At 59.1% G+C, this 45,012-nt stretch carries 36 protein-coding genes, 1 tRNA gene and 1 pseudogene; 16 read left to right on the top strand and 22 right to left on the bottom strand.

From position 1 onward, the window contains the following. Positions 1-818: APC family permease (locus ACTQZF_RS08475; protein ID WP_441555040.1), on the bottom strand; the 818-nt coding region annotated here is incomplete at its 3' end. A gap of 266 nt (positions 819-1,084) precedes the next feature. Then, complete coding sequence (gene ptcA / locus ACTQZF_RS08470; protein ID WP_441068638.1) at positions 1,085-2,155, bottom strand: putrescine carbamoyltransferase; 1,071 nt, start codon at positions 2,153-2,155, stop codon at positions 1,085-1,087. A 315-nt stretch (positions 2,156-2,470) separates the two neighbouring features. Between ptcA and ACTQZF_RS08465 the strand changes: the two genes are divergently transcribed. Beyond that, positions 2,471-2,707 (top strand): response regulator transcription factor, encoded by a 237-nt coding sequence (locus tag ACTQZF_RS08465; protein WP_441062878.1) that lies wholly within the window; start codon positions 2,471-2,473, stop codon positions 2,705-2,707. Positions 2,708-2,771: 64 nt separating this feature from the next. Here the strand turns inward: ACTQZF_RS08465 and ACTQZF_RS08460 are convergent, their stop codons facing one another. Next, on the bottom strand, positions 2,772-3,683 hold the full coding sequence (locus tag ACTQZF_RS08460) for a response regulator transcription factor (RefSeq protein WP_441555039.1): 912 nt from the start codon (positions 3,681-3,683) through the stop codon (positions 2,772-2,774). A 242-nt stretch (positions 3,684-3,925) separates the two neighbouring features. On the opposite strand from ACTQZF_RS08460, the gene ACTQZF_RS08455 reads away from it, so the two are divergent. Beyond that, positions 3,926-5,731 (top strand): amidohydrolase, encoded by a 1,806-nt coding sequence (locus ACTQZF_RS08455; RefSeq protein WP_441555038.1) that lies wholly within the window; start codon positions 3,926-3,928, stop codon positions 5,729-5,731. A 106-nt stretch (positions 5,732-5,837) separates the two neighbouring features. Further along, on the top strand, positions 5,838-6,128 hold the full coding sequence (locus ACTQZF_RS08450) for a helix-turn-helix domain-containing protein (protein ID WP_154517929.1): 291 nt from the start codon (positions 5,838-5,840) through the stop codon (positions 6,126-6,128). Between the two features lie 226 nt (positions 6,129-6,354). Here ACTQZF_RS08450 and ACTQZF_RS08445 read toward each other — a convergent pair. The 4 genes and pseudogenes from ACTQZF_RS08445 to ACTQZF_RS08430 all read right to left on the bottom strand — a co-directional run. Next, a pseudogene (locus ACTQZF_RS08445) lies at positions 6,355-6,545 on the bottom strand (hypothetical protein); the annotation flags it as partial. 437 nt (positions 6,546-6,982) lie between these two features. Beyond that, complete coding sequence (locus ACTQZF_RS08440) at positions 6,983-7,783, bottom strand: SDR family NAD(P)-dependent oxidoreductase (RefSeq protein ID WP_123220203.1); 801 nt, start codon at positions 7,781-7,783, stop codon at positions 6,983-6,985. A 39-nt stretch (positions 7,784-7,822) separates the two neighbouring features. After that, positions 7,823-8,056, bottom strand: a complete 234-nt coding sequence (locus ACTQZF_RS08435; protein WP_441555037.1) for a hypothetical protein — start codon at positions 8,054-8,056, stop codon at positions 7,823-7,825. A gap of 103 nt (positions 8,057-8,159) precedes the next feature. After that, a complete protein-coding gene (locus tag ACTQZF_RS08430; protein ID WP_441555036.1) occupies positions 8,160-9,482 on the bottom strand; it encodes an LPXTG cell wall anchor domain-containing protein in 1,323 nt (440 codons plus the stop codon). 337 nt (positions 9,483-9,819) lie between these two features. On the opposite strand from ACTQZF_RS08430, the gene ACTQZF_RS08425 reads away from it, so the two are divergent. Beyond that, positions 9,820-11,034 (top strand): InlB B-repeat-containing protein, encoded by a 1,215-nt coding sequence (locus ACTQZF_RS08425; RefSeq protein ID WP_441555035.1) that lies wholly within the window; start codon positions 9,820-9,822, stop codon positions 11,032-11,034. Positions 11,035-11,163: 129 nt separating this feature from the next. Here the strand turns inward: ACTQZF_RS08425 and guaA are convergent, their stop codons facing one another. Continuing rightward, positions 11,164-12,762: a glutamine-hydrolyzing GMP synthase gene (gene guaA, locus ACTQZF_RS08420; protein ID WP_441555034.1), complete on the bottom strand. Its 1,599-nt coding sequence runs from the start codon at positions 12,760-12,762 to the stop codon at positions 11,164-11,166. A gap of 268 nt (positions 12,763-13,030) precedes the next feature. On the opposite strand from guaA, the gene ACTQZF_RS08415 reads away from it, so the two are divergent. Continuing rightward, complete coding sequence (locus ACTQZF_RS08415; RefSeq protein WP_154517941.1) at positions 13,031-14,044, top strand: asparaginase; 1,014 nt, start codon at positions 13,031-13,033, stop codon at positions 14,042-14,044. A 317-nt stretch (positions 14,045-14,361) separates the two neighbouring features. Here ACTQZF_RS08415 and ACTQZF_RS08410 read toward each other — a convergent pair whose 3' ends face one another. Next, positions 14,362-14,580, bottom strand: coding sequence for a helix-turn-helix domain-containing protein (locus ACTQZF_RS08410; RefSeq protein ID WP_441555033.1), 219 nt, complete (start codon positions 14,578-14,580; stop codon positions 14,362-14,364). A gap of 76 nt (positions 14,581-14,656) precedes the next feature. Between ACTQZF_RS08410 and ACTQZF_RS08405 the strand changes: the two genes are divergently transcribed. After that, positions 14,657-15,046 (top strand): hypothetical protein, encoded by a 390-nt coding sequence (locus ACTQZF_RS08405; RefSeq protein WP_441555032.1) that lies wholly within the window; start codon positions 14,657-14,659, stop codon positions 15,044-15,046. Positions 15,047-15,055: 9 nt separating this feature from the next. Here the strand turns inward: ACTQZF_RS08405 and ACTQZF_RS08400 are convergent, their stop codons facing one another. The 5 genes from ACTQZF_RS08400 to ACTQZF_RS08380 all read right to left on the bottom strand — a co-directional run bounded on the left by ACTQZF_RS08400 (position 15,056) and on the right by ACTQZF_RS08380 (position 20,481). Beyond that, positions 15,056-15,439, bottom strand: a complete 384-nt coding sequence (locus ACTQZF_RS08400; protein ID WP_427719441.1) for a DUF1648 domain-containing protein — start codon at positions 15,437-15,439, stop codon at positions 15,056-15,058. A gap of 11 nt (positions 15,440-15,450) precedes the next feature. Beyond that, positions 15,451-16,527, bottom strand: coding sequence for a redox-regulated ATPase YchF (ychF, locus tag ACTQZF_RS08395; RefSeq protein WP_089572784.1), 1,077 nt, complete (start codon positions 16,525-16,527; stop codon positions 15,451-15,453). A gap of 114 nt (positions 16,528-16,641) precedes the next feature. Beyond that, positions 16,642-17,895: a 4Fe-4S binding protein gene (locus tag ACTQZF_RS08390; protein WP_441555031.1), complete on the bottom strand. Its 1,254-nt coding sequence runs from the start codon at positions 17,893-17,895 to the stop codon at positions 16,642-16,644. Positions 17,896-18,046: 151 nt separating this feature from the next. After that, positions 18,047-19,114, bottom strand: coding sequence for a glycerol dehydrogenase (locus ACTQZF_RS08385; RefSeq protein ID WP_441555030.1), 1,068 nt, complete (start codon positions 19,112-19,114; stop codon positions 18,047-18,049). Positions 19,115-19,266: 152 nt separating this feature from the next. Then, positions 19,267-20,481, bottom strand: a complete 1,215-nt coding sequence (locus ACTQZF_RS08380) for an iron-containing alcohol dehydrogenase (RefSeq protein WP_117794788.1) — start codon at positions 20,479-20,481, stop codon at positions 19,267-19,269. A gap of 500 nt (positions 20,482-20,981) precedes the next feature. Here ACTQZF_RS08380 and ACTQZF_RS08375 point away from each other — a divergent pair, with 500 nt between their 5' ends. The 4 genes from ACTQZF_RS08375 (at position 20,982) to ACTQZF_RS08360 (ending at position 25,500) form a co-directional block, all read left to right on the top strand. Continuing rightward, positions 20,982-22,058 (top strand): hypothetical protein, encoded by a 1,077-nt coding sequence (locus ACTQZF_RS08375; RefSeq protein ID WP_441555029.1) that lies wholly within the window; start codon positions 20,982-20,984, stop codon positions 22,056-22,058. Further along, complete coding sequence (locus ACTQZF_RS08370) at positions 22,058-23,101, top strand: hypothetical protein (protein ID WP_441555028.1); 1,044 nt, start codon at positions 22,058-22,060, stop codon at positions 23,099-23,101. Before ACTQZF_RS08375 ends, ACTQZF_RS08370 begins: the two co-directional genes overlap by 1 nt. A 45-nt stretch (positions 23,102-23,146) precedes the next feature. After that, positions 23,147-25,324, top strand: coding sequence for a MurT ligase domain-containing protein (locus ACTQZF_RS08365; protein WP_441555027.1), 2,178 nt, complete (start codon positions 23,147-23,149; stop codon positions 25,322-25,324). Between the two features lie 99 nt (positions 25,325-25,423). Next, positions 25,424-25,500 (top strand) — tRNA-Glu (locus ACTQZF_RS08360). 383 nt (positions 25,501-25,883) lie between these two features. On the opposite strand, the gene ACTQZF_RS08355 is transcribed toward ACTQZF_RS08360, so the two are convergent. After that, entirely contained in the window at positions 25,884-27,971 is a 2,088-nt protein-coding gene (locus ACTQZF_RS08355; protein ID WP_154517961.1) for a glutamine synthetase III family protein, read from the bottom strand. 495 nt (positions 27,972-28,466) lie between these two features. Here ACTQZF_RS08355 and ACTQZF_RS08350 point away from each other — a divergent pair, with 495 nt between their 5' ends. From ACTQZF_RS08350 to ACTQZF_RS08325, 6 genes are all read left to right on the top strand, one after another. Beyond that, a complete protein-coding gene (locus ACTQZF_RS08350; RefSeq protein WP_441555026.1) occupies positions 28,467-29,339 on the top strand; it encodes a methylenetetrahydrofolate reductase in 873 nt (290 codons plus the stop codon). Continuing rightward, complete coding sequence (locus tag ACTQZF_RS08345; protein ID WP_441055160.1) at positions 29,339-30,127, top strand: hypothetical protein; 789 nt, start codon at positions 29,339-29,341, stop codon at positions 30,125-30,127. Before ACTQZF_RS08350 ends, ACTQZF_RS08345 begins: the two co-directional genes overlap by 1 nt. A gap of 9 nt (positions 30,128-30,136) precedes the next feature. Beyond that, positions 30,137-32,686 (top strand): homocysteine S-methyltransferase family protein, encoded by a 2,550-nt coding sequence (locus ACTQZF_RS08340; RefSeq protein ID WP_441555025.1) that lies wholly within the window; start codon positions 30,137-30,139, stop codon positions 32,684-32,686. Between the two features lie 108 nt (positions 32,687-32,794). After that, a complete protein-coding gene (locus ACTQZF_RS08335; protein WP_427719427.1) occupies positions 32,795-34,159 on the top strand; it encodes a PFL family protein in 1,365 nt (454 codons plus the stop codon). 325 nt (positions 34,160-34,484) lie between these two features. Continuing rightward, positions 34,485-35,372, top strand: coding sequence for a methyltransferase domain-containing protein (locus tag ACTQZF_RS08330; protein ID WP_441555024.1), 888 nt, complete (start codon positions 34,485-34,487; stop codon positions 35,370-35,372). 157 nt (positions 35,373-35,529) lie between these two features. Continuing rightward, complete coding sequence (locus ACTQZF_RS08325) at positions 35,530-35,829, top strand: YhbY family RNA-binding protein (RefSeq protein ID WP_427795027.1); 300 nt, start codon at positions 35,530-35,532, stop codon at positions 35,827-35,829. 61 nt (positions 35,830-35,890) lie between these two features. On the opposite strand, the gene ACTQZF_RS08320 is transcribed toward ACTQZF_RS08325, so the two are convergent. The 7 genes from ACTQZF_RS08320 to ACTQZF_RS08290 all read right to left on the bottom strand — a co-directional run bounded on the left by ACTQZF_RS08320 (position 35,891) and on the right by ACTQZF_RS08290 (position 44,335). Beyond that, the gene (locus ACTQZF_RS08320) at positions 35,891-38,830 is read right to left on the bottom strand and encodes an AfsR/SARP family transcriptional regulator (RefSeq protein ID WP_441555023.1); all 2,940 of its coding nucleotides are present in this window, start codon (positions 38,828-38,830) and stop codon (positions 35,891-35,893) included. Positions 38,831-39,426: 596 nt separating this feature from the next. After that, on the bottom strand, positions 39,427-40,155 hold the full coding sequence (nagB, locus tag ACTQZF_RS08315) for a glucosamine-6-phosphate deaminase (protein WP_427747557.1): 729 nt from the start codon (positions 40,153-40,155) through the stop codon (positions 39,427-39,429). 272 nt (positions 40,156-40,427) lie between these two features. Then, positions 40,428-40,895 carry a PTS sugar transporter subunit IIA gene (locus ACTQZF_RS08310; protein ID WP_427719420.1) on the bottom strand — a complete coding sequence of 156 codons (468 nt, stop codon included), beginning with the start codon at positions 40,893-40,895 and terminating at the stop codon, positions 40,428-40,430. A gap of 101 nt (positions 40,896-40,996) precedes the next feature. Beyond that, positions 40,997-42,334 (bottom strand): phosphoglucosamine mutase, encoded by a 1,338-nt coding sequence (gene glmM / locus ACTQZF_RS08305; protein ID WP_441042375.1) that lies wholly within the window; start codon positions 42,332-42,334, stop codon positions 40,997-40,999. 123 nt (positions 42,335-42,457) lie between these two features. Then, a complete protein-coding gene (rpsI, locus tag ACTQZF_RS08300; RefSeq protein WP_022094634.1) occupies positions 42,458-42,853 on the bottom strand; it encodes a 30S ribosomal protein S9 in 396 nt (131 codons plus the stop codon). A gap of 2 nt (positions 42,854-42,855) precedes the next feature. Beyond that, on the bottom strand, positions 42,856-43,299 hold the full coding sequence (rplM, locus tag ACTQZF_RS08295; protein WP_370450665.1) for a 50S ribosomal protein L13: 444 nt from the start codon (positions 43,297-43,299) through the stop codon (positions 42,856-42,858). Between the two features lie 157 nt (positions 43,300-43,456). Then, positions 43,457-44,335 (bottom strand): patatin-like phospholipase family protein, encoded by an 879-nt coding sequence (locus tag ACTQZF_RS08290; protein WP_441555022.1) that lies wholly within the window; start codon positions 44,333-44,335, stop codon positions 43,457-43,459. Positions 44,336-45,012: the final 677 nt, after the last annotated feature.

The raw sequence follows: 45,012 nt of genomic DNA, 5'->3' as shown, positions 1-45,012 counted from the left end.
AGCACGGAATCGCCCACCATGGTCTGGACTGCGACGATCATGCCGTAGTCGGGGTCGATGGAGTCGGCCGGGATGGCGGCGCCGATGCCGAAGCCAGCGAACAGGTAGATGGCGCCAATGGTCAGGCCGCCCAGGATGATGGACTTCGGAATGTCGTGGGTCGGGTTCTCCATGTCCTTGGCGAAGGTGCAGATGACCTCGAAGCCCGTGAAGTTGAAGATGATGATGGACAGGTAGCCCAGGGCGTTGGTGTTGGTGAGCTCGGGCAGGAAGGTGGCGGCGGACATGTCGTTCGCGAAACCGTTCTCCATGGCATACCAGATGCCCAGGGCGCCGACGATGACGGCAACGGCGACCTTGATCAGGGCGCCACCGTTGAGGACCCACTCGGAGTCGGCCGCCTTGGAGCGGCCCATGAGGTAGACGATCCACACGAAGGCGAGCTCGATGCCCATCTTGGCGATCAGGTTGAACTCGACGCCAAAGACCATGCCCAGGATGTCGGGGAACATGGTCGCCAGCGAGGCAATCCACAGCGGGTAGTTGACCCAGTAGTAGTACGAAATGCGGGCGCCCCACTTGTCGCCCAGGCCATCGCGTACCCAGTCGTAAATGCCGCCCTCGCCGTCATAGGTGGTGCCGAGCTCGGCGACGACCATGCCGTAAGGGAGCAGGAAGGTCAGGATCAGGAAGATCCACCAGAAGAACTGCTGGTTGCCAATGGCAGCAGCAGGAGCGGCGGCCTCGCAAACGAAGACGACGCAGATGATGGTCGAAATGACCGTCAGGAAGGAAAGCTTTTTCTTTCCGTCACTCATATTTAATCCTTTGCTCAGTCGTTTTCAGACAGGGCGCCAGTGCTTACGCGCAGTGGCGCAGATGATGGGCAGCAGGAGACAAGCATCTGCTGCCGCCCATCAGAAAGCATCGTACAGGCCATACCACACGTCGGTGTAGATGAAGTCGGCGCCCTTGATGCACTCGGTTGTCGTCGGAGACTTTGCAGTTCTCCTCGCCGATGGCCATGAGGTCGCCCATCTCCTGCGAAGGCGGGCGAGCCGTAGCTCGCCCGACCTGGTACGTCTTACAGACCGTGCTTACCGAAAGCGGCCATGCGCTCATTGATGGTGGCGCGGTATGCCGCAGCCTTCTGCTCGTCGGGCTCGCTCTGGGGGCACAGAGTGGCCAGGATGGCGCGAATGGAGTGCTTGCGGTTCTCGGCCTCGACCCAGCACAGGGAGCGCTCGGGATCGTCCATGACCTCGTCGACGACTTCCTCGCCACGGTTTGCGGGCAGGCAGTGCATGAACATGCTGTTCGGACCGGCAACGTTCATCATATCCCAGGTCACCTGGTACTTCGGATAGAACACATCCATGTAGCTGGAGCTGGAGACTTCACTGTCGTAGAGGCCGTACCACACATCGGTGTACACGAAGTCGGCGCCCTCGATGCAGGAAATGTCGTCGGAAATGGTGATGGTGCCGCCGGAGACCTTGCAGTTCTCCTCGCCGATAGCCATGAGATGCTTGCCGAACTCGGCGCGCTCCTCATCGGTGCCAATATGCAGGCAGCCGTCGGGAATCTGATGCCCCTTCGGTCCGAACTGCACGAAGTCCATGCCCATCTTCGTGCAGATGAACATGAGCGACGCGCAGGTCTGGGTGGCATCGCCGATCCAGGCAAACTTGCAGTCCTCGATCTTCTTACCGGCGGGCAAGTTCTCGATCATGGTCATGAGGTCGCCGAGCTCCTGGGTGGGATGGTTGTACTCGCTCATGCCGTTGATGACGGGGGCCGCGGAGTACTTCGCCAAGCTCACTACATCCTTATGACGATCGACGCGGGCCATGAGGATGTCGACGAGGCTTCCCATAACGCGGCCGGAGTCCTCGATGGACTCATGGCCACCCAGCTGGATGGAGCCGGGGCCGAAGAACTGAGCGTGACCGCCGAGGTCGCTCATGGCCGTCTCGAAGGAGATGCGGGTACGGGTGGACACCTGCTGGAAGATCATGCCGAGGGTCTTGTCCTTCAGCAGGTGCGGGTACTCGCCGCCCTCCTTGATGAGCCCCTTCATGGCGATGGCCAGATCTACCATGCCGAGCAGCTCTTCTTTTGTGAAGTCGTTGGTGTCGATGTAATCCTTGACCATTGAAATCTCCTTCAAAATTCGTTGGCCGGACCGCCCCTTGCGGACCGCGCTCCCATGAAGCGCCCCGAAATGAGCGAGACGCTCCCTTGCGCCACACAGCATGGGGCGCACCCGTAGTTTTGAGAAGAAATAACCAGGATTATTTTCAGATTACATTAGCTCACCGCACACCTTACCCTGGCTAATCCTAGCTAATCCTAACTAATCCTAACTAGTCCTAACGCCTAGACGGATTGATATTGAACTGGTTTCTTCGCCCTGTGCGCCGCTGTCAACACCTTGCGCCTCCGTTCTAAGGAACCGCCGAGCACCGACGTGCCCGACACCCAAGAATACGTAGACAAGCTGCTCCTCGCCTTCTGCGAGCACTGTCACCTGACCGCGCGCGAGCGCGTCATCTTGAAAGAGGTGCTGCAGGGCAAGGACAACCAGAACATCGCCAGTTCGCTGCAACTGGCCCTGGGCACTGTGAAGGCCCATGTGCACAACATTCTGAAGAAAACCGGCACCGCCACCCGCCAAGAACTCACCCAGCTGTTCTGGAAGGGATGAAGAACGGCCGTAGACGGCTGATCCCGTAGGGGGCGGCCGCATAGCCGCACCGACTCCCAGCCTCTCAGAGCCCGGCCCTTTTACGGCCACTCAGTTCCTTTCTAAGTTTTTGCGCAAGCTCGTCTCGGCTACTCACACCAAGCTTGGCGTAAATATTCGATATGTGGGTTTTCACCGTGTTGACGGAAATGCATTCTTGCTCAGCAATCTCCTTGTTCGATGCGCCCTTTTCAAGGAGCGACAGCAGTACTTCCTCGCGCTTGGTCAGCCCGTATTCGCGAGCAATCCAGGGCACAAGGGATTCCGCCAACCGCACATTACGTATCCGCCGATGATGTGCAAGAAAGACATACGCAGCCACGGTGAAGCAAAGCGCCATAATCTCAACGGGAACCCTACGAGGAGAGACAGAGCGCGCGCCGCCCTCCTGTCTAAAGGCCAAATACGTTGCCGCTTCCGCCAAGGCATATATGAGCACAAGTAAGAGCGAGAGAACCCATCGCCATCGGCTCATGCGTCGAAACTCTGCCGCCAAGCAGCAGATGCCGTACCCTATTACCCAGATCGCCAACAACCTGGTAAAGAGAAACTCGCGCCATAGTGCAACCGATTCGACTGACGAAGCGCCACTTGCCCATGCCACCATCATGCAAACTGCCCAAAAAAATCCCTCTACGAGAGAGAAGCTGCGCGAGAGCAAGCTGCCGAGAACGAGCCGATACAAGAGGATTACCACCATGTTGAATGCAAAGCGGAGCATAGGATAGGCGTTTCGCGTGCCCTCGAATTGCATCGCGAATTCCGGAACGAACTCATACATGAATACAGAACATATATCTATCGTATACAAAAGGAAGGTGAGCGCGACGAAGAGATAGCCCCGCCTGCGCTCGACATAGTGAAGACTCCCATAGGCAGCACTGACAAACGCATAGGCGATGCAACTTGCCACATTGTAGAGAAAAGCGAGGGACACGACTCCTCCTTCATCAAGCGACAACATTATAGAAGATTTAGCACCCAAGGCTAAAACTACCCCAACGTCCGATTTGTCTCCCTGCATTTTCGCTGTTCAGAGACAGGGGGATAGAAAATCATCCTCCGATTAATCTCAAATCCCTCTCTGTTTTTCTTAACAAAGAACACCCTGACTCTTAAGGTTGAATTACTGCAGCGCAAAAAAAGAGACAGCGCTGCAACCAAATTAAGGAGGGTCTTATGAGCACATCCCATCAGAAGCAACCTCTCAGCCGCCGTCGTTTCGTCATTGGATCGAGCGCCCTAGCGGCTGCCGCGTTCTCGGGCGGACTCTGGGGATGCGCATCCGGGAAGCAGCCTGGATCAAATGCCACGCCCGGTTCCGCCGATCAAAACATTGCCGATATCGTGCTCCGCAACGGCCATGTGCAGACCATGGTGTCAGAAAGCGATGTTGCATCAGCCGTCGCTATCGCGGGCAACAAGATCGTGTACGTGGGCGACGATTCGGGCATCGATGCTTTCGTAGGAGACAATACTCAAGTCATCGACCTCGATGGCAAGTTCGTCTCCCCCGGCTTCATTGACGGCCACATCCACGCCCCTGGCAACTGGTTCAACGCCCTCTTCCAGATCGACCTGACGGGGCTTACCACCAACGAGGAATACCTCGAGGCAATCCGCGACTTCGTGGAGGCCCATCCCGACGAGGAGGGCTACATCGGAGCGCCTTTCATGCTCAATGCCTACCAGCTTCCCGACGGCTCGAATCCCGGGCCCTCGAAAGAAGATCTAGATGCCATCTGCCCCGATAAGCCCATTCTCATCCACGACGTCTCCTACCACGCCGCTTGGGTCAATTCCAAGGCCCTCGAAATGGCTGGCGTAACTGCCGACACCCCCGACCCAGAAGGCGGCCTGTTCTATCGCAATGAGAAGGGAGAGCCTTCGGGGTGCGTCTCCGATGCCGCCAAGGGAATTGTGTTCGCCATCATGCCCAACACCATGACCAACGATAATCTGAAAAAGGCCATGCGCAAATTCATGAAGGAAGCAAACTCCTATGGCATAACCGGCATTACAAATATCACCCAAGGCGGTCTTGATATTATCGACATGTATCACGAGTTGGAGGACGAGGGCAATTTGACCCTGCGCATGCGCGTCGTCCCCACTATGAAAGAAGGCCGCACCTATGACGAGGTGCTTTCCGCCATCAAGTCCTACAACGACTCCGCCACAGACATGATTTCTTCGAATACCGTGAAGATTTTCTACGACGGAGTGACCGAAAGAGGCACCGCCGTCTTCCTGGAACCCTACCAGGAATCAACGGGGCTCGGCGATCATTGGTGCGGCGAACCCATCTGGTCTCAGGAAGACTTTACCCGTCTTGTACACGACTTTGATGCAGAAGGCGTTCAGGTGCACGTGCACGCCATGGGCGACGGCGCCGTTCACGGCACCCTTGATGCCTTCGAGGAGGCTCGGGCGACCAATGGGAAGCGCGACGCGCGGCACACGATCACCCACGTATGCGCCATTACCGATGAGGATATCCAGCGCATGGCCGATTTGGATGTAGTGGCGAATCTCCAATTCCTGATGATGTACCACGATGATCTCATGGACCTGGAGCGCGCCTATATCGGCGACGAGCGCGCCATGGCGTTGTACCCAACAAAGCACTTGGCCGAGGCAGGCATCTGCATCAGCGGCTCCTCAGACGCCCCCGTCATTCCATTTGCCCCGCTCGATGCGATCGAGGTCGGCGTTACCCGCAACTCGCCCTATCCCGAGGAAGAGGACACCGACATGACCCGCTGGCCCGAACAGGGGCTCACAGCCTATCAGCTGCTCGAGGCCTACACCAAGAACGACGCCTACCAGAACTTCATGGACGATATTATCGGCACCGTTGAAGTAGGCAAGTTCGCCGATCTCGTCGTGCTGGACACCAACATTCTCGAAGCCGATGCCAAGGCCATCTCCGACACGCGCGTGATCTACACCATCTCCGACGGCCGCATCGTCTACAAGGGATAGAACCACGCCAGAAGGTGCCAGCATTACAGAACGGCTCACAAACCCTCGAACACAAGCCCCCGCGGCTCTGCGGTCATTAGTCCCGCAGAGCCGCGGGGGCCAATCTATGCGACTTCGCAGTCCTTACCGGCACTGCGGCAATACGCAAACACGCTGTATCCCGAAAGGGCTTCTCGCTCTCCAATTTGCTTTAGCGCACTTTACTACCGGCGAGAAAATCAGGTACTACCGTAAGCTTCGCGGGCTCTATCAGGGAGAGCTGGGCGAGAAAATCGGCGTCTCCAAGGGCGCGATCCGTCACTATGAGACGGATTTCAGGACTCCCAAGCAGCCTCAGGTGGAAGCCATCGCCGAAGCTCTCGACATCTCTCCGCTTGCCTGTTGGACTTCAGGGTAGAGAACGCCCGAGACCTCCTGGGCCTCCTTCTGCAGCTGGAGGACGAGTTCGGCATCGTGCCTGTCGAGAATGGATCGGGCCTTTCAATCGATGTATCTGCCGAGAAGGCGCCCGCCGCTGCTTGGCCTCCCTCAGGGTCTCACTGTGTATAAGGTCGACGGCCAGCCCCCCTCAGCTCGATCACCGCCCTCAGCCTCGGCCTACTAGTCGTGTGCCTGTTCACCTAGGAGAAAGCATGCCAAAGGCAGCGCTGGACCATGGTTTGCGGCCACACCTCCGCAACCGCGCGATGAGGACGACGAGGTCCCTGGCGAGGTATATGCCGTCGACGAAGACGACCCTGTGGACCGCGTCGACGCACTCGGGCATGGGCCAGACCTCCCAGAACTCGGCCGTCCTGCGCCTGAAGGACCGCCCGCCGCAGTAGGGGCAATAGACGGCCTTCATGGGCACCTCTTCCGAAAAGGTATTTAACGGTTCCGGAAAAGGTTATCTGCCTGCGGGAACGATAGGCAACCGGACACACATTCTGTCCGAGCGGTTAAAAGCGGGCACGGAATTCAAACGGCTAAAAAAGGGGCATCGACCTGTGCCGATGCCCCCAACGTGGACACACATTTTGTCCTATAAGCCTTAGCCAACAGATTGCCTGCACAAAAAAACATGGCCACCCGCAAAGGGTGGCCATGTAGATTCTATCTGCAAGAAATCTTTTGCGTGCGTGGTGTGCTTTCGCGCATTCAGTCATGCGCACCTTCGCGCTTTCACACTCTAGCACGTTCATGCGTTCATGCGTTCACGCTTTCCGCATTCTCGCGTTCGCGCTTTCGTACTGGTCTATTCGCCTGTGCGAATTACCACGTGCGGGAATTCATCTGGCGGAACTGAGCAACGGTTGGAGCGTGCGAATTCATGCCGCCGTCAACGTTGATGATCTGTCCCGTGGTGTAGGTACTTTCATCGGAGCCAAAATATACGGCTGCATGAGCAATGTCTTCTGGGCAACCGTAGCGGTTAACCATGATGCTACCCAAGAAGATATCTTTGAGCATCTGAGGAACCTTCGCCTCGTTTTCTGGCGTAACAATCAAGCCTGGACGGATGCAATTGCAGCGGATGTTGTCTTTGCCGTATTGCAAGGCAACGTATTGCGTGAAGATGTCTACGCCCGCCTTGGCGCATGCATAAGCGGTAGAACCTAAGTCGCCTGCACATGATGCCATAGAGCCAATGTTTACGATTGCGCCGCCACCAATTTCTTTCATGTAGGGGATAGCGCACTTCGTTGCATAGAAGGTGCCGCGCAGGTCGCTTTCCAAAATAGCGTCCCACATTTCAAGGGTGAGCTCGTCAACACGACCGTCCTTGAGGGCAACGTTTGCTGCATTGTTTACCAAAATATCGAGCTTGCCGTATTGCTCTACAGTGTCTGCAATAAGCGCTTCGATGCTTGCTGGTTCGGTAATGTCGAAATAGTGGAAGCTTGCCTTGCCGCCTGCTTCAACAATTTGATCAACTACAACTTGGCCTTTTTCGGCACGACGACCACTAATAACAACCGTTGCGCCCTCGGCTGCGTATACCTTTGCGATACCGATGCCAATACCGCTGGTGGAGCCCGTTACGATAGCAACTTTGCCTTCGAGTCTACCCATTGTGTTCCCTTTCTCGTTCAAATAATCGATAAGGTATTTTTATTCCTTTTTCGCGTTTTTGTGAATATTTGCATAGAAAAAGCGGATGGCTAGCGTGTGGATTTCGGCAGGAAGGGAAGGGGCCGGCCGCGTTGCGTGCACTGCCGCATTCTTTTCTGCAGGAAAATATGTTGAGCTGCTCGTTTTTCTGTTTGAATAGTAGACAGATTTAGCATGGTCAGAGGCTGCTGGCAAACAATTTACTCCCTCAACAAAACGCTTGCTCTCTGACATGCCATGCTCGCGCACAAAGTTGGGGCCTTCCCAGACGGGAAGGCCCCTTTGCTGATTATCTTAGCGCTTCATTTCAATGGAGCTGCACCAATGGTATCCATGCTTATTTATAGTTGTTGCGCTTTCTGAACGTGAAGAGCGCCCCAGCACCGGCAGCGATCGCAACGCCGCAGATGCCCATTGCATAGAGGGCGGCGCTATCGCCGGTGTGAGGGAGATTGGATGCAGACTTATCGGAGTCGCCCTCGACGATGGTCAGCTTGGCATCGTCGATGTTCACGATGAACTGGTCGGTCACATCGTTGCCCTCGGCATCGGTCACGACCGCCTGACCGCTTTTCGTTACAGGGTACTCGCCTGCATCGGTGCCCGTTGCAGAAGCCTCAACGCCGGAAACGTAGAAGGTCTGACCATTGATCTGGAACTCCAGGGTCTCGAAACCGGATACGGACTTCTCGGTGCCATCGTAGGTCACGGACTTGGAGTTAGGAGTGAGGGTGATCTGGTACTTCTCGCTACGGTCGGTAACGGTCAGGGTTCCGTACGTCTTGTTGATCTGATAGTTGTCCAGATTGGTTCCCTCGTTGGGGATGCATTCGAATGCATTCTCAGAGGAGCCGACGATCTTCTGCGAGCCGGTGAAAGAATAGGTGGCACCTTGGCCATCGACCCAACCAGTATCCCGGGCAGCCTCCCCAACGGTGACCTTGTGATTGGTCAGGGGCTTGCCGTCGTACTCCTTGGAACCACTCGCGGAGGTCAGGGTGACCGGACGCTTTTCGACCCTCAAGACACCATAACGTATGGAAATATTGTAGTGTTTCTCGAAGTATTCCTCACTACCTAAAGGTAACACTACGTCAAACGTATTTTCCGATTCGCCAGCATTCGTCTGAGACCCGGTAATATTGAATCGAACTCCGTCTTCGTCAAGAGGAGCCCAACCGTCCCCATCGACACTAATTCCTCCGATAGTAAGAGGGGTGCCGTCATAGATCTTGTAGTCGCTCGAGGAAGACAACCTTACGTCACGCTTTGTAATCTCGATTTCGAAGCGTTCCTCATCCGCATCACCCCCCGAAACCATCAAAGTCACGTGGCCGAGTTCAGTTCCCGTTACAGAAACGGTCTGCCCATTAGGCGATTTGTCAATACTCGAGATTTCGATAGCTCCACCGTCCTCAGAGGACCAAGTCCAATTATATTCAGACCTTGATGTTCCATTGGTATATTGCGCAGTCATGTAGTACTTAATCTGATTTGGGCCACTGATTGCAGGGGCATCAGCGAAAGCTGCAACGGGTAGAAAAGATGCTGCCAGCACTGCCGCCAGCATCACCCTCGCAAATCTTTTCGCAAGCGATTGGGAGAGAACTGCAGTTGCGACCTCTCCCCATTTGGAGAATTTGGAATCCATGAAGCTCATGTCTGCTCCAATCGCATCGAATTGAACCAACGTAAAACGCAACACGACGCACAGTGTGTTGCTGCGTTTTTTCGATTTGGTAAAGAATAACCGAGTCTTTGTTGGCTATGCGTCGTTTGAATGTAATTACCTCTCTAATAAATCATATTTGTTACTTTTCTGCACCACCAAACCAGATTCTGCCTCCTTCGAATTAGGCACCCACCCCATCAAGACCACGAAGCATCCCCGTCCAGAGCAAGCCCGAGCCGAGCAAGGGACATGCCCGAAAATAATTCTCTGTTAACATGAAATGCAATGTTGCAATAGGGAACGCACGCTTGAATTGGAGGATACGATGAAGATACAGGTTAAAGAGACCTTGGCCAGGCGCCGGACGGTTTTCTTCCTCACTCTCGCAGCCATCGTCGGCGTTTGCGCTTTCACCTTCTCCGGCGCCCAGAATTACGCCTGGGCTGAAGGCGAAACCCCCATTGCCACTTGGAATGAAGTCAAAGCGCCGGGATATGGCGTCGTTAAAGCAAATGAAAAGAACCTTTCGCTTGAAATAAAAATAGATAGCCGGAACGATCACCTGGAGGCCCATTTCACGAATAACGACGGAGATACAATTCACCCATCTGTCCTTGAGTTGACAACGGAAGATGGATCAGTATTAACCGCCTATTTTGGTGAAGATATTCTTCCTACCAATCAAGCAGCATCTTCCATTGAAGGCTCGAAACCCACTACCCGATTCACTAAAGCAGCGCTTTACAAAACCGTCACCGTGACCTTCGATACGAAAGGCCACGGAACCCAGATCGACCCCATTACGGTTAAGAAGGGGACGTCCGTCACCCTGCCCCAGCCCACAGACCCGAATTATGACTTCGGCGGCTGGTTCACCGATGAGAGCCTCACCACCTCGTTCAACGGCACCGCCGCTAAGAACATGACCGTCTACGCCAAATGGACCGAAAAGGAAAAGGTCACCGTTTCCTTCGAATCCAAATATGGCACTGCTCCTGAGGCCAAGACCGTGAACAAAGGCGGTGTCGTCGAACTCCCCAATCTAGGCACTGACGGCGACTACACATTCGTTGGCTGGATCATGAAGGGCTCCGAAGGCACCGATCCCTTTATCGGCGAATACACCGCTAAAGAAAACATCACCTTCACGGCTGTCTGGGAAGCTCCCTCCACTCCCATCATCGAAATGGTCGATGTCACCTTCGACATGAACGGCCACGGCGACAGTGTGACCAAGCAGACCGAGAAGGGCAAGCCCATCACCCTTATCGATGATCCTGCCGCCGAAGGCTACACCTTCAAAGGCTGGACCTACGACAAGGAAGGCAAGCAGGCCTTCGACCCCAAGAAGAACGCAGACCAGGACACCACCCTGTACGCCCAGTGGGAGAAGAATGCCGACTCCGCTCCCACCAACTCAACAATCCCCCGGACCGGTGACAACCAGATGGCACTCCTGGCATCCCTCTGCTTCAGTGCAGCAGCCCTGATCGCAGTCGGCATCGCGTTAACCGCGTATCGCAAATGCAAGCACGTATAAAGCATACGTGACGTTACCGTTCTAATTCTCGATCTAAACAGAGGGGAGTCCCGCGGGACTCCCCTTCCCATTCGCGTACCTAATTACGCTGTTCCTACTAAAATTGGGAATTCTATTCCCAGTTTTCTCCTATTCCCACTCAATGGTCGCGGGCGGCTTGGACGTAATGTCGTAGCACACGCGGTTGGCGCCGGGGACCTCGGCAACGATGCGGCCGGAAATGCGGGCCAGCACATCGTAGGGCAGCTTGGCCCAGTCGGCGGTCATGGCATCACTGGATTCGACGGCACGCAGGATGATCGGGCGCTGATAGGTGCGCTCGTCGCCCATAACGCCAACGGACTTGATGTCGGGCAGGACCGCGAAATACTGCCAGCAGCTGTGCTCGGAGTTGCGCTCGCCGGTCTGCTCAAACAGACGCTGGTTGTAGGCGTCGAGCTCCTCGCGCACGATAGCGTCGGCGTTCTTGAGGATCTCGAGCTTCTCCTTGTCGACCGCACCGATGATGCGGATGGCCAGACCCGGGCCCGGGAAAGGCTGACGGAACACGATATGACCCGGCAGGCCCAGTGCCAGACCAAGCGCGCGGACCTCGTCCTTAAAGAAGTGATCAAGCGGCTCAATGAGGTCGAAGTGTACGCCCTCGGGGAACGGGATCAGGTTGTGATGGCTCTTGATGGTGGCCGTCTTGCCGCCCGTCTTGCGAGCGCCGGACTCGATGATGTCGGGGTAGATGGTGCCCTGAGCCAGGTACTTGACCGGCTTGCCATCGGTCTCGAGCTGCTGCGCCACGGCGAAGAACTCTTTCCAGAACTGAGTGCCGATGATGCGGCGCTTCTCCTCGGGCTCGGTCACGCCGGCCAGAAGCTCGGCATAACGGTCCTCGGCGTGAACGTGGATAAAGTCGACATCGAACTGCTTGGTGAAGACCTCCTCCACCTGCTCGGGCTCGCCCTTGCGCAGCAGGCCGTGGTTGATGAACACGCAGGTCATCTGCTTGCCCACAGCGCGAGCGCCCAGCGCAGCCACGACGGAGGAGTCGACGCCACCGGACAGGGCCAAAATCACGCGGTCGTTACCGACCTTCTCGCGGAACTCGGCTGTCATGGTCTCGACCAGGTTGTCCATGCTCCAGTTGGGCTCCAGGCCGCAGATCTCAAACAGGAAGTTGCTCAGCAGCTGCTGACCGTACTCGGAGTGCTTGACCTCGGGGTGGAACTGCGTGGTGAAAATCTTGCGCTCGGGGCACTCCATGGCGGCAACCGGGCACACGTCGGTGCTGGCGGTAACGGTAAAGCCCTCGGGCGCCTCGGACACGGCGTCGCGGTGGCTCATCCACACGGTTTGCTGCATGGGCGTGGAGTTAAAGAGCTTGGCGCCGGCAGTGCGCGTAATAGTGGCGCGGCCGTACTCGCCCACCTCGGAGTGACCGACCTTGCCGCCGAGCGTCACGGCCGTGATCTGATGGCCGTAGCAGAAGCCCAGGACGGGAAGGCCCAGGTCAAAGATGGCAGGATCGATGGACGGAGCGTCCTCGGCATACACGGAGGCCGGGCCGCCGGAAAGGATGAGCGCAGAGGCGTTCATCTCGCGAATCTCATCGGCCGAGATGTCGCAGGGAACAATCTCGGAATACACGTTGAGGTCGCGGACGCGACGGGCAATGAGCTGACCGTACTGCGCACCAAAGTCGAGTACGAGGACCTTTGCGGAAGCCTTTTGATCCATGGTTTCCCCCTCTTGTTGGCGGGGAGCCGATGCCCACCCGCGCGAATAAACGAGAATAACTTTCATAGTGTACACGTTATATGGGGTTTCTCGTCCCTCGCTGCCATCAGCGCACGGCAAACGCACGACCTGGGCCCCTATTTGACGGCAATTGAAGTGTTACCAAACGTTACAGATGATGTAATACGTTTGAACATTGGACGCCCTGTGCCACAATACTGCCGAACGACTCCGCCTCTGGGGCGGCAAATACGATAGGAACACCAACATGAAGCGCATCCTTCTCATCGCCACGGGCGGCACCATCGCATCGACCGAGGACGGCAACGGCCTCTCTCCCGCCCTGACCGGTGAGGAGCTCGCCCAGAGCGTCCCCGAGATCTCGGGCCTCTGCGAGCTCGACGTCGTGCAGCCCATGAACATCGACAGCACCAATATGCGTCCGAGTGACTGGATGCGTATCCGCGACGTCATCGTCGAGGGCTATGCCGACCACGACGGCTTCGTGATTCTGCACGGCACCGACACCATGAGCTACACCGCGGCGGCGCTTTCTTACCTGATTCAGGACAGCCCCAAGCCCATCGTGCTCACCGGCTCGCAAAAGCCCATGGGCAACCCCTTTACCGATGCCAAGCTCAATCTGTACCAGAGCCTGCTCTATGCGCTTGACGAGCATTCGCACGACGTCTCAATCGTGTTTGGCGGTGTGGCCATCGCCGGCACGCGCGCCCGCAAGCAGCGCACCATGAGCTTTAACGCGTTCATCAGCGTCAACTATCCGCCCATTGCCTACATCCGCAACGACCGCATCGTGCGCAACGGGCTCCACGGCACCCACCAGAATGAGAGCCCGGTTCGTTTCTACGACAGTATCGACCCGCGCGTGTTTGTCCTTAAGCTCACGCCCGGCGTGAATCCAGGCATATTGGACGCCCTGACCGATAGCTACGACGCCGTAATTCTGGAGACCTTTGGCATTGGCGGTATTCCCGAGTTTGGCGAGTCCGGCGAGTCATTCCAGGAGGCGATTTTCCGCTGGGTCGATTCGGGTCGCACCGTCGTTATGACCACACAGGTCCCCGAAGAGGGCCTCGATCTGGGTGTTTATGAGGTCGGCCGTGCCTACGCCGACCATCCGGGTATTTTGCGCGGCGACGATATGACCACCGAAACGCTCGTGGCCAAGACCATGTGGGCGCTCGGCCAGTCACGTGATGCGGCCGAGATTCAGCGCCTGTTCTACAGCCAAGTCAACCATGACCGCATCCCGATGGTGTAGCTAAAACAAAATCCGCCTCTTTGGGCCTTGTAGGGCACGTGGTACCTCTCGGAACGTGCAAAAAGCGGAGTTTTCAGCACCCGCCCCTTCCGGAAACGTTAAAACCGCTAGCTGTAAATCGCTTTTCGGTTCGATAGGCTCGTCCCACGCGTCTATTATTCCTCATAATAATGAATTTTGTGGATAATCCAAAACAGCAAGCATCGTATTTGCGCCTTCGGTTGCTGTCAATTTATTGAGGGATGCTGAATACTCGGGTTTTTGCACGCCGCCGTCGGGGGGACCCGTTCAGCAAACGACAAATCTAGCAAAAACGCCTACTCAATGCCCTCGAGAAGCTCTGACACCGTCATGCCAAGCGCGGGCGCAAGTTTAAATAAAATCTCGAGCGTGCTGTTTGCCGTTCCGCTTTCGATTTGATCGAGATAAGGTCGGCTGATTCCAACCGCCAAGCAAAAATCGACCTTGGAGATACCAAGGGCCTTGCGCGTCCGCTCGACTCGCTCGCCAAGAATCTGTTTCGCATGTTCGTTCATGCAGACGAGTTTGAAATGGAGCAAAACAAAAACGTAAACTATAGTTTACGTTTTGCCCAATATACAGGAGTTTTCTATGTCGGGTTCTTCGGTCCGCATGTACCGAGCCACGCTTCGCACAAACAGCGCACCGCCCAAGCTCGTCGTCGTTGAAGCAGAATGCCTTTCGCCCGATGAGCGCACAGCATTTGCATTGCTATCAAGTCGCGTCGCCGCCGTTTTGGTCCCTTGCCCGGCGCAAGGTGAACTTGCCATCCAATGCCAAGCGCACGGCTGCTCACTCAATCAGGCTGCCGTAATCGCAACCAGCCAGTGTTGCCTGCCCCTTCTCTTGGAAGCCGGTATCGCGCTCTGCCTTCGCGGTGCCGGATACGAAAACGAGGCCGCCGCCGATGTGGTCTTTCAACCACGATCGAGCGGCGGCCTCGCAGCAGCCATCGAATATGCTTGCAGGCTCGTTGCCTAAAGGCGCAAGCTAAAAGCCCAAGCCAAAACCTGTGCCGGTAATCGCCGAATACATAAAGTAGACGTTAATTACGTTGAGGAATACGCCCGTGATGCAGCCGTTTCGCAGGTAGCGCTCGCACACGATGCGCGCCATGGCGGCGGAGTCCTCATTGTTCTTTGCCTGGCGTCCCGCCGTAAAGTACGTCGCCACGCTCAGCAGCAGGTTGAGCACCGGCAATGCCAGCAGCTCGTAGCTCTTGCCCCAGCGCGTCACCTCGCCGGCGGCATTAAACTTTGTTGCCACCTCGGGACCAATGTTAGGGATTACAAACGCTGCGACCACCAGCGGAAGCACTGCAAGCACCAGCAGCGCGATGCCCATGTAGCCAGCTTTTTTTCCATATTTAAACATGCTCGCCGTCCTTACACGTTAAAGCGGAAGTGCACGACGTCGCCATCGGCCATGACATACTCTTTGCCCTCGATGCGCAGCTTGCCTGCAGCCTTGGCGCCTTGCTCGCCACCGAGCTCGATGTAGTCGTCATAGCCAATGACCTCGGCCTTAATAAAGCCGCGCTCAAAGTCGGTATGGATGACACCGGCGGCCTGCGGGGCGGTCGCGCCCTGACGCACCGTCCAGGCCTTGACCTCCATCTCGCCAGCCGTAAAGAACGACTGCAGACCGAGCAGCTTGTAGGCTGCCTGCGCGAGCACGTCCAGGCCGGGCTGCTCCAGGCCCAGGCTCTCCAGGTAGTCGGCCGCATCCTCGGGATCGAGCTCGGAAAGCTCGGCCTCGATCTTGGCGCAGATCGGCAGCGGCTTGACGCCATCGATGGGCGCCAGGTCCTCGTTGAGCATGTCCTCGTCCACGTTGGCCACATACAAGATGGGCTTCATGGTGAGTAGGAACAGGCCCTTCGCAGCGGCGCGCTCCTCGTCGGTCATCTCCATGGACGCGGCGCGCTTGCCCTCGTTGAGCCAGGCGAGCAGGCGCTTGGCGACCTCAAACTTGGGCATGAGCTCCTTGTCGCGCTTGGCCTCCTTCTCGAGCTTAGGCAGCTGCTTCTCGAGCGTGCCCATGTCGGCCAGGATGAGCTCGGTCATGATGGTGTCGGCATCGCCGGCGGGATCGACGAACTCGCCCGTACGACCCACCTCACGCATGACGTTGGGATCCTTAAAATAGCGCACGACCTCGCAGATAGCGTCGGTCTCGCGAATGTTTGCCAAGAACTGGTTGCCCAGGCCCTCGCCCTCGTTGGCACCCTTCACCAGGCCCGCGATGTCGACAAACTCGACCGTAGCCGGCACAATGCGGCCAGGGTTGACAATGTCGGCGAGCTTTTGCAGGCGGCTATCGGGCACATCGACGATACCCACGTTGGGGTCGATCGTGGCGAACGGGTAGTTGGCGGCAAGGCCGGTCTTTTTGGTAAGCGCGGTGAACAGCGTCGACTTGCCCACGTTGGGCAGGCCCACGATACCGATGGAAAGGGACACGACAGCTCCTTTTGGTACAGGTACTTCAAACTGCATAAGTATAGCGCCGCCGCAGCATCCGGGCGAATCCGGACACCGCGGCGGCGCAAATGAAGCAAAGATTGGGGTAGCTGGCTAGTCCGCGAGCTTCTCCACCTGGTCGAGCATCTTGTCGAGCTTGGCCTTCGCCTCGGCTTTTACCTTTTGGGCCTCTTCGTGGGCTTTGGCCTTCTGAGCGGCCTTTTCCTCGGCTTCGGGGTCGACGACAACCAAGTTGGACGCATCGTGTTCGACCAGCTTGAGCGCATGTTCGGGACAAACCTTGACACAGGCGCCGCAGCCCAAGCAATACGTGGACTCCAACGCGAAGCGGCCGCTTCCCACCAAATCGCAGGCGAACGTGGGGCATACATTGACGCACTCGCCACACGACGTGCACTTGTCAAAATCGCACTCCGGCGTACTCACCTGCATGTTCTGGGCAAGCTCGGGATGGTTCTGCAGTGTCGAAAGCACCAGCTGCCGCCCATGCGTGAGCGAACGGCGACGCTTTGCCGTCGTGGTGCCGCACATGGTGTTGAGCGTGCGCTCCAGCTGGGTAATCTGGTGACGGTGGGCCTTCAACTTCTGCGTCACCGAGGCCAGCGCCGCCGTCGCCGGGTTGAGCTTGGTCACCGTCAGACCCGTCGTGCGGGCAATCTTTTCCATGTACTCCTTGCGCTCGTACTCGCGAAGCTTATGGCACTTGAGGCTCTTGGGGTCGACCTCCAGGCCCATACCCGTGCCAGACCACTCCTCAGCCTTCGCAATCGCTTCGCCCAGGATGTCCTCGCCGCCGGTGTTGCGGCATTTATCGCACACGCCCAGGGGCAGGTACACACTCACGTTGGGATAGTCCACCAGTACCGAGAACCAGGTCTCGGCCGTAATATCGCCCACGCAGGCAACGACGACCTCGTTCTCGCGCGGCATGCGCTTGAGGGCGCGTGTGCAGGTGACGTAGGCGGTCTCGTGGCTCGTTGCCGCCGAGACAATGTCGTCATACAGGTTTTTGGGCGCCAGGCGCGGCGAGATGATTGCCTCGGTCGGACAGGCAGCGGCGCACAGGCCGCACTTGCGGCAGGAGTCGAGAATCTCGATGGAGTCTTCCTCGACCTCGATAGCGTTGACCGGGCACACATCCATGCACGCGGAGCAGCCACTCTTTTCGTTTTTGCAGGTCAGACACGGAATGGTGTTGCCGCGCGGACGCTCCTTGTAGTCGGCGGGATTCCACTGCGGCGCCGACGGATCAAGCGCATCGGTCACACCGCCAAGCGGGTTTTTAAGAAAGTCGAAACCCTTGCTGATCTCGATAATGTCATCAAACAGATCGTGTTCCTGCGCCATGCGCGGCCCCTCCCTGAGCAGTGCAAACAAGCAAGAGATAATGATACGCCATCGGCCCACGCCTCGGGCAAATTACATGCGGCGCATCATTGAGACAAATAGCCTATGGCCTATCGCCGCCTCGATTGCACAAGGTCAATCAAGCGCCAAGCTATGCCTCGCACATGAGCTGCACGAGCTTTTGTTTGGTCACCTTGGCCTGTTCGTTAGCCATATTGCGCTCGTTCTTAAAAGTTGCGTCCGCAACGCTCAGCAGGTCATCATCGGAAATCTCACCAAGGCCCAGCTCCTCGAGTGTCGTCGGCAGACCCACGCGCTGGCAAAACTCGAGCACCTGATCAAGCTCGGGCGCGCACTCCAAACGAAGCTGCACCACCAGGCCAAATGCCACGGCCTCACCATGCATGGCCTTGCACTCGGGCAGAATCGTCAGGCCGTTGGCGATGGCATGGGCAAGCGCTAGGCCACCGCTCTCAAAGCCAACACCCGAGAGCAGAATATTGCACTCGATCAGGCGCTCAACCGCCGGCGATATACGGCCCTTTTTGAGATCGCGCTTGGCAGCGACACCAAACTCCATAAGCGTGTCATAGCAGGCACGAGCCGCAACCAAGGCCAAGTGTCCCGGCGCGCCACCGTGCTCGTTGGCGCCGTGCGCCGCGGCGCACGAACGCGCCTCGAAATACGTTGCCAGTGCGTCGCCCATGCCAGCGACCGTCATACGCAGCGGGGCTGCCGCGACCACGCCGGTATCGACCACAACCAAATCTGGATTCTTTTCGAGCATCAGATAGCGGTCGAACGACCCATCCTCGTGATACAGCACCGAAATCGCGCTGCACGGGCCGTCCATCGAAGCCGCCGTGGGGCATACGCACAACGGCAGTTCAGCATAAAACGCAACGGCCTTGGCGATGTCGAGCATCTTGCCACCACCGATGCCGACCACCATGTCGCAACACTCGGCCTGGGCTTCCTTGGCCATTTCGACAACGGCCTCTTCCGTACACGGACCGTTGTAAATCTTAAAGAACGGCTCGCTTAGATCTTCGTCCAGAAATCCATCGACGATCTGCTTGCGCAGCCGGTCCTCGGTGCCTTGGTCAAACAGGACAAAGGCGGAGCATCCCAACCACGACAGGTATCTGCCCTGACGCGAAAGTTCGCCCGGCCCCTGAACATACCGGCCGGGACCGCCATAAACCATAGGAAGCGCCATACGAGAATCCGCCCTTCATCAAACAACGATTGGTGCAATGCCACCTGTCCCCTTGTGGCAACTTGGCGCATTGAGGACAGGTTGGATTGCACCATAGCAAAAAGGGTCCCGCGCACAGAGCGCGAGACCCTTATCAGAACAATGTGTGCCGATTAGAACGTGACCGGGGTGTCGGTGTAGACGCACTCGAGCAGCTGCTCCATCTCCTCCTGAGACGGCTGGCGCGGGTTGGAGCCCGTGCAGGCGTCGAGGATGGCGTTGGCGGCAACGTCGTGCTTCTTAGCCTCGAACTCATCGTAATCGATGATGGACTCGTCGGCCTTCACGCCCTTGGCACCGTAGTTCTTGATGCCCTGCGGGATGTCGAGCTTGTCGTTGAGGTCGCGAATCTCCTGGACCAGAGCCTCGACCAGCTCGTCCTCGGTCTCGCCGGCGAGGTGCAGGATCTCCTTGGCGATGAAGGCGTAGCGGCTCTTGGCGCGAGCGTCCTTGGCGTTGAACTGGATGACCTTGCCCAGGTACATGGCGTTGGCGCAACCGTGGATGATGTGGTCGCCCTCAAAGGCGGCACCGGTCTTGTGAGCCATGGAGTGGACAATGCCCAGCAGACCCGAGGAGAAGGCGATGCCGGCGATGCACTGGGCGTCGTGCATGTGCTGGCGGGCCTCATGATCGCCCTGATAGGACTTGGGCAGCCACTCGACGATCTCGCGGATAGCATGCAGGGCGTTGGCGTCGGTGTACATGGAGCCAGCGGTGGAGACGTAGGCCTCGATGGCGTGAGTCAGAGCGTCCATACCGGTGTGAGCGCACAGCTTGGCGGGCATGGTGTAGGTGAGCTCGGGGTCGACGATGGCGACATCAGGGGTGATGTTGAAGTCGGCCAGCGGGTACTTGATGCCCTTGGCGTAGTCGGTGATGACGGAGAACGCGGTGACCTCGGTAGCGGTGCCGGAGGTAGAGGAGATGGCGCAGAAGTGAGCCTTCTGACGGAGCTCCGGGAAGGAGAACGGGACGACTGCCTCCTCGAAGGTCTCCTCGGGATACTCGTAGAACAGCCACATAGCCTTAGCGGCATCGATGGGCGAGCCACCGCCAATGGCGATAATCCAGTCGGGCTGGAACTCGGTCATGGCCTCGGCGCCCTTCATGACCGTCTCGACGGACGGATCGGACTCGACGCCCTCGAACAGCTTGACCTCGAAACCGGCCTCCTTGAGGTCGGCCTCGACGTCCTGCAAAAAACCGCCGCGGCGCATGGAGCCGCCGCCGGTCACGATGATGGCCTTGCTGCCCTTGAGGTTCTTCACCTCGTGGCGAGCGCCCTCACCAAAGTACAGATCGCGAGGATTGGTAAAACGTCCCATACTGTGCCTCCTAAACAAGCCCCTCTTAGACTTGCGTATATAACGGAGCACCCGATTGGCTCCGTTAGGACCGTTTTGCGCGTTGCCGGCGATGACAATGCGCGATGTCTAAACGTCTCAACGCTCAGACAAATATTATTTTACCGTTCTGGTTGGTCAGTTATTTACCGAAAGTCGACAATGATGAAACGTTTTTTCTATCCCTGAAGACCCTTATGCGGCATTCATACTCCCAAGCTGGGCAAACGTTTTATCAAGGTTGACCACATATCCAGGGCAGGACTGTGCCCCTCCAAAAGACACGCCGTTCGCCGCCAAAAATCGACCGTTTGCGGCACCGTGATACCACTCGGTCGTCCAAGGTGCCGACATTTGTGCGACATCCGTCTTCGTGGTGCAAAGGTGCATGTCCAAGTGCGGCACTCCCAATGTGCCTCATGCGGGTAAACTAGAACCTTATATAGAGACATTTGAACCCTAACCGCAGCAAAGGAGGCCCCATGGCATTCGATCCCATTCAAGAAGATTGCCATCGCCTCGTTCTTGAGGCCTTGCGCCGCGATAATATCCCGCTCACCGACGGCCCTGCCGTAGAGCGTCTGATGGAACAATTTACCCGCAACCCCGCGCCGCTCATCGTGCACGACCGCGACCGCGCCGGACATCTGATTGCCAAGGTAGTCGAGGCTGTCGACTACCGCATTCCCTTTATCCCTGACGATACCCAGGCAGAGCAAGAAGAGGCCGCTGCCGAAAACATGCTTCGCGAGGCAGCCGCACTCGACCCGACCAACTGGGACGCTCAGCGCATGTTGACCGCCCTCACCGCTAACTCCAACGAGGAGTACGTACAGTACTTGGTATCCAAGTGCGATGAAGTCGAGCACGACCTGGCACTCAAGATCGCCTCGGCGCAGGACCCCTACGAGCGCGAGGCCGCAGGCGACCTTACACGCCGCCCCTACCTGCGCTGGCTTGCCGCCCTTGCGTCGCGCGCCCTCATTAGCGGCCGTTACCGCCTGTCGCTCGAAACCGCAAACCGCAGCCTGGACTTTGCCCCCAACGATCCGGCCGGTGTCCGCCACACTGCGATGCTCGCCATGGCAAAACTCGAATACCCCGCCGAGGAGCTCAAACGCTTTCGCTCTGCCCACTCCGTCCCCTATCTTGCCAACACGCCGCTGCGTCGTCGTCCCAAGGACGCGGAGCGCGACTTAGACCCGTGGACACTCATCGCGCTGATGAGCGCTGCCTGGCGCGAGCTGGACTACGAGGGCGCCGAGCACTACTTGCGCATCCTTGCGCGCTCGTGCGCGCACGCAGCCGAGGCGCTTTACTTTCAAACCGAGTTTCCCGATGGCGTCTATGCCCGCGTCAACGTGGGCGTGGGCTCCACCGACGAGCTTGTCCTTGCGCTGTCCGAAGCGACGCCGGTACTGCAGGAGGGCTTGGGCGCCCCCGACAACGCCAGCTTTGCCGCCTGGGTCGCCACCAACGATATCGTGCGTTCCCAGATTGACGAGCGCATCCTGCGGGCGGCCGAGCAGGGCTTGCCGTTTAAGGGAGGAGACCTCTAATGGATCCGAGCGTCTACATCCCCGCCTACCTGGAGCGCGCCTACGTTGCGTCGCACCCCGAACTCACCGATGCAGCACGCGATCTTGTCCATAACGACGTAAGCGTCAACCCTCATAAGTATGCGCAGACCGAGCATGCCCAGGCACTGCTTTCCTATGCCGGCGTTCACCGCCACCTGCTCGACGAGCTCCATCGTATCGAGGATATGGGCAGCGATGAGGAGTTTGAGCAGACGCGCAACCGCCTGTTCGACGATATGCGCGATGAGCTGCTCAAGATCGTCCGCATCGATGCGTATGTCTTCGATGCCCAGCTGCTTGCCATCATTTTGGCGGACACGCCCGTCGACGCCTGCCTGGGCGACCTGATGAAGCTCGAGGCGACCACAGCCGATTACCTGCGGCAAAGCGTGCCCGGATTCGATATGGAGGCTCCACACTACTGGGCCAACAAGGTGCTGGCAGACGGCGTGACGGCGGCCGATCTCACCGTGAGCGAGCCGGCGCTTATCGGGTGGCTCCACACGCTCGAGGCCATCTCGCAGCTGTGCATGGCGAGCGCCCGCTACCGTGCTGCCGTCAACTATTCTCGCCGTGTTCTTAAGGCGGAAGGCTATCCCACCCGAGCTGCCGGCACCGTGCTACTCGCCCTCGCTCGTCTGGAAGACGAGGACGGCTTTTTTGCCCTGGCCCACCAGCTCGAGGAGCAGATGGGGGCCGATGCCCTCGAGAACTCCCCCTGGTACCTACTCGCCCGCACGATCCTGCTGTTCAAAACAAACAAGATGCGCCCGGCGACACGCGCCCTGCGTGAGTTTGCCAACCGCTGCGAGGGCGGCGCGTTCTTTTTGCTGAACCCCATGTATCAGACGCCGTACCTTCCCTGCCGGCCCGAGCCGCACGACCCCTGGGACCTTTCGCACCAGGCAGTTTGGGAGGCCGACGGCATCATCTCGGATACTCCCGACTTTGCCCCCTGGGCCAACGCTTGCGAAGACGTATCGCAGCTTGCCCAGGAATTTGCGCGCCGTTATGGCTTTTAACGGCACGATCGCCACGACCATGTCATTCACGTTAGGAACGGCTTCATGAACTTCCGCTCATCTCTCGCCTGCACTTCGAGCGATATCGCCCGCTGGGGGCTGCGCTCCATCCTTAAGCGCCAGGGCGGCGTACTCCCCGGCCGCATCGCCATGAAGATCGACCCCGAGCTGCTAAGCGACCTCGCGAGCCTTGTCGACCGCAGCGTGGTGGTCACCGGCACCAACGGTAAGACCACCACCTCCAACCTCATCGCCGACGCCGTTGCCGCCAGCGGCGCCACCGTGGTATGCAACCGCGCCGGCAACAACATGGAGCCGGGCGTGGTGGGTGCCCTGCTCGAGGGCCGCAACGATCTTAAGCGTGCCGGCAGCGGCAAGCGCGTGGGCGTCTTTGAGTGCGACGAGCTCTACACGGTGCGCGTCTTGCCCAAGCTCAAGCCAACGTACTTTGTGCTGCTCAACCTGTTCCGCGACCAGCTGGACCGCTACGGCGAGATCGACCACACCCAGGACGTCATAGCCCACGCGTTGGAGCTTTCGCCGGCAACGACGCTCATCTATAACGCCGACGACCCGCTCTGCGCCTCGATCGCCGCACGCGTCCCCAATATGAGCATCGCCTTTGGCATCGACGGCGCCACGGGCACGGAGTCCGATCGCATTAGCGACTCGCGTTTTTGCTCGCAATGCAACGCGCCGCTGGAGTACGACTATGTGCAGTACGGCCAGCTCGGCGCCTATCATTGTCCTTCGTGCGGTTGGAGTCGCCCCGCGCTGGTCCGTCGCGTGACAGGCGTTGAGCTCGGCTGCGACGGCTACGGCTTTGACCTGACCTTTGGACCCGAGGCAAAAGCGCCCGCAACGCACATCGCCACGCGCTACAACGGCCTGTACATGGTCTACAACGTTGCCGCCGCCTTCTTTGCGGCGCGCGAGTTGGGCGTGGACGCAGCGCATCTGCAGCCCACGCTCGATGCCTACGTCCCCGCCGGCGGACGCATGGGCCGCTGGGAGATTGCCGGCCGTACCGTCGAGGCAAACCTGGCCAAAAATCCCGTGGGCTTCGATCGCCAGATCCAGTCCATTAAAACGGCAGGCGGCAGACTCTGCGCCTTCTTCCTGAATGACAACGACGCCGACGGCCACGATGTCTCGTGGATCTACGACGTCGACTTCGAGCGCATCGCCGATACCCCAGGGCTTGTCGCCTTTGTCGGGGGTACGCGCGCGCACGACATGCAGGTGCGCCTGAAGTACGCCGGCATCGACGCCGCCATCATCTCGAATATCGAGCAGGCGATCGGCGCCGTGGCAGATGAGGCAGCCGATGACACCTTCTATGCCGTCGCCAATTACACGGCATTCCCGCCGCTGGTCAAAGAGCTCGACGGACTTAAAGATGCCGATGCGAGCTCGGTTGCCTCCTGCGCCGTAACACGCACCGATGGCAGCGCCGTCCCCACCGATATTGCGCCGGTCGAGCTTCCGCGCCCGCTGCGCATCGTCTATCTGTATCCCGATGCCCTCAACCTCTATGGCGACGGCGGCAACGTCATCGCCCTCGAGCGCCGCTGCGCCTGGCGCGGCATTCCCGCGCGCGTGGACGAGGTCCGCATGGGCGAGACGCTCGATCTTACCGACGCCGACATCGTCATGATGGGCGGCGGTGCCGACCGCGATCAGTTGGCTGTGGCACACGAGCTGCTCGCTCAAAAGGACAAGGTTGCGACATATGTTGAGGACGGCGGCTCGTTGCTCGCTATCTGCGGCAGCTATCAGCTGCTCGGTCGTTCGTACTATATGGGCGAGAATCGCATCGAGGGTCTAGGTGTCATCGCCGCCGAGACCGTGCGCGGCTCCGACCGCCTGATAGGCAACGTCGCCGTCAAGACCGACCTGGCACCCGAGCCCTTTGTGGGGTTCGAGAACCACGGCGGCCGCACCCTGCTCGATGCAGAGGCCACGCCGCTCGGAACATCTGTCGTCACGGGCACCGGCAACAACGGCGACGATGGCTTTGAGGGCCTCATCTACAAGGGCGTCATCGGCACGTACCTACACGGACCGGCACTGCCCAAGAACCCCGAGCTCGCCGACTGGCTCATCGCCCATGCCCTTGAGCGCCGTGGCGATGCACAGGCCGCCGCCCTGCTGCCGCTCAAGCCCCTCGACGACACCTACGAGCACGCCGCCCACGACGCCGCGATGAAGCTCCTCCCCTAACGCCCCGCCACCACAAAGGGACAGGCATCTTTGTGGTGGTTTTTCAGTTTGCCAACGATATGTGAACGAATAAAAAAGTCTGCTATACTCTTTCCCGCTGTCCCCATCGTCTAGCGGCCAAGGACGCCACCCTTTCAAGGTGGATATCGCGGGTTCGAATCCCGCTGGGGGCACCATTTGAAACGAGAAGCCCGTTACCCCCACGGTGACGGGCTTTTTTCTACCCCAACGCCGGGATTCGAACCCGACAGGGTGCGGAGCTGAGGAAACGCGAAGCGTTTTCCAGCGCAGCACGCAAGGAGCGAAGCGACGCAGCGAAGGCGGGCGGCGCCAGCCGCACGCGGATATCCCGCTGGGGGCACCATTTAAAACGAGAAGCCCGTTACCCTCGCGGTGGCGGGCTTTTTTCTACCCCAACGCCGGGATTCGAACCCGGCAGGGTGCGGACCCCGGCAAATCGGCGGCAAAACGGACTCCAAAGCGTCCTTCGCAATCAAAAAGCCGGGGCCCGCGCGATGCGGACCCCGGCTTAATACCGTGACGATATGTTGGCTATGCCCTACACGTAGAACAGGATGTCATCGTAGGTCGGGACCGGCCAGTAGTCGGCGGCCACGATCTCCTCCATGGCATCCACGGAGGCACGCAGCGTATCCATAGCGGGAACGACCTCGTGTGCATACACATTGGCCTGCTCCTGGCCATCGAGAGCCTCGGCCTTCTGATGCACGGCGTCGAGCGCCTTGATGGAGTCGTTGATGGCGGTGATACCGTTGCAGAGCTTGTTGAGCGTGTTCTGCTCGCACTGCATGGCGGCCTCAGCACCGGCGGCACGAATTGTCTCAAGGCCCTTAGCGACCTTGGTGGCATAGGCGGTAATGACCGGACGATAGGTACGACGTGCCTCGCGAATCATCGTGGTAGCCTCGATGTTCATGAGCTTGTTGTACTTCTCGAGCTTGCAGTCGTAGCGGCACTGTGCCTCGGCCTTGGTCAGAACGCCCGTCTCCTCAAAGAGCGCGATAGCCTTATCGGAAACAAAGGCGGGAAGAGCGTCGGCCGTGGTCTTGTTGTTGGCAAGGCCGCGTTTCTCGGCCTCGATGGGCCACTCGTCGGAGTAACCGTCGCCGGAGAACAGGATGCGCTGGTGATCGGTCAGCACCTTCTTACAGTACTCGAGCGCGGCGTCCTGGAACTTATCCTCGGGCGTACCCTCGAGTGCATCGGCAAAGGACTTGAGCGACTTGGCCACGGCGGCATCGAGCACCAGGTTGGAGTCGGAGACGTTCTGCTCGGAGCCGCAGGCACGGAACTCGAACTTGTTGCCGGTGAAGGCGAACGGAGAGGTGCGGTTGCGGTCGGTGTTGTCCTGCATCAGCTTGGGCAGGGTATCGGCGCCCAGGTCGAGCACGCCACGCGTGGCATGGACGGAAGCCTTGCCATCGATGATCTTCTCGACGACCTCGGTAAGCTGGTCGCCCAGGAAGATGGACATAATCGCCGGAGGAGCCTCGTTGGCGCCCAGACGATGGTCGTTGCCGGCCGAGGCAACGGAGGCACGCAGGAGCTCCTGGTAGTTATCGACGGCCTCGATCACCGCGGTGAGGAAGACGATGAACTGCAGGTTGTCGAGCGGGGTGTCGCCCGGATCGAGCAGATTCTCGGACTCGGTGCCAAGCGACCAGTTATTGTGCTTGCCCGAACCGTTGATGCCCTCGAAGGGCTTCTCGTGCAGCAGGCAGACCAAATCGTGGCGGGAGGCGATGAGCTTCATCTTCTCCATCATGACCAGATTCTGGTCGATGGCCTCGTTGACCTCGCCATAGACGGGGGCGAGCTCATGCTGGCAGGGAGCGACCTCGTTGTGTTTGGTCTTGGCGGGAATGCCAAGCGCCCACAGCTCATCGTCCAGGTCCTTCATATAGGCCGAGACGGTGGGGCGGATAGCGCCAAAGTAGTGCTCCTCGAGCTCCTGGCCCTTACAGGGAGCAGCACCAAAGAGGGTGCGGCCGGTGATGACCAGGTCCCTGCGCTTGCGGTAAGCGTCCTTCTTGATCAGGAAGTACTCCTGCTCATCGCCCACGGAAGGAACGACCTTCTTGGGGGTCTTACCAAACAGCGCCAAAACGCGCTTGGACTCACGCGAGAGCGCGGTCATGGAGCGCAGCAGCGGGGTCTTCTTGTCCAGGGCCTCGCCCGTGTAGGAGCAGAAAGCCGTGGGGATGCACAGGACATCGTCCTTGATAAAGGCGGGGCTGGTGGGATCCCAAGCGGTATAGCCGCGGGCCTCGAAGGTGGCACGCAGGCCGCCGTTGGGGAAGCTGGAGGCGTCCGGCTCGCCCTGGATGAGGTTCTTTCCCGTAAACTTGGTAATAGCGGTGCCGTCGTGGTTGGGTTCGAGGAAGCTGTCGTGCTTCTCAGAAGTAATGCCCGAAAGCGGCTGGAACCAGTGCGCGTAGTGCGTCGCGCCCTTGGAGATGGCCCAAACCTTCATGGCATGGGCAACGGCGTTGGCCACATCCAGGTCGAGTGGCTCACCGTCCTCGAGGGTTGCAGCAAGGCGTTTCCAAATGTCCTTGGGGAGGTAGTCCTTCATGACTTCCTCAGAGAACACCATGGTCCCGAAGCGGTCAGTAAGTTCGGCCATACGGAACTCCCTTCGTATCGGCACCGCGTGAGAAGCGGTGTTGATTACTAACGAACGAGTCATAGCTTAGACTCGCCGTGTTTCCGCGACATTACCGTTATGTTGCCGTCGCGAAACTAATCAATGAGGTTACCGCATCGCGGCAATGTTGCCACCCTCAACAGTCAATCAACTGTATAAATTGCAGACCTCTCCGCATGGTTTACGGGTAGTCTTTTTGGGACGGGGCTTTTTTAGCTGCCCTATTTAAATATGGTCTCAAGCTTTGGAGGCGCCGGATTGGGTAGCTAAAAAAGCCCCGTCCCAAAAAGACTACCCTGCGTACCTGGTTGATGGGGTAAAAAAGCTCCAAATTAGCTACGCTGTTATAGGGAATGCCGATAGCGAAGCATCTTCGATTGATATTTCCAAATAGCGAGTAAAACTCCACCGTAGCGCAGCGGTGCTGTAGAATCCTTACAACACATCACGCTAATGTATCTAAAGGAGCACGACATGCGCGTCGACGAGGTTTTTAAGCAGGCAGCATCCCAGGGCACCATGCCCGTTTCGTTTGAGATGTTCCCGCCCAAGGGCGAGCTTACCCTCGACACGGCTCGCGAGGTGGCTGGCAATCTGTGCAAGCTTTCGCCGAGCTTTGTCTCGGTCACCTGCTCGGCCGGCGGCTCGGGCAACGGCTCCGCCACCGCCCCCATCGCGCATATGATTACGAGCGAATTCGATACGCCCTCGGTGGCGCACCTCACCTGCGTTGGCCGCACGCATGCCGATATCGCCGCCAAGATCGACGAATACCGCTCCGCCGGCGTAGAAAATGTGCTGGCCCTGCGTGGCGATCTTCCCGCCGGCGCGAGCGAGGATGACAAGCCCGCCTCGGACTACGCCTACGCCCGCGACCTCATCCCCGAGCTCGTCGACGCCGGCTTTTGCGTGGGCGCCGCAGCCTACCCCGAAGGCCACATTGCCTGTGAGAATCTCAACCTCTCGGTCGAATATCTCAAGCAAAAGCAGGACGCCGGCGCGAGCTTCTTTGTGACGCAGCTCTTTTTTGATAACGAGTGCTTCTACCGTTTTCGCGAGCTTGCCGACAAGGCCGGTATCACTGTGCCCATTACCGCAGGCATCATGCCGTTTATGGGCAAGTCGCAGATCAGCCGCATGGTCTTTATGTGCGGCGCGTCGCTGCCCTCCCCCGTCATCAAGATTCTCGCCAAGTACGAGAATGATCCCGAGAGCCTGCAGGCAGCCGGTGTAGATTATGCAGCCCGTCAGCTTTGCGACCTTAAGGAGCACGGCGCCGACGGCCTGCACCTGTACACTATGAATCGTCCTGCGATCGCCGCAACCATTATGGAGCGCCTGGGGTAATGGAAAAACCGCACATCGATACAGCTTTTGGTGAAGTGCCGGCCGACCTTGCGTCGCCGGCGCTCTACCGTATCGATGATGCCCACCATCCCCGCGTCGATCGTGCCGAGATGCTGCGGTATCTGGGTTACGGCGGCCAGCAGATTGAGCCCGAGCTGTCGCAGCGTATTGAGCTTGTGGTCGAGCGCCTTGAGCTGGACATTGAGCCCCGTGGCGTGCGCCGCGTATTTGCCGTCGATGCCATGGGCGTGGACGAGCAGGGAGAGCCCAGCATCCGTCTGGTTGGAACCAACGTTGAGCTGCGCGGTCGCGATATCTATCGACATCTCAAAGACGCCCGCTTTGCCGCGCTCATGGCATGCACCCTCGGCATGGACGCCGAGCGTCGTCTGCGCACCACGGGAGCCCAGCAGCCCCTAGAGGGAGCCGTGCTCGATGCCGCGTGCTCCGCCTATGTGGAAGCTGCCGTCGAGCAGATGGACCAGCAGGTCAAGGCTGCGGCCGCCGCACACGGACTCGCCGGTAACTGGCGCTTCAGTCCCGGCTACGGCGACTGCCCGCTTACGGCTCAGCGTTCAATCGTGGCTGCACTCAACGCCACGCGGCTCATCGGGCTTACCGTCACACCTACCAGCCTGCTCATGCCCACCAAGAGCGTGACCGCGGTGATCGGCCTGTTTGACGGCGAGGTCCACGACGCCCAGAGTCGCCCCACCTGCAATATCTGCCGCATGCGCGAGCACTGCCGCTTCCGCGCCGCCCACACCACCTGCTATTCCAGCCATTAGGAGCCCCCGATGTTTACTCCGCTTATCACTCATGATCTGGACGGCGCCGCGCTGGCGGCGCCCGTTGATGCTGCCCGCCGCAAGGGCGCCACGTACAAGACGCGCACGATCGACGACCTTTACATTAAGGACGATCGCCTGCGCGCCGCCATCGAGGGCACGGGGCACCTGCTGTTCGACGGCGGCATGGGCACCATGCTGCAGGCGGCCGGCATGAAGGCCGGCGCCCTGCCCGAGCTGCTCAACTTTGAGGAGCCCCGGGTCATTACCGATATTCAGCGTCAGTATGTCGAGGCCGGCTGCGATGTGATCACCGCCAACACCTTTGGCGCTAACGCCCACAAGCTCGACGGTGCCGCCACCGTGGCAGATGTCTTTGCCGCCGCTGTCGCCTGCGCCCGCGCGGCCGGTGCCCGCTACGTCGCCGGCGACATCGGCCCCATCGGTGCGCTGCTTCGCCCCTTGGGTACCCTCAGCTTCGACGAGGCCTATGACCTCTTTGCCGAGGAAGTGCGCGCTGGCGTCGAGGCGGGTGTGGACCTCTTTATTATCGAGACCATGACAGATCTTGCCGAGATCAAGGCGGCGGTCCTTGCCTGCCGCGAGAACTCCGAGCTGCCCGTCTTTGCCACCATGACCTTTGAGGAGGACGGCCGCACCTTCCTGGGCACGAGCCCCGAGGTTGCCGCTATCACGCTCGACGCCATCGGCGCCGACGTTCTGGGCATCAACTGCAGCCAGGGACCGGCCGAGCTCCGAGGGCTCGCCGCACGTATGCTCGCCGTTACGGACAAGCCCGTTATGGTGCAGGCCAACGCGGGACTCCCCCACGTGGACGACGACGGTAACACCGTCTTTGACATCCAGGCCCCCGAATACGCCAAGGCCGTCGCCGGCATGATCGCCGACGGCGTGAGCGTCGTGGGCGGCTGCTGCGGAACCACGCCGGCGCACATGGCAGCGCTGCGCACGCTTATCGATAACCACACGCCCAGTCCGCGCCGCCGCAAGCCCAGCATGTCGGTCACAAGCGCCCAGACCGTGGTTGACCTTCCCTGTGACGGCCACAAGATCGCCGTCATCGGCGAGCGCATCAATCCCACCGGCAAAAAGCGCCTGCAGCAGGCCCTACGCGACGGCGACCTGGACTACGTCGTAAGCCAGGGCATCAGCCAGCAGGAGCAAGGCGCCGACATCCTGGACGTCAACGTGGGCCTGCCCGAGATCGACGAGGTCAAGATCATCCAACAGGTCACCGAGCAGCTCCAGGGTTCCACGCTGCTGCCGTTGCAAATCGACTCCACCGACCCCGCAGCCGTCGAGGCCGCCGTGCGCCGCTACGCCGGCAAGCCCATCATCAACTCGGTCAATGGCAAGCAGCAGATCATGGATGAGATCTTTCCGCTGGTCGCCCATTACGGCACCAACGTCGTCGGCCTCACGCTCGACGAAGGCGGCATTCCCGATACCGCCGAGGCTCGCTTCGCCATCGCCGAGCGCATCGTGGCCGAGGCCGCCCGCTACGGCATCGGACCGGACCGCATCCTCATCGACTGTCTGGTCATGACCGCCTCGACCAATCAACGCCAAGCCGAGCAGATTCTGCGCGCCATGTCCCTGTGTAAGGAGCGTCTGGGCGTCAAATGCGCGCTCGGCGTGTCGAACATCAGCTTTGGTCTGCCCGCCCGCCCGCTGCTGGGCTCGGTCTTTTTGGCTGCCGCTTTTGGCGCGGGTCTGGACGCCCCCATCATGAACCCGGGCTCCAAGCGCTTTATGGATACCGTCTACAGCTATCGCGTCTTGAGCGTTGAGGACGAGGGCTCAACCGGATACATCGAGCGCTACGCCGGCTGGACCGATCCGTACAAGATCGCCGCGAACCCGGCGGCGGCTCAGACAGTATCGACCGACACTGTGCCCGCCGCTGGCACCGCCGGCAACGACGACCCGATTCGTCGCATGGTCGTCTCGGGCCGCAAAGGCGAGATTGCGGCCGAGACCGAGCGTCTGCTGGCAGACCACGACGCCATGGACCTCATCAACAACCACTTTATCCCCGCCCTCGACGAGGTTGGCGTTCTCTTTGACCAGGGAAAGTACTTCTTGCCGCAGCTCATGGCCTCGGCCGAGGCCGCGCGCGTGGGTTTTGACACCATCAAGCGCCTGATGCCCGCCGGCGAGATTGCCGACAAGGGCAAAATCTGCGTGGCCACCGTCAAAGGCGACATCCACGACATCGGTAAGAACATCGTCAAGATGCTGCTCGATAACTACGGCTATACCGTCTTTGACCTAGGCCGAGACGTCGACCCGCAGGAGGTGCTCAAGACCGTACGGGAGCGCGACATCAAGCTCGTCGGCCTCTCGGCGCTTATGACCACCACGGTCGTCGCTATGGAGGAGACCATCAAGTTGCTCCATGCCGAGGTTCCGGGCGTCAAGATCATCGTAGGCGGCGCCGTACTCACCCCCGAATACGCCAAGCAGATCGGCGCGGACTACTACGCCAAGGACGCCGCCGAAAGCGCTCGTATCGCCGAAGAGGTCTTTGGGCGGTAACACAACGGAAACAACCGAGCACCAAAACGTGCCGCATGCGCCACTTGGCACGTGCGGCACGTTAGAATAGACAAGACTATGCTCGTTTTGGCAGATAGGAGTGCAAGGATGGCGATCACGCCCGCAGAAATCGCGGAAACCCGCGGCATGGTTGAGGAGCAGAACCTCGACATCAGGACCATCACCATGGGTGTTTCGCTCATGGGTTGCGGCGACGAGAACCTCGACCGCATGTGCACGAAGATCTACGACCACGTGACGCACACGGCTGAGCATCTGGTCGAGACCGCCGAGAACCTCGAGCGCGAGTACGGTATCCCCATTGTCAACAAGCGCGTTTCCGTCACCCCGGTGGCGCAGATCGCCGCGTGCTGCAAGGATGAGGACCTCACCCCCATCGCGCATGCCCTCGACCGCGCGGCCGAGACGCTCGGCATCGATTACCTGGGCGGCTTCTCCGCACTCGTCCAGAAGGGCATCGGCGACGCCGACCGCCGCGTCATCCAGTCCATCCCCCAGGCGCTTGCTACCACCAGCCGCGTCTGCTCCAGCGTCAACGTCGCCAGCCTGCGCGCCGGCATCAACATGGACGCCGTGCTCATGGCGGCTCAGACCATCATCGATGCCGCCAAGCTTACGGCAGATGAGGATTCCGTCGGTGCTTCCAAGTTTGTCTGCTTTGCCAACATGGTCGAGGACTCCCCGTTTATGGCGGGCGCCGTTCACGGCGGTGGCGAGGCCGACGCCGTCATCAACGTAGGCGTCTCGGGCCCCGGCGTTATGGCCGCAGCCCTGGAGAAGCTGCCCGATTCCGCATCGATGATGGAAGTCGCCGAAAAGATTAAGCAGACCGCCTTTAAGATCACCCGTGCCGGCGAGCTCATGAGTCGCGAGGCCGCCCGTCGCCTAGGTGTCGAGAAGGGCATTGTCGACCTGTCGCTGGCGCCTACGCCTGCCGTCGGCGACTCCGTCGCGCGCATCCTCGAGATCATCGGCGTGGGCACCTGCGGTGGCCCTGGCACGACCTGCGCGCTCGCCATGCTCAACGATGCCGTCAAGAAAGGCGGCGTCATGGCTAGCTCCAGCGTGGGCGGCCTCTCGGGCGCCTTTATCCCCGTGTCCGAGGACGCCGGCATGATCGCCGCCGTCGAGGCCGGCGCGCTTTCGCTCGAGAAGCTCGAGGCCATGACCTGCGTGTGCTCCGTTGGCCTGGACATGATCGCCATTCCCGGCGACACCCCGGTCGAGACTATCGCCGGCATTATCGCCGACGAGATGGCCATCGGCGTCATCAACAATAAGACCACGGCCGTGCGCGTGATCCCCGCCATCGGCAAGGGCGTGGGCGACTGCGTCGAGTATGGCGGTCTGTTTGGCCGTGCGCCCATCATGCCGGTGAACCCCAACGCCGGCACCGTGCTTGCCCACCGCGGTGGACGCTTCCCGGCACCGCTGAACTCGCTCAAGAACTAGCGGGGAGTTACAGGGCGAGGAGCCCCGCCGCCGGGCGGCAGACATATAAGGTCGCCTGCTCGGACAGTCCTGACTCGCACGGAGAGCACATTAAGTGCTCTCCGGCTCGTGCGGAACTCGCGATCGACCTTATATGTCTGCCGCCCGGCGGCGGGGCTCCCGCACAACGGGACCTCAGTTGGGTTCTATCCCGGTTGCAGTTGCTTCGCTCCTGCACTACATGGTCGATACGGCGGTTTGGCGTTGGATCGGTTCTTTCTGATATATGCTGGTTGCGGTTCTTCTTTTGGGAGGGGCCGCTTTTTTGTTGCTAGGAGGTTGGCCCGTGGTTGATGGGGATGCTCGTTCTGAGCTGCTTTCTGCGGATTGGAATGAGGAATGGATGCGTCTACAGGCTGCTCGGCGGCGGGCTGATGATTCTTTTGAGTGGGACAAACGTGCTCGGCATTTTCGTCCACTGGAGACTGCCCCCTACGCCCGAGATTTTATAAAGCTACTGGCGCTTGAGCCCGGCGAGTCGTTGCTCGATATGGGGTGTGGGGCCGGGTCGATTGCTATTCCGCTTGCTCAGGCTGGACATCCCGTGATTGCCGCTGATTTTTCCCCTGCTATGTTGGGCACGCTTGATGCTGGCATTGAGTACTATGGGCTCGAGGATCGCATTACACCGCTTGAGCTTGCTTGGGATGATGACTGGGATTTGGTTGGACCGGTCGCGAAAGCGGTAGATGTTGCCTTTGCGAGTCGCTCGGTTACTACGAACGACCTAAAAGGCGCGCTTGCCAAGCTCGACCGTACGGCTCGGCGGCGTTGTGCTGTCACGATGGTCGCCAACTCCAGCCCGCGCTATGACCTGCACGTGATGAATGCCATCGGCGCCTCGGTTACCCGCAGCAATGGTTTTGTGTACGCCTTTAACATCCTTATTCAGATGGGTGTACTACCGCAGGTCACGTATTTTGAATCGCCCCGTCGTGACACCTTCGATAGCCTCGAGGCCGCCGTGGCAGACCTCTCCCGTATGCTCGAGCATGGCAACGAGGATAAGATCGATCGTCTGCGCGACTATATCGCCCAACATATGATCGAGAACCCCCATGCCGGCGAGCCGGGATCCAAGGGCGTGCCGCAGGGACGTTACATGCTCGACCACATCCGCAAGGTCCGATGGGCGTTTATCGCCTGGGAGCCGGTCTCTGCGCCCCGACCGTAGCCCATCTAAAGCATGCATCGTCTACCCGCCCGGCATCCGCATTCTTTGCGAACTGGCAAACGCGCTCCACACCGCGCCGTTCCTGCGCTATCGTGGGACAGCTCACGTAGATTAAGGCCCCATCGCGGGGCGCCCCATACATAGAAAGCGAGATCCCATGGCACTGACAGGAGCCCAGGTCAAGCAGCTTCGCAGCATGGCCCATCACCTCAACCCCGCCATCATCATCGGTAAGTCCGATGTCAACGAGGGTACCGTCGAGCAGACGGCCGCCTACCTGGAGAAGCACGAGCTCGTTAAGTGCTCCGTGCTGGACGGCTCCAGCCTTTCTGCCCGCGAGGCCGCCGAGGAACTCGCCGAGCGCTGCCACGCCGACGTCGTTCAGGTTATCGGCCGCAAGTTCTCGTTGTATCGAGAGTCCTCGCGCAAGGATATCGAGAAGATCAAGCTCGTCTAAGGGCCGATCGGTTCACACAGAGCAAGCCTGCGGGCGTCCGAATGATACGGGCGCCCGTTTTTTATCGCTCAATGAACGGTCGGTTGACCCTGCTTTCGACCAGACGCTCGTAGAGACGCTTGGTCTCGGGCTCGGGAACGCCTGCGACCTGTTCCTTAAGATGATGGATATGCCCGCTATAGAGCTCGACGATATCGCGGCGTCTCCCCGCCGCTCCGTACACGCGCATGGCGCATCGCACCATGTCCTCGCGTGCGGTCTCCTGACGTAGCCCCGCTTCTACCAGCCAGATTGCCGACTGCAGGTCGTTTTCTTCCAAGGCAGCGCTTGCTCCCACAATCATGCAGTCGATAAACTTCGACTGCATGATGCGGCGCATGCGCAAAAAGTACGTCGGATTGCAACCGTTGGGGATATACAGCGGTCCGGTATAGAGCTGTTCGATCTTAAGACACAGCTCGACCAGGTGAGGCCCACGCACTCTTGTGCGATTACCCAAAATTTCGCGGCTTATCTGCTCAAATAGCTTCACATCGGTCTTAACGTAATCCCTGTTGAGGCCAAGGCAGTCGTTTTGAATCAGGACGCACGACTTGCCATCTGGCGTGGGTCCCAAAGCGGATCGTAAGCGTGACACAGTCGAATACAAGTTGTTACGGGCGCTACTGTACTCGGCATGTGGCCACAGTTCCATAGCCAAGGTCTCGCGATCGACAAACGAATCGATACCCAACGCAAGCCGCTCGGCAAGCGTTGCCGCTTTCTTACGACGCCACATCTTGTCTGTGATGGGGAATCCGTCGCGCTCGGCACGAAACGTGCCAAACATGCGAATCTCGATATGATCGATAGCGTCGACGGGTTCGACCTCGCCGACCTGGAACAGCCGCTCGCTCTCTCCCTCCAAATCGTCGCGCAGCGAATATCGCGATAGCTCACGCACCGGGAGCTTCTTTCGAATCTTGGCAGCAGGCTCGCCCAGGCAATGCATCGCAAGGCGTGCAAACAGCCGATACGCTGGCTCCAGAATCCCAGAACGATTCATAGACATCCAGGCGGCAAGATCGCTGTCACGGCCCGCAGACGCCAAATGCAGCGCTACGACCCAAGCCTCCGCGCCGCCGACTTGTGTCCGACTTAGGTCGAGCAGCTCTGCCTCTTCTCGTACCGACACCATCGACGTATTGCGAAGGCTTGATGCACGCTCCAACAGCAACGCGTTGTCGCGCATGTATGCGATCGACTCGTCAGCAAGCTTGAGCACCTGGACCGCGCGGAACTTCGCGTTGACCGGGCGCCCCTCGGCGAGCGCCTGCCAGCCTTCGAGTAGCAGGCCAAACAGCTGGATTTGATTGTCACGCACGCGCACGGCAAAGCGATCGAGCTCATTAAACGCCGTATCGTCAGTCATTGGCAGGCCCGCAAGCAGACGCCGTGCCGCCAGCACCATACGCACCCAGACAGCCGGCGCCTTAAGCCCACGAGCATCGAGTACCTCCCGTGTTCGAGACATCTCGTCGTCACGCTCATCGATTCCCATAAAGGACCCATCAAAGAGCTCCACCAACATCCGATCTGCCCGTATGAGAATCTCTGCAATATCGAGTTCGCAATCATATACCTTGTTCGCCTTGAGTCCCGAAAGTGCTGCGCCGTCTTTCGCCTGTTCGGTCAGCCGGCTCTTAACCTCGATATGCGCCGACAGCATATCGAGCGCAGCACAAGATGCCTCATTTTTTGGAAGAGCAGGATTGGCTGGAAGCCCAAGCTCGCAATCTCCATAACAGACGACCGTAAGCACCTGGGCGACTTTCCAAGAAACCAAATCAATCTCGCGGACCGACTGTGCGCTCGCATGTTCGACAATCGAGGCCATATACCGGGCCAGTTTAGTATTCGAAACGCTTACCGCCGCCAAATAGACACCAAGTGCCTCGGTGGGCGTCGGCTCCAACGCGGGCTTGTCGGCATCCGTCGTCCTCAGTACCGCGCGACAGACATCCCCTCCATGCCCAGTCAGAGCCAAATCGACACCATACTGTCCAGCAAGCTCAAGGACGGCGTCGCGATCCAAAAAGGCATCTGCCAAATCCATCGCAGCATCGCATCGGCCCGCCTTGAGCAGAATGCGTGCCGCGCGCATAACGAGCTCTGGACGAATTTCCGCAACCATTTTTCGTAATCTCAGGCGCGCGTTATCCTCGGTGCCCATACACGTAAAGCTTCGGTCGACCGGATCGACACCAAAAATCGGATAATCACGAACAAGATAGGACTGATCGATCATGGAGAGCCTGACACCGCATGCCTCAAGTTCCGCAATCTTGCCCTCGCCCATCAGGGCCATCACGCACGCCACGTTAAATAGGGCGCCGTTATCGATTGATGCCATATCGGCAAGTGCCGCACCGTATACGTTGACAATCTCGTTTTCGAGCAAGCTGGCAACGTCGCCCTCTCCGTACAGCCCCGTCTGCATAGCCGAAACCAACTCGGGAACACCCTGTGTGAGCTGGTAAAAATCGAGCGACGTGCTAATCGAGAACGCCGATGCCCAAGCCGAATACTCATAGGCATGCACCTTGAGCATCTGCGCATTGATCTTGACCGAGTCACCCAGCCCGCGAATCAACTGGCGATTTGAGGGGCGGCAGGTGACAAAGACCCCGATCCCCATAGTGCGCAGGCCTCGTATTCGATCGATAAGCTCCTCGGTATCTTGCTGATCGAGGTTGGGGACGTTATCAATCGCAATCAACGATCGCGGTTTGTCCTCAAGTTCATCTGTGACCACTTCGAGCTGCATAAACACCTCGCGGGCAATCGCGCGGTCAGCCTCGATGATTCGTACCAGACCGCGCGTCGGGTCGCTTTTGACTTCCTGAGTGTACTGAAGCAATATCGATGTTTTCCCAAACCCATCTGGTGCATAGAGCAACACAATGCCCGCCTTGCGGCCCTTGACAATCAACTCGCTCATCAGGCGATCACGTCGGACCATATAACCTGTGCCCAATGGCGCCAATTCGAGATCGTCCGTATCGTTCAGCCCGTTCATCATGCTCGCTCCTTACCTCGGCCACATGGACACCGTAATCGCAAGACAGCCCAAGCCATCCCGTAAATCGAACGACGCAGAGTTTTAGGTTGTCTTTCGGTTCGCATTTGGCAAGTTTTTGTTCAGCGAGCGCCGATTGAAACTTTTCCCCCAACCAACCGGTCTTTGCGCAGGTCAATGCGCTTGCCAGCATGTCCCACTCATTTGGCAGTGTAACGCAATGGGGCTTGTAATATTTTGTTGCGCAACTCGCCTACGCGCTGCTACCGTTTGCGACTCATTAGTAGCATATTTGAATAGAATATGCTAGAGAATGCATCACACTATACGAGGCACCACCGTCAAGCTTTTGGCAAGCTAATGTTATGCACACCATAAAGCCCGCGCTCATTCTGATTCCGCTGGCAGATATTGCGGACGGACGCAGCATAGGGGCCCATGAGTCTATAAGCTAGCCGCCATCACGCATATGCATAATAAAAAAGGCCCCCGCAGAACGGGAGCCTGTAACAAAGTAATAACAAATCGCTCGGATTGTACTACTCGCAGAGCGAAAGGGCAGCCTCGTCGGCAACGACGACGCAGTTGGTGTGCAGCTGCAGGATCGAAGCCGGGCACTCGGGCGTAACCGGGCCATAGCACATATCGTGAACAGCCTGAGCCTTGGCCTCGCCGTTGGCGACGACCAGGATCATGCGGGCATACATGATGGTCTGGGTACCCATAGTGTAAGCCTGGCGGGGAACGTCGTCGATGCTATCGAACAGGCGGCTGTTGGCCTGAATGGTGCTCTCGGTGAGGTCGACACAGTGCGTACCCTTGGAGAAGTGGTCATCGGGCTCGTTGAAGCCAATATGACCGTTATTACCAATGCCGAGCAGCTGCAGATCCGGGTAACCGGCGGCAGCGACGATCTTATCGTACTCGGAGCAGGCAGCGGCGGCATCGGGGTTGGAGCCATCGGGCACGTGCGTGTTATTCAGATCGACGTTGATGTGATCGAAGAAGTTCTCACGCATGAAGTAGTGATAGCTCTGGGGATCATCGTGCGAAAGGCCGCGATACTCGTCCAGGTTATAGGTGCTGACCTCGGAGAAGTCAATATCGCCCTTCTTGTACCAATCGGCGAGCTGCTTGTAGGCGCCAATAGGAGTGGAGCCGGTAGCAAGACCGAGTACGCAATCGGGCTTAAGGATAACCTGCGCCGAGATGATATTGGCGGCCTTGCGGCTCATATCCTCGTAGTCTTTAGCTTTAATGATCTTCATTACGCATCCTTTCTCGTAGAAGAGAGGCAAGGCTCCCCTTACAAGCACTTGCCCGCGGCCTGCGTCGGCCGCAACCAACGTGTGCGGCCACCAGGGCGAGGTCGCGTAATGTATGTATCTCGTGTCTAGCCGCGTCGAGGCCCCTGCCCGTCCACGGTGACCCGAAGCCTTTTAGCCTCGGACATTTTTCATCTTGCCACGAAGGGCGCCCTCTTTCAAGGGCGCCCTTCGTAAACGTGTTTGAATTGTAGGCCAAAGGGCAAGCGAACGAGTTAGCGCTCGCGAGCGACGATGAGCTGATCCATCTCCTCGACATGCTCGCCAACGGAGCCCTTGATGCTCGAGAACTCAACAGAGTTGCACACCAAAATGGGAACCGTCACATCGTAGCCCTCGGCCTCGATTGCCTCGCGTTCAAACTCGATAAGCACATCGCCCTTATGGACGATATCGCCCACCTGTGCATGCACGGTAAAGTGTTTGCCCTCGAGCTGAACGGTATCGAGTCCAACGTGGATTAAAACATCCAAGCCATCGACCGTGTTGAGCGCAACGGCGTGTCCCGTTGGAAAAATCGCCTCGATCTTGGCATCCGCAGGTGCAATCACGCGCGTGCCCGTAGGCCTAATGGCAACGCCTTGGCCCAAAAGGCCCGTGGCAAACGTCTGGTCGTTAACCTCGGAAAGCGGAATGACATCGCCCGAGATGGGAGCATCCAGCGTAAGGACCCGACCACGCATACCAAAAGACCTTAGGACTTTAGTGAACATGCTCCCCCTTGGACATACCAATAATCAAAACCAGTTTTAGTAGTTTACCACTTGGCATTGGTTTTTGACCATTAGGGAAGTTCGCGCTTGACAACCTCGACGATGTCGTCAACGACGCGCTGAGTCAGCTCGTGCGTCTCGGCCTCGGCCATCACGCGAACCAGCGGCTCGGTACCGCTCGGGCGCACCAGAATGCGGCCGCGACCGTTAAGCTCCTTCTCGGCGGCAGCGACAGCGTCCCAAATGGGCTGGCAATCGTCCAGACCGGCCTTGTTGTCGGAATGCACGTTGACGAGCACCTGCGGGTACTTCTTCATGATGCCGGCAAGGTCGGTGAGGGTGCGGCCAGTGCGCTTGAGCACGGCCAGCAGCTGCAGCGCCGTCACCAGGCCATCGCCGGTGGTGTTGTGCTCCAGGAAGATGATGTGGCCGGACTGCTCTCCGCCGATAACGGCGCCGTCCGCGAGCATGCGCTCCAGCACGTAGCGGTCGCCCACGGCGGTCTGCACCATCTCAAAGCCCTGTTCCTTCATAGCGATGGAAAAGCCCAAGTTGCACATAACGGTCGAGACGATCTCGGAGTTGGCGAGCTTGCCGCGAGCGGCGAGGTCAGAGCCGCAGATGGCCAGGATGTAATCACCATCGATCTCGTTGCCCTCGCTGTCCACGAACAGCACGCGATCGGCGTCACCGTCGTGGGCCAGGCCGATGTCGGCGTGGGTGCGCAGCACGAGCTCGCGCAGGGGCTCAAGATGAGTGGAGCCGCACTCGACATTGATGTCGGTGCCACAGTAGTCGGTATTGATGGCGTGTACCGTGGCGCCCAGACGCTGAAGCGCGGCAGGCGTGGTCTGGCAGGAAGCACCGTGACCGCAGTCAACGGCAACGACCAGGCCGTCGAGCTTAAGGCCGCCGAGGGTGCTGATAGCGTGGTCGACGTATGCCTTGCGAGCGTCCTTCATCTTGATGATGTGGCCCACACCGGCGCCGGTCGGCAGCGTGTCGGCAGCCATGGCCTCCTCGGACATGACCCAGGCGCTGATCTCTTCTTCAACGGCATCGGGAAGCTTCATGCCCTTGCGACTAAAGAACTTGATGCCGTTAAACTCCGGAGGATTGTGTGAAGCGGAGATGACGATGCCGCCGTCGAGGTCGTTTTGGACGGTGAGCAGCGCCACGGCCGGCGTAGGGATAACGCCGCAGCAGTGCGGGCGACCGCCCTCGGCCATAATGCCAGCGGTCAGAGCGCTCTCGAGCATGGTGCCCGAAAGACGCGTGTCGCGGCCAACGCAAATGTCCGGACCAAGGAACTTGGTCGCCGCACGGCCAAGGCGAAACGCGAGGTCGCACGAGAGGTCGGCGTTGGCGACGCCACGGACGCCGTCGGTGCCAAAGATGTTCTGGGGCATAGGATCGCTCCTTCCCAAGTGGGCAAAACGCACTCGCCCACCCTAGTCGATAAAGAAAAGCGGGACCCGCCGAGCAATCGGCAGGCCCCGCTTGTACATTGTATCTCGTAAGGAGATAAAACCTTAGCGCTTGGAGAACTGGGGAGCGCGGCGGGCCTTCTTGAGGCCGTACTTCTTGCGCTCGACCACGCGAGCATCGCGCGTAAGGAAACCGGCCTTCTTGAGGTCAGCACGGTAGTCGCCAGCGTTCAGAAGAGCGCGAGCGATGCCCAGGCGCAGAGCGCCGGACTGACCGGAGATGCCGCCGCCATCGCACAGAGCGATAACGTCGAACTGACCGGCGGTATCGGTCACCTTGAAGGGAGCAAGGGCGTTCTCAACGAGCTGATGACGGCCGAAATACTGCTCGGCGTCACGCTTGTTGATGGTCACCTTGCCGGTGCCGGGGACGAGACGGACGCGGGCGACGGCGTTCTTACGACGGCCGGTACCCTGGTAGACAACGGTGTTCTCAGCCATCTTTAAGCCTCCAGCTCAATCTTCGTGGGGTTCTGGGCAGCATGCGGATGCTCGGCACCAGCGTAGACCTTAAGCTTGGTCATCTGGGCACGGCCGAGGGTGGTCTTGGGCAGCATGCCGCGAACGGCGCGCTCGATGACCTTCTCCGGGTGCTTCTCCATAGCCTGGTGGAAGCTCTCAGCCTTGAGGCCGCCGTTGTAGCCGCTGTGGCGATAATAGGTCTTCGTGTCGGCCTTGTTACCGGTAAGCTGGACCTTATCGGCGTTGATGACGACAACGAAATCGCCGCAGTCGCTGTTGGGCGTGAACTGGGGCTTGTTCTTACCGCGCAGGATCATTGCGATCTGAGTGGCAAGACGGCCCAGGACAGCACCATCGGCGTCGACGAGAACCCAGTTGCGCTGGACCTCGCCCTGCTTGGCGTAGTGAGTCGATTTCGAAATCACTTAGACTCCTCCATGTACAGTACGTGTTGTTACAGAGATTCACGGGGCTCTGCAAGTAACCCGTCCATATTACCCCGCCCGTCGCCCGAGTCAACAGGTATTTTGGCTCTGACCAGACTTTCTGCACATGTCGTCCATCGGTAATGATGTCGCGACGCTAGCGCTCGACAAATGCCTTGATATCACTTAGCAGACGCTTTGCCTCCTGACGACCCTGAATATACAGGTCGAGAAGCTTTGTCGGATCGTGCTCGACGTGACCGACCTCGACAGGCTTTTGCGGGGCAACGACCAGCGCGCGGCCCTCGCGCTCATACTTCCACAGATGCATGCGCTGGATGTTATAGCGGTCGTGGCGCGTCTCAATAGCCTCGAGCAGATAGGGGTAGTCGGCATAGCGGGCGCGTGCGGCAGGCATAAACTCGTAGGGCTTTTTCTCGTACGAGCGGTCCTGCGTGACAATGACAACCGCGCGATCGAAGCCGGCCTCCTCCAGCACGTGCTCGATGGGGACCGAATCGGCTACGCCGCCGTCGACGTATTTGTGCCCGTCGATCTCGACCGGCGGCGTCACCAGCGGCAGCGACGTCGAGGCGCGCACGGCATCGAGGTCGAGCACGGCGCTTTTGACCGGCAGGTATGCAGCGGTTCCAAAGAGCATGTCCGTCGCGACGGCGTACATCTCGATGGGGCTCGCGTCGAATGCCTCGTTATCAAAGGGATCCAAGCGGTCCTGGACATCGTTGAAGATGAAGTCGTAACCCACGATGGAGCCCGTGGACGCAAACGATGCGGCACCCATGAAGCGGTTGTCGTTGCAGAAAGTCAGGTTGATGCGGTTGGCACGGCCGATCTGGTGCGACTTGTAGTTCACGCCGTTGAGGGCGCCGGCCGATACGCCATATACTGCCGGAATCTCGACGCCGGCTTCCATGAGGACGTCGAGCACGCCCGCGGTAAACTGCCCGCGAAAACTGCCGCCCTCCAAGACGAGCGCGACCTTGCCGGCGTTCTTTGCCTTATCTTCTGCCGTCATGTTGACCTCCTACTGTTTCGTTTTGGCCTTCTTCTACCCAGTTTTGAAATGGAGAGCGCATGGGTTTTGGAGTTGAGTAGGACGGGGCGGCTGGCGGAAAGCACGCCCCGCTCTGGGGGGCGATTCCGGGATGGACTTTCCGCCAACAACCCATCCGGAAAATGCATCCCATTCTGAGCGTAGATTCTGGGATGCAACTTCCGCTTGAGGCGTCAACGTGAGCAGTCAATTTGGGACGGGGCTATTTTAGCTGCCCTTTGACTGTCGACGAATTATTGGGGACCGGAACTAATATCGACTGGCTTATAGGGGTAGCTAAAATAGCCCCGTCCCAAATTGACTACTCCACCTTGTAGAGGCTTTGCGCGGAGAATCCGCGTATTTGCTTCGCAAATCCGCACCGGCTTCGGCCGCCTGCCGGCGTCCTCGCCCGCGGGCTAAAAACGCTTACGCGTTTTCTTTACGCCCGCGCCCTGCATAGAGTTCGATTCTCCGCGGTGCGGGGATGACGCTGGTGCAGGGCGTTGCCGGCTGTCATCCGATCGGCATCGCATCTATATAGGGTCGAGGCTTTGCGCGGAGAATCCGCGTATTTGCTTCGCAAATCCGCACCGGCTTCGGCCGCCTGCCGGCGTCCTCGCCCGCGGGCTAAAAACGCTTACGCGTTTTCTTTACGC

The organism is Collinsella sp. LCP19S3_H3 (genome assembly GCF_052119145.1).
Lineage (GTDB): Bacteria > Actinomycetota > Coriobacteriia > Coriobacteriales > Coriobacteriaceae > Collinsella.
Note: the sequence above shows the minus strand (reverse complement) of the source record. Positions and strands in the feature narration are given on the sequence as shown.

Coding starts and splice junctions, on each gene's coding strand:
- ptcA (WP_441068638.1), bottom strand. CDS start 2,155: ATGGTCAAGGATTACATCGACACCAACGACTTCACAAAAGAAGAGCTG.
- ACTQZF_RS08455 (WP_441555038.1), top strand. CDS start 3,926: ATGAGCACATCCCATCAGAAGCAACCTCTCAGCCGCCGTCGTTTCGTC.
- ACTQZF_RS08450 (WP_154517929.1), top strand. CDS start 5,838: ATGCGACTTCGCAGTCCTTACCGGCACTGCGGCAATACGCAAACACGC.
- ACTQZF_RS08440 (WP_123220203.1), bottom strand. CDS start 7,783: ATGGGTAGACTCGAAGGCAAAGTTGCTATCGTAACGGGCTCCACCAGC.
- ACTQZF_RS08435 (WP_441555037.1), bottom strand. CDS start 8,056: ATGTCAGAGAGCAAGCGTTTTGTTGAGGGAGTAAATTGTTTGCCAGCA.
- ACTQZF_RS08430 (WP_441555036.1), bottom strand. CDS start 9,482: ATGAGCTTCATGGATTCCAAATTCTCCAAATGGGGAGAGGTCGCAACT.
- ACTQZF_RS08425 (WP_441555035.1), top strand. CDS start 9,820: ATGAAGATACAGGTTAAAGAGACCTTGGCCAGGCGCCGGACGGTTTTC.
- guaA (WP_441555034.1), bottom strand. CDS start 12,762: ATGGATCAAAAGGCTTCCGCAAAGGTCCTCGTACTCGACTTTGGTGCG.
- ACTQZF_RS08415 (WP_154517941.1), top strand. CDS start 13,031: ATGAAGCGCATCCTTCTCATCGCCACGGGCGGCACCATCGCATCGACC.
- ACTQZF_RS08410 (WP_441555033.1), bottom strand. CDS start 14,580: ATGAACGAACATGCGAAACAGATTCTTGGCGAGCGAGTCGAGCGGACG.
- ACTQZF_RS08405 (WP_441555032.1), top strand. CDS start 14,657: ATGTCGGGTTCTTCGGTCCGCATGTACCGAGCCACGCTTCGCACAAAC.
- ACTQZF_RS08400 (WP_427719441.1), bottom strand. CDS start 15,439: ATGTTTAAATATGGAAAAAAAGCTGGCTACATGGGCATCGCGCTGCTG.
- ACTQZF_RS08390 (WP_441555031.1), bottom strand. CDS start 17,895: ATGGCGCAGGAACACGATCTGTTTGATGACATTATCGAGATCAGCAAG.
- ACTQZF_RS08385 (WP_441555030.1), bottom strand. CDS start 19,114: ATGGCGCTTCCTATGGTTTATGGCGGTCCCGGCCGGTATGTTCAGGGG.
- ACTQZF_RS08380 (WP_117794788.1), bottom strand. CDS start 20,481: ATGGGACGTTTTACCAATCCTCGCGATCTGTACTTTGGTGAGGGCGCT.
- ACTQZF_RS08375 (WP_441555029.1), top strand. CDS start 20,982: ATGGCATTCGATCCCATTCAAGAAGATTGCCATCGCCTCGTTCTTGAG.
- ACTQZF_RS08370 (WP_441555028.1), top strand. CDS start 22,058: ATGGATCCGAGCGTCTACATCCCCGCCTACCTGGAGCGCGCCTACGTT.
- ACTQZF_RS08365 (WP_441555027.1), top strand. CDS start 23,147: ATGAACTTCCGCTCATCTCTCGCCTGCACTTCGAGCGATATCGCCCGC.
- ACTQZF_RS08355 (WP_154517961.1), bottom strand. CDS start 27,971: ATGGCCGAACTTACTGACCGCTTCGGGACCATGGTGTTCTCTGAGGAA.
- ACTQZF_RS08350 (WP_441555026.1), top strand. CDS start 28,467: ATGCGCGTCGACGAGGTTTTTAAGCAGGCAGCATCCCAGGGCACCATG.
- ACTQZF_RS08345 (WP_441055160.1), top strand. CDS start 29,339: ATGGAAAAACCGCACATCGATACAGCTTTTGGTGAAGTGCCGGCCGAC.
- ACTQZF_RS08340 (WP_441555025.1), top strand. CDS start 30,137: ATGTTTACTCCGCTTATCACTCATGATCTGGACGGCGCCGCGCTGGCG.
- ACTQZF_RS08335 (WP_427719427.1), top strand. CDS start 32,795: ATGGCGATCACGCCCGCAGAAATCGCGGAAACCCGCGGCATGGTTGAG.
- ACTQZF_RS08325 (WP_427795027.1), top strand. CDS start 35,530: ATGGCACTGACAGGAGCCCAGGTCAAGCAGCTTCGCAGCATGGCCCAT.
- ACTQZF_RS08320 (WP_441555023.1), bottom strand. CDS start 38,830: ATGGTCCGACGTGATCGCCTGATGAGCGAGTTGATTGTCAAGGGCCGC.
- nagB (WP_427747557.1), bottom strand. CDS start 40,155: ATGAAGATCATTAAAGCTAAAGACTACGAGGATATGAGCCGCAAGGCC.
- ACTQZF_RS08310 (WP_427719420.1), bottom strand. CDS start 40,895: ATGCGTGGTCGGGTCCTTACGCTGGATGCTCCCATCTCGGGCGATGTC.
- glmM (WP_441042375.1), bottom strand. CDS start 42,334: ATGCCCCAGAACATCTTTGGCACCGACGGCGTCCGTGGCGTCGCCAAC.
- rpsI (WP_022094634.1), bottom strand. CDS start 42,853: ATGGCTGAGAACACCGTTGTCTACCAGGGTACCGGCCGTCGTAAGAAC.
- ACTQZF_RS08290 (WP_441555022.1), bottom strand. CDS start 44,335: ATGACGGCAGAAGATAAGGCAAAGAACGCCGGCAAGGTCGCGCTCGTC.